At 73.9% G+C, this 55,698-nt stretch carries 54 protein-coding genes, 1 other RNA gene and 1 riboswitch (2 of these 56 running past the window's edge); of the genes, 32 read left to right on the top strand and 23 right to left on the bottom strand.

Annotated features, from left to right (window positions below; genetic code table 11):
- The 5 genes in view from EV562_RS08320 to EV562_RS08300 are tightly spaced (at most 4 nt apart) and all read right to left on the bottom strand, a layout consistent with a single transcriptional unit that may run on beyond the window.
- Positions 1-1,108 carry the 5' portion of a branched-chain amino acid ABC transporter permease gene (locus tag EV562_RS08320; protein ID WP_133885996.1) on the bottom strand. 17 nt of this gene lie to the left of the window's left edge, so the window shows 1,108 of its 1,125 coding nt (coding positions 1-1,108); the start codon lies at positions 1,106-1,108; the stop codon falls past the left edge of the window.
- Positions 1,105-1,992 carry a branched-chain amino acid ABC transporter permease gene (locus tag EV562_RS08315; RefSeq protein WP_133885995.1) on the bottom strand — a complete coding sequence of 296 codons (888 nt, stop codon included), beginning with the start codon at positions 1,990-1,992 and terminating at the stop codon, positions 1,105-1,107. Before EV562_RS08315 ends, EV562_RS08320 begins: the two co-directional genes overlap by 4 nt.
- Positions 1,992-2,771 (bottom strand): ABC transporter ATP-binding protein, encoded by a 780-nt coding sequence (locus tag EV562_RS08310; protein ID WP_133885994.1) that lies wholly within the window; start codon positions 2,769-2,771, stop codon positions 1,992-1,994. Before EV562_RS08310 ends, EV562_RS08315 begins: the two co-directional genes overlap by 1 nt.
- Positions 2,768-3,574, bottom strand: a complete 807-nt coding sequence (locus tag EV562_RS08305) for an ABC transporter ATP-binding protein (RefSeq protein WP_133885993.1) — start codon at positions 3,572-3,574, stop codon at positions 2,768-2,770. Before EV562_RS08305 ends, EV562_RS08310 begins: the two co-directional genes overlap by 4 nt.
- A gap of 4 nt (positions 3,575-3,578) precedes the next feature.
- Positions 3,579-4,808, bottom strand: a complete 1,230-nt coding sequence (locus tag EV562_RS08300; protein ID WP_133885992.1) for a substrate-binding domain-containing protein — start codon at positions 4,806-4,808, stop codon at positions 3,579-3,581.
- Positions 4,809-5,076: 268 nt separating this feature from the next.
- On the opposite strand from EV562_RS08300, the gene EV562_RS08295 reads away from it, so the two are divergent.
- Positions 5,077-5,886, top strand: a complete 810-nt coding sequence (locus EV562_RS08295; RefSeq protein ID WP_133885991.1) for a CoA transferase subunit A — start codon at positions 5,077-5,079, stop codon at positions 5,884-5,886.
- A gap of 2 nt (positions 5,887-5,888) precedes the next feature.
- Positions 5,889-6,539, top strand: coding sequence for a 3-oxoacid CoA-transferase subunit B (locus EV562_RS08290; RefSeq protein ID WP_133885990.1), 651 nt, complete (start codon positions 5,889-5,891; stop codon positions 6,537-6,539).
- 157 nt (positions 6,540-6,696) lie between these two features.
- Here EV562_RS08290 and EV562_RS08285 read toward each other — a convergent pair whose 3' ends face one another.
- The 3 genes from EV562_RS08285 to EV562_RS08270 form a co-directional block, all read right to left on the bottom strand.
- Positions 6,697-7,626: an RIO1 family regulatory kinase/ATPase gene (locus tag EV562_RS08285; protein WP_133885989.1), complete on the bottom strand. Its 930-nt coding sequence runs from the start codon at positions 7,624-7,626 to the stop codon at positions 6,697-6,699.
- A 316-nt stretch (positions 7,627-7,942) separates the two neighbouring features.
- An RNA gene (gene rnpB / locus EV562_RS08280) (RNase P RNA component class A) lies at positions 7,943-8,346 on the bottom strand.
- A gap of 917 nt (positions 8,347-9,263) precedes the next feature.
- Positions 9,264-10,097 carry an AraC family transcriptional regulator gene (locus EV562_RS08270; RefSeq protein ID WP_133885988.1) on the bottom strand — a complete coding sequence of 278 codons (834 nt, stop codon included), beginning with the start codon at positions 10,095-10,097 and terminating at the stop codon, positions 9,264-9,266.
- 108 nt (positions 10,098-10,205) lie between these two features.
- Here EV562_RS08270 and EV562_RS08265 point away from each other — a divergent pair, with 108 nt between their 5' ends.
- The 4 genes from EV562_RS08265 to eda all read left to right on the top strand — a co-directional run bounded on the left by EV562_RS08265 (position 10,206) and on the right by eda (position 13,162).
- Positions 10,206-10,967 carry a MerR family transcriptional regulator gene (locus tag EV562_RS08265; RefSeq protein ID WP_133885987.1) on the top strand — a complete coding sequence of 254 codons (762 nt, stop codon included), beginning with the start codon at positions 10,206-10,208 and terminating at the stop codon, positions 10,965-10,967.
- Positions 10,964-11,578 carry a hypothetical protein gene (locus EV562_RS08260; RefSeq protein ID WP_133885986.1) on the top strand — a complete coding sequence of 205 codons (615 nt, stop codon included), beginning with the start codon at positions 10,964-10,966 and terminating at the stop codon, positions 11,576-11,578. The genes EV562_RS08265 and EV562_RS08260 overlap by 4 nt, the downstream gene beginning before the upstream one ends.
- A gap of 35 nt (positions 11,579-11,613) precedes the next feature.
- On the top strand, positions 11,614-12,396 hold the full coding sequence (gene yaaA / locus EV562_RS08255; RefSeq protein WP_133885985.1) for a peroxide stress protein YaaA: 783 nt from the start codon (positions 11,614-11,616) through the stop codon (positions 12,394-12,396).
- Positions 12,397-12,502: 106 nt separating this feature from the next.
- Positions 12,503-13,162 carry a bifunctional 4-hydroxy-2-oxoglutarate aldolase/2-dehydro-3-deoxy-phosphogluconate aldolase gene (gene eda, locus EV562_RS08250; protein ID WP_133885984.1) on the top strand — a complete coding sequence of 220 codons (660 nt, stop codon included), beginning with the start codon at positions 12,503-12,505 and terminating at the stop codon, positions 13,160-13,162.
- Here eda and EV562_RS08245 read toward each other — a convergent pair.
- From EV562_RS08245 to EV562_RS08235, 3 genes are read right to left on the bottom strand one after another with little or no spacing between them, the layout of a single operon-like run.
- Positions 13,137-14,768, bottom strand: coding sequence for a bifunctional RNase H/acid phosphatase (locus EV562_RS08245; protein ID WP_133885983.1), 1,632 nt, complete (start codon positions 14,766-14,768; stop codon positions 13,137-13,139). The two genes, eda and EV562_RS08245, sit on opposite strands and share 26 nt — an antisense overlap.
- Positions 14,769-14,780: 12 nt before the next feature.
- Positions 14,781-15,524 (bottom strand): C4-type zinc ribbon domain-containing protein, encoded by a 744-nt coding sequence (locus EV562_RS08240; protein WP_166661667.1) that lies wholly within the window; start codon positions 15,522-15,524, stop codon positions 14,781-14,783.
- Complete coding sequence (locus EV562_RS08235) at positions 15,521-16,378, bottom strand: Nif3-like dinuclear metal center hexameric protein (RefSeq protein ID WP_133885981.1); 858 nt, start codon at positions 16,376-16,378, stop codon at positions 15,521-15,523. Before EV562_RS08235 ends, EV562_RS08240 begins: the two co-directional genes overlap by 4 nt.
- Before the next feature lie 221 nt (positions 16,379-16,599).
- Here EV562_RS08235 and EV562_RS08230 point away from each other — a divergent pair, with 221 nt between their 5' ends.
- Together EV562_RS08230 and EV562_RS08225 are read left to right on the top strand one after the other, a co-directional pair.
- Positions 16,600-17,856: a hypothetical protein gene (locus tag EV562_RS08230; RefSeq protein WP_133885980.1), complete on the top strand. Its 1,257-nt coding sequence runs from the start codon at positions 16,600-16,602 to the stop codon at positions 17,854-17,856.
- A gap of 97 nt (positions 17,857-17,953) precedes the next feature.
- Positions 17,954-18,121, top strand: a complete 168-nt coding sequence (locus tag EV562_RS08225) for a hypothetical protein (RefSeq protein WP_133885979.1) — start codon at positions 17,954-17,956, stop codon at positions 18,119-18,121.
- A gap of 230 nt (positions 18,122-18,351) precedes the next feature.
- Here the strand turns inward: EV562_RS08225 and EV562_RS08220 are convergent, their stop codons facing one another.
- A complete protein-coding gene (locus tag EV562_RS08220) occupies positions 18,352-19,236 on the bottom strand; it encodes a MaoC/PaaZ C-terminal domain-containing protein (protein ID WP_133885978.1) in 885 nt (294 codons plus the stop codon).
- Between the two features lie 136 nt (positions 19,237-19,372).
- Between EV562_RS08220 and EV562_RS08215 the strand changes: the two genes are divergently transcribed.
- The 4 genes from EV562_RS08215 to EV562_RS08200 all read left to right on the top strand — a co-directional run bounded on the left by EV562_RS08215 (position 19,373) and on the right by EV562_RS08200 (position 23,029).
- Entirely contained in the window at positions 19,373-20,356 is a 984-nt protein-coding gene (locus tag EV562_RS08215; RefSeq protein ID WP_133885977.1) for an ABC transporter ATP-binding protein, read from the top strand.
- Complete coding sequence (locus EV562_RS08210) at positions 20,353-21,069, top strand: ABC transporter permease (RefSeq protein ID WP_133885976.1); 717 nt, start codon at positions 20,353-20,355, stop codon at positions 21,067-21,069. Before EV562_RS08215 ends, EV562_RS08210 begins: the two co-directional genes overlap by 4 nt.
- A gap of 36 nt (positions 21,070-21,105) precedes the next feature.
- A complete protein-coding gene (locus EV562_RS08205; RefSeq protein ID WP_133885975.1) occupies positions 21,106-22,326 on the top strand; it encodes a sensor histidine kinase in 1,221 nt (406 codons plus the stop codon).
- Between the two features lie 70 nt (positions 22,327-22,396).
- Positions 22,397-23,029 (top strand): response regulator transcription factor, encoded by a 633-nt coding sequence (locus tag EV562_RS08200; protein ID WP_133885974.1) that lies wholly within the window; start codon positions 22,397-22,399, stop codon positions 23,027-23,029.
- Positions 23,030-23,188: 159 nt separating this feature from the next.
- Here EV562_RS08200 and EV562_RS08195 read toward each other — a convergent pair whose 3' ends face one another.
- Positions 23,189-24,634: an MFS transporter gene (locus tag EV562_RS08195; RefSeq protein WP_166661646.1), complete on the bottom strand. Its 1,446-nt coding sequence runs from the start codon at positions 24,632-24,634 to the stop codon at positions 23,189-23,191.
- A gap of 288 nt (positions 24,635-24,922) precedes the next feature.
- Here EV562_RS08195 and EV562_RS08190 point away from each other — a divergent pair, with 288 nt between their 5' ends.
- From EV562_RS08190 to EV562_RS08170, 5 genes are all read left to right on the top strand, one after another.
- Complete coding sequence (locus tag EV562_RS08190) at positions 24,923-26,683, top strand: MFS transporter (protein ID WP_133885972.1); 1,761 nt, start codon at positions 24,923-24,925, stop codon at positions 26,681-26,683.
- Between the two features lie 110 nt (positions 26,684-26,793).
- Positions 26,794-27,468 (top strand): class I SAM-dependent methyltransferase, encoded by a 675-nt coding sequence (locus EV562_RS08185; RefSeq protein WP_133885971.1) that lies wholly within the window; start codon positions 26,794-26,796, stop codon positions 27,466-27,468.
- A gap of 22 nt (positions 27,469-27,490) precedes the next feature.
- Entirely contained in the window at positions 27,491-28,483 is a 993-nt protein-coding gene (locus EV562_RS08180) for an N-acetylmuramoyl-L-alanine amidase (protein WP_133885970.1), read from the top strand.
- A gap of 158 nt (positions 28,484-28,641) precedes the next feature.
- On the top strand, positions 28,642-29,523 hold the full coding sequence (locus tag EV562_RS08175; RefSeq protein ID WP_133885969.1) for a DUF5336 domain-containing protein: 882 nt from the start codon (positions 28,642-28,644) through the stop codon (positions 29,521-29,523).
- 106 nt (positions 29,524-29,629) lie between these two features.
- Complete coding sequence (locus EV562_RS08170; protein ID WP_133885968.1) at positions 29,630-29,917, top strand: hypothetical protein; 288 nt, start codon at positions 29,630-29,632, stop codon at positions 29,915-29,917.
- A 49-nt stretch (positions 29,918-29,966) separates the two neighbouring features.
- On the opposite strand, the gene EV562_RS08165 is transcribed toward EV562_RS08170, so the two are convergent.
- The 3 genes from EV562_RS08165 to EV562_RS08155 are packed head-to-tail and all read right to left on the bottom strand — an operon-like array spanning position 29,967 to position 33,168.
- A complete protein-coding gene (locus EV562_RS08165; RefSeq protein WP_133885967.1) occupies positions 29,967-31,046 on the bottom strand; it encodes a prenyltransferase in 1,080 nt (359 codons plus the stop codon).
- A complete protein-coding gene (locus EV562_RS08160) occupies positions 31,043-31,777 on the bottom strand; it encodes a class I SAM-dependent methyltransferase (RefSeq protein ID WP_133885966.1) in 735 nt (244 codons plus the stop codon). The genes EV562_RS08165 and EV562_RS08160 overlap by 4 nt, the downstream gene beginning before the upstream one ends.
- Positions 31,771-33,168, bottom strand: a complete 1,398-nt coding sequence (locus EV562_RS08155) for a glycosyltransferase family 4 protein (protein WP_133885965.1) — start codon at positions 33,166-33,168, stop codon at positions 31,771-31,773. The genes EV562_RS08160 and EV562_RS08155 overlap by 7 nt, the downstream gene beginning before the upstream one ends.
- Positions 33,169-33,330: 162 nt before the next feature.
- Between EV562_RS08155 and EV562_RS08150 the strand changes: the two genes are divergently transcribed.
- From EV562_RS08150 to EV562_RS08125, 6 genes are all read left to right on the top strand, one after another.
- Positions 33,331-34,008 (top strand): TetR family transcriptional regulator, encoded by a 678-nt coding sequence (locus EV562_RS08150; RefSeq protein WP_133885964.1) that lies wholly within the window; start codon positions 33,331-33,333, stop codon positions 34,006-34,008.
- Positions 34,009-34,157: 149 nt separating this feature from the next.
- Positions 34,158-34,247, top strand: a riboswitch (cobalamin riboswitch).
- Between the two features lie 129 nt (positions 34,248-34,376).
- On the top strand, positions 34,377-35,624 hold the full coding sequence (locus EV562_RS08145; RefSeq protein ID WP_133885963.1) for a prenyltransferase/squalene oxidase repeat-containing protein: 1,248 nt from the start codon (positions 34,377-34,379) through the stop codon (positions 35,622-35,624).
- Positions 35,621-36,262, top strand: a complete 642-nt coding sequence (locus EV562_RS08140) for an SCO2322 family protein (RefSeq protein WP_133885962.1) — start codon at positions 35,621-35,623, stop codon at positions 36,260-36,262. The genes EV562_RS08145 and EV562_RS08140 overlap by 4 nt, the downstream gene beginning before the upstream one ends.
- A 76-nt stretch (positions 36,263-36,338) precedes the next feature.
- On the top strand, positions 36,339-37,595 hold the full coding sequence (locus tag EV562_RS08135) for an energy-coupling factor transporter transmembrane protein EcfT (RefSeq protein WP_243859990.1): 1,257 nt from the start codon (positions 36,339-36,341) through the stop codon (positions 37,593-37,595).
- Positions 37,592-39,277 (top strand): ABC transporter ATP-binding protein, encoded by a 1,686-nt coding sequence (locus EV562_RS08130; RefSeq protein ID WP_133885961.1) that lies wholly within the window; start codon positions 37,592-37,594, stop codon positions 39,275-39,277. The genes EV562_RS08135 and EV562_RS08130 overlap by 4 nt, the downstream gene beginning before the upstream one ends.
- Positions 39,274-40,158 carry an ECF transporter S component gene (locus tag EV562_RS08125; RefSeq protein WP_133885960.1) on the top strand — a complete coding sequence of 295 codons (885 nt, stop codon included), beginning with the start codon at positions 39,274-39,276 and terminating at the stop codon, positions 40,156-40,158. Before EV562_RS08130 ends, EV562_RS08125 begins: the two co-directional genes overlap by 4 nt.
- Here EV562_RS08125 and EV562_RS08120 read toward each other — a convergent pair.
- The 3 genes from EV562_RS08120 to EV562_RS08110 form a co-directional block, all read right to left on the bottom strand.
- The gene (locus tag EV562_RS08120; RefSeq protein ID WP_133885959.1) at positions 40,124-40,843 is read right to left on the bottom strand and encodes an SGNH/GDSL hydrolase family protein; all 720 of its coding nucleotides are present in this window, start codon (positions 40,841-40,843) and stop codon (positions 40,124-40,126) included. The genes EV562_RS08125 and EV562_RS08120 overlap by 35 nt on opposite strands.
- On the bottom strand, positions 40,840-41,310 hold the full coding sequence (locus EV562_RS08115) for a cupin domain-containing protein (protein WP_133885958.1): 471 nt from the start codon (positions 41,308-41,310) through the stop codon (positions 40,840-40,842). Before EV562_RS08115 ends, EV562_RS08120 begins: the two co-directional genes overlap by 4 nt.
- A gap of 74 nt (positions 41,311-41,384) precedes the next feature.
- A complete protein-coding gene (locus EV562_RS08110; RefSeq protein WP_133885957.1) occupies positions 41,385-42,221 on the bottom strand; it encodes a helix-turn-helix domain-containing protein in 837 nt (278 codons plus the stop codon).
- A gap of 126 nt (positions 42,222-42,347) precedes the next feature.
- Between EV562_RS08110 and EV562_RS08105 the strand changes: the two genes are divergently transcribed.
- Both EV562_RS08105 and EV562_RS08100 read left to right on the top strand, forming a co-directional pair.
- Positions 42,348-43,109, top strand: coding sequence for an SDR family oxidoreductase (locus EV562_RS08105; RefSeq protein WP_133885956.1), 762 nt, complete (start codon positions 42,348-42,350; stop codon positions 43,107-43,109).
- 26 nt (positions 43,110-43,135) lie between these two features.
- Entirely contained in the window at positions 43,136-43,507 is a 372-nt protein-coding gene (locus EV562_RS08100) for a MerR family transcriptional regulator (RefSeq protein ID WP_133886075.1), read from the top strand.
- 316 nt (positions 43,508-43,823) lie between these two features.
- On the opposite strand, the gene EV562_RS08090 is transcribed toward EV562_RS08100, so the two are convergent.
- Positions 43,824-44,822 carry a DJ-1/PfpI family protein gene (locus EV562_RS08090; RefSeq protein WP_133885955.1) on the bottom strand — a complete coding sequence of 333 codons (999 nt, stop codon included), beginning with the start codon at positions 44,820-44,822 and terminating at the stop codon, positions 43,824-43,826.
- A 161-nt stretch (positions 44,823-44,983) separates the two neighbouring features.
- Here EV562_RS08090 and EV562_RS08085 point away from each other — a divergent pair, with 161 nt between their 5' ends.
- From EV562_RS08085 to EV562_RS08070, 4 genes are all read left to right on the top strand, one after another.
- Entirely contained in the window at positions 44,984-45,574 is a 591-nt protein-coding gene (locus EV562_RS08085; protein WP_133885954.1) for an isochorismatase family protein, read from the top strand.
- On the top strand, positions 45,574-46,296 hold the full coding sequence (locus tag EV562_RS08080; RefSeq protein WP_133885953.1) for an isochorismatase family protein: 723 nt from the start codon (positions 45,574-45,576) through the stop codon (positions 46,294-46,296). Before EV562_RS08085 ends, EV562_RS08080 begins: the two co-directional genes overlap by 1 nt.
- A gap of 118 nt (positions 46,297-46,414) precedes the next feature.
- Complete coding sequence (locus EV562_RS08075; RefSeq protein ID WP_243859989.1) at positions 46,415-47,554, top strand: hypothetical protein; 1,140 nt, start codon at positions 46,415-46,417, stop codon at positions 47,552-47,554.
- 212 nt (positions 47,555-47,766) lie between these two features.
- A complete protein-coding gene (locus EV562_RS08070) occupies positions 47,767-49,404 on the top strand; it encodes a hypothetical protein (RefSeq protein ID WP_133885952.1) in 1,638 nt (545 codons plus the stop codon).
- On the opposite strand, the gene EV562_RS08065 is transcribed toward EV562_RS08070, so the two are convergent.
- Positions 49,358-51,454 (bottom strand): bifunctional glycosyltransferase 87/phosphatase PAP2 family protein, encoded by a 2,097-nt coding sequence (locus EV562_RS08065; protein WP_166661645.1) that lies wholly within the window; start codon positions 51,452-51,454, stop codon positions 49,358-49,360. The two genes, EV562_RS08070 and EV562_RS08065, sit on opposite strands and share 47 nt — an antisense overlap.
- A 439-nt stretch (positions 51,455-51,893) precedes the next feature.
- Between EV562_RS08065 and proP the strand changes: the two genes are divergently transcribed.
- A complete protein-coding gene (proP, locus tag EV562_RS08060) occupies positions 51,894-53,249 on the top strand; it encodes a glycine betaine/L-proline transporter ProP (protein WP_243859988.1) in 1,356 nt (451 codons plus the stop codon).
- Between the two features lie 161 nt (positions 53,250-53,410).
- Positions 53,411-54,046, top strand: coding sequence for a GNAT family N-acetyltransferase (locus EV562_RS35460; RefSeq protein ID WP_243859987.1), 636 nt, complete (start codon positions 53,411-53,413; stop codon positions 54,044-54,046).
- Here EV562_RS35460 and EV562_RS08040 read toward each other — a convergent pair.
- Positions 54,031-54,423, bottom strand: a complete 393-nt coding sequence (locus EV562_RS08040) for an FHA domain-containing protein (protein WP_166661644.1) — start codon at positions 54,421-54,423, stop codon at positions 54,031-54,033. The genes EV562_RS35460 and EV562_RS08040 overlap by 16 nt on opposite strands.
- Positions 54,424-54,540: 117 nt before the next feature.
- On the opposite strand from EV562_RS08040, the gene EV562_RS08035 reads away from it, so the two are divergent.
- Positions 54,541-54,948, top strand: a complete 408-nt coding sequence (locus tag EV562_RS08035; protein ID WP_133885948.1) for a DUF1992 domain-containing protein — start codon at positions 54,541-54,543, stop codon at positions 54,946-54,948.
- A gap of 10 nt (positions 54,949-54,958) precedes the next feature.
- Here EV562_RS08035 and EV562_RS08030 read toward each other — a convergent pair whose 3' ends face one another.
- Positions 54,959-55,698, bottom strand: partial view of a hypothetical protein gene (locus EV562_RS08030; protein ID WP_243859986.1) — the 3' portion only. 1 nt of this gene lie beyond the right edge of the window; 740 of the gene's 741 nt are visible here — the last part of the coding sequence; the start codon is cut by the window's right edge — 2 of its three bases fall inside, at positions 55,697-55,698; its stop codon occupies positions 54,959-54,961.

Below are 55,698 nucleotides of genomic sequence, written 5' to 3'. Positions count from 1 at the left end.
CCTCACGGTCGGTCGCGGCGCGCGGGGTACGGGCGGCGCGCAGTCGCGCGGGCAGCCGGGCCACACCGCCGGGCAGCAGGTATATCACCGCGACGAACAGGGCCCCGAGCAGGAACAGCGGCTGGGACAGCGGCACGCGCAGCACGGCGGGCAGGTCGGCGACGCCACCGGAACCGGCGAGGTCGCCGAGCCGGTGGTCGGCCCAGGTGTAGAGGACGCCGCCGGCCATCGGGCCCCAGCGGGTGCCGGAGCCGCCCAGCACCACCATCACCAGCAGGGAGAGGGTGAAGTCGGAGGTGGTGGTCTGCGGGGTGGCGCCTCCGGTGAGCAGCAGGTAGACGATGCCGCCGAGCGCGGCCAGGGTGCCCGCGAGCACGAAGGCGACCAGTTTGAAGCCGTAGGGGCGCAGCCCCAGCATCTCCACCCGGCGCTCGTTCTCCCTGATGCCCTCCCAGACCCGTCCGGTGGGCGAGCGGACCGCCCAGTGCACGACGGCCAGGACGACGACCAGGTAGGCAAGCGCGATCCAGTACAGGTTGGCGGTGTGGTCGATGCCGACGAGCGAGGCGGGCAGCCGGTCGGCGGGTGCGGCCCGGCCCTCCTCGCCGCCGGTGACGCCGCCGGGGTCACGCTGGACGAGGATCGAGCCCGCCTGGGCGAAGGCGAGGGTGACCATGGAGAACCCGATGCCGCCGACCCGCAGGCTGACCGCGCCCAGCAGGGCGGCCAGCGCCACCCCGGCGAGCAGGCCGAGTACGGCGGAGACGGCGAACGGCAGGCCCGCCTCCAGCATGACGGTGTTGGTGACGTAGGTGCCCGCGGCGAAGTAGAGCGCGTGCCCGAAGGAGAGCAGCCCGGTGCGGCCGAGGAGCAGGTCGTAGCCGGTGGCCAGGGCGCCGAAGAGCAGGCAGAGCGCCAGCAGTTGGAGGTTGCCGGGACTGCCCACGGGCCCGTCGAGGAGGCCGGGCAGGGGCAGCGCGCTGTACGGGACGACGAGCAGCACCGCCAGCAGCAGGGCCGGCCACCAGCGGGCGGTGCGGCGCAGCGGTCCTGCGAGACGGGGGTCCGCCGTGCGGACCGTGCCGCGCGGCTCGGTGGCGGTGGTCATGCGAGCCTCCCGGTCAGCCCGCGCGGCCGGACGAGCAGCAGGGCGGCGAGCAGGACGACGACGGCGAGGTCGCCGAGGCCGTCGGTGGTGTAGTAGTTGGCGAACTGCTGGACGAGCCCGACCGCGACGGAGGCCAGCGCGGCGCCGGTGAGCGAGCCCATGCCGCCCATCACGACGACCACGAACGCGAAGATCAGCAGCGAGGTGCCCTGTTCGGGGTCGACGGAGCCGAAGTAGAGGCCGCCGATCGCGCCGCCGAGGGCGGCCGCGGCCCCGCCGATGGCGAAGACCAGGGTGAACGCCCGGCGTACGTCGATGCCGAGCGCGGTGACCATGGCCCGGTCCTCGACGCCCGCGCGGACCACGAGGCCGTGCCGGGTGCGGCCGAGGAACACCTTGAGCGCGGCGAGCACCACGACCGCGGTGGCGATCAGCACCAGCCGGTTCACCGGCACCTGGGCGCCGAGCAGTCCGAAGGTGCCGGACAGTGCGTCGGGTGAGGGGAAGGGCCGGGTGTCGGCGCCCCAGATCGCGGAGAGCAGCGCGGGCACGGCCAGGCCGACACCCACGGTGGCCAGGATCTGTTCGCGGGGGCGGGTGTAGAGGGGGCGGATGACGGCGAGTTCGAGGACGACCGCGGCGGCCGTGCCCACCAGGGTGCCGAAGGCGACGGCGAGGACGAAGCCGGGGCCGCCGGGACCGGCGCCGGGGAGGTGCCCGGAGGCGGCCCACCAGGTGCCGTAGGCGCCGATGGACATCAGCGCGCCGTGCGCGAAGTTGAGTACGTCCATCAGTCCGAAGATGAGCGACAGGCCGGAGGCCACCAGGAAGTAGAGGGCGCCCAGGCCGAGGCCGGTGAGGACGAGCAGCACGACGGTGGACATCAGGCTTCCGCCTCCTGGTCGAGGACGGCCCCGGGCCGGTGCGCGTGCCCGACGCCGAGCAGCCGGCGGGCGGCGTCCGCGTCGTCGAGCAGGACGGCGGCGGGGCCGCGGTGGACGCTGCGGCCGTCGGCGACGACGACGCAGTGCCGGGCGAGGCGGCGTACCACGGCGAGGTTCTGTTCCACCAGCAGCACCGGCACCGCCTCGGCGGCGCGCTCCAGCACCCGGGCGACCTCGGTGACGACCTTGGGAGCGAGGCCCTTGGTGGGTTCGTCGGCGATGATCAGACGGTTGCCGTTCAGCAGCGTGCGGGCGATCGCGACCATCTGCTGCTGGCCGCCGGAGAGGGTGCCCGCGGGTTGCCCGGCCCGGGTGCGCAGTTCGGGGAAGAGCTCGTACACCAGGTCGTACGCGGGTTCGCCGGTTCCGGCCCGTTCGGCCAGCCGCAGGTTCTCCGCGACGGACAGGGCGGCGAAGACGCCACGGTCCTCGGGGGCGTAGCCGATGCCCCGGCGGACCAGGGCGTGGGTGGGCAGGTGCGTGGTCTCCTCGCCGTCCAGCCGTACGCTGCCGGTGCGCGGGACGAGACCGAGGACGCCGCGCACGGTGGTGGTCTTCCCTGCGCCGTTGCGGCCGAGCAGGGCGGTGGTGCCACAGGCGGCGACGTCGAGATCGACGCCGTGCAGGATGTGCCGGCCGCCGATGACGACCCGGAGGTCGCGCACGGTCAGCAGCGGCGGGGTGCCGGCGGCGGCATCGGCGGCGTGGGCGGCGCTCACAACCCCTCCCCGAGGTAGGCCCGTTGCACGGTGGCGTCGTCCATCACGGCCTGCGGTCTGTCGAGGGCGAGCAGGGTGCCGTGGTGCATGACGGCGAGCCGGTCCGCGAGGTCCAGCAGGACGTCCATGTGGTGCTCGACCATGAGCACGGTGCGGCCCTCGTCGCGGTGCAGGGAACGGATCAGCTCGGTCAGTGCCGGCACCTCCTCGGCGCTGACGCCCGCCATCGGCTCGTCCAGCAGCATCAGCCGGGGCTCGCCGACGAGCAGCACGGCCAGTTCCAGCTTGCGTTTCTCGCCGTGGGACAGGACGTCGGCGGGGGTGCCGGCGCGGTGCGCCAGCTCGGTGCGGGCCAGCACGTCGGCGACCTGCCGCGGGTAGCCGTCGGCGCGGCGCCAGACGCGGTACGAACCGCCTTCGGCGGCCTGGGCCGCCAGCTCGACGTGGTCGGCGACCGTCATGCCCGGCCAGAGACTGGAGGTCTGGAAGGTACGCCCGAGTCCGCGCCGGGCCCGGGCGTACGCGGCCTCGCGGGTGATGTCGGCGCCGTCGAGCGCGATCGACCCCCGGGAGACCGGGTTGATGCCGCTGACCAGGTTGAACAGGGACGTCTTCCCGGCCCCGTTGGGACCGATGAAGGCGAGGAACTCGCCGTCGTGGACGTCGAAGGACACGGAGTCGACGATGGTGGCTCCGCCGACGGTCCAGCCGACGTCGCGCAGCCGCAGCACGGGGCCGGACCCGGGGCGCGGGGCCGAGCGGTCGGCCGGGGCGCTCTCTGAGGTGGTGTCAGGGGTGGCCATCCGCTCAGCCCGCCGTCTTCCGCACCGGCGGGGCGACCGACGCCATCGGCACGGTGTCGATCACCTCGGGCCGGGCGTCGGCTCCGGTGCCCCTCAGCCGCGCCGTGAACATGGGCTGCAGCAGGGCGTGGTCCTCGGCGCGGATCTGCTGCCTGCCCTTGGGGCCGTCGAACGTCCAGCCCTCCAGGGCGTCGACCATGGCGGAGGTGTCGGTGGCGCTCCCGGACTCGACGGCGCGCACGATCATCTGGGCGGCGGTGAAGCCGTCGGGGCTGAACAGGTCGGGGGTGCCGCCGGCCTCGGTGATGCCGTCGAGCATCGCCTGCTCCACCGGGTTGGCACCGGCCCCCGGGAAGTAGTGGGCGAGGAAGGAGATCTTGGCCGCTCCGCTGCCGAACACCGGGTACGACGCGGTGCCGGCGAGCCCGGTGACGACCTTGGCGGCGTCCAGTACGCCCTGCTGGTTCAGCGCCGTCCACAGCGCGGGGGCGGTGGCGCCGGCCCAGGCCACGAACACCAGGTCCGGCCCGCCGGCCTTGACCTGGCGGGCGAAGGGGGTGAGGTCGGTGGCGCTGGGCGGCGCCAGGACCGAGCCGACGGTGGCCCCCTTCTTGCCCAGGACGTCCTTCACGGCGGCCACGTTGGCCTGCCCGAAGGCGGAGTTCTGGGCGAGGACGGTGACCTTCTTGCCCCGGGCGGCGCCGAGTTGCGCGCTGACCGTGAGGATGTCCTGGTAGGACTGCCTGCCGGAGCGGAAGGTGTAGTCGTTGACGCCGGTGAGCGCGTCGGTGGCGGCGTCGCCGTTGAGGTACAGCACCTTGTTCTGGGCGGCCAGCGGAGCCATCTGGAGCGCCACGCCGGAGTCGGTGGTCCCGGCGATGATCCTGTGGCCCTTGCCGATGAGGGTCTTCGCGGCGGCGACGGCCTTCGCCGGATCACCGGCGTCGTCCTGTTCGGTGACCTCGATCGGGTGGCCGCCGGCCTTGTTCGTCCCGTGCGTCGCGTAGGCCAGGCCGGCCTTGAAGCCCTCCTCGTACTGCTTGCCGTAAGCCGCGAGCGGTCCGCTGCGGGAGTACACGAGGCCCACCTTGACCGGGGTGTCGCCGCCCGAGCCGTCGGCCTCGGTGCCGGCCGTGCCGGCCGAGGAACAGCCCGCGAGCAGGGTCGTCGCGACGAGCAGGGTGAGCGCGCCGAGCGCTCTGCCTCTGGAAGTGCCTGTGACGCTGGAACGCATGATGACCGGCTCCTTGGAAGGTGAAGCGGCGCGTGGTTGCCGGAACGATAGGGGGGCCGCGCGGCGGGCGGCATGTGGCCGCTCACCGCTCCTGGAAGCGCGGTCATGGCATGGGCGCACATGGCCGGGGCCGGCCGCCGCCGCAAAGGTGGAGAGCACCCGTCGGACGCCCGTCGGACGCCCGTCCCGTGCCCGCACGGTGGGCCGGCTCCGGGCACGACGGCTCGTGTGCGAGGAGCACCCCGGTGCGGACGGAGAAGGAAACGGAATGGACAAGGTGGTGGAGTCGGCCGCAGGCGCGGTGTCGGACATCCCCGACGGCGCGGTACTCGCGGTCGGGGGTTTCGGTCTGTGCGGCATCCCCTCGACGCTGATCGGCGCGCTCGTGGCGGCCGAGGCGACCGGGCTGCGGGTGGTGTCCAACAACTGCGGGGTCGACGACTGGGGCCTGGGCCTGCTCCTGGCGGCGGGCCGGATCGCCCGGATGACGTCGTCGTACGTGGGCGAGAACAAGGAGTTCGCCCGCCGGTACCTCGCCGGTGAGCTGGAGGTGGAGCTGACCCCGCAGGGCACCCTCGCCGAGCGGCTGCGGGCGGGCGGCGCGGGCATTCCGGCGTTCTACACGCCGGCCGGTGTCGGCACGCAGGTGGAGGAGGGCGGCCTGCCCTGGCGCTACTCCCCCGACGGCCAGGTCGCGGTGGCCTCCCCGCCCAAGAGCGTCCGGGAGTTCGGCGGTCGCCGCTACCTGCTGGAAGAGGCCATCACCGCCGACTTCGCCCTGGTGCGGGCGGCGGTCGCGGACCGGCACGGCAACTGCGTCTTCCACGCGGCGGCACGCAACTTCAACCCGCTGTGCGCGACGGCGGGCCGCGTCACGGTCGTGGAGGCCGAGCGCATCGTGGCGCCGGGCGAGATCTCCCCGGACGCCGTCCACCTGCCGGGCGTGTACGTGGACCGGGTGGTCGCCGCCGACCCGTCCCTGGGCAAGCGCGTCGAACGCCGCACGCACAGCGGCCCGCGACCCGCCGCCACCGCGACCGCGACCGCGACCGCGACCGCCGGCACCGAGGGGATCTGACCATGCCGCTGGACCGTGACCGACTCGCCGCCCGCGCGGCCCGTGAACTGCGCGACGGCCAGTACGTCAACCTGGGCATCGGCCTGCCCACACTCATCCCCAGCCACCTCCCGGACGGGGTGCACGTGGTGCTGCACTCCGAGAACGGCATCCTGGGCGTCGGCCCGTACCCGTACGCCGGTGAGGAGCACCCCGACATGGTCAACGCCGGCAAGGAGACGGTGACCACCGTCCCCGGCGCCTCCTGCTTCGACTCGGCGTTCTCCTTCGGCATGGTCCGTGCCGGCCGCGTCGACGTGTCCGTGCTCGGCGCGATGCAGGTCTCGGCCGACGGCGACCTGGCGAACTGGATGATCCCCGGCAAGATGGTCAAGGGCATGGGCGGGGCGATGGACCTGGTCCACGGCGCCCGCCGCCTGATCGTCGTCATGGAGCACACGGCCAGGGACGGCTCCCCCAAGATCGTCACCGACCTGACCCTGCCCGCCACGGGCCGCCGGGTCGTCGACCGGATCATCACCGACCTGGCGGTCCTCGACGTCACCCCGGAGGGGCTCCGCCTGGTCGAGACGGCTCCCGGCGTCTCGGTGGACGAGGTCCGCGGGGCGTCGGACGCGGACATCCTGGTCGCCGGGGCCGTGACGCGGGACTGAGGGCATGCGCCGCCCGAGGGCGCCGAGCCGGCGGAGGCGGTCGGGCGGCCCCGGCCGTCAGGCCCCGCCGTCAGGCCCCGGCCACATGCAGGCCGGCACCGGACGGGGCGCCGGGGAGTGGCACCCGCCACGCGGCGTGGGGTGAGCGAGGAGGGCGTCAGAAGGCGTGCGCCATCAGCTCCGCGAACAGCGCGTGCTCGTCGACGTCGAGGCCTCGCGAGCGGAACCAGCCGCAGATGTTGGCGCAGTCCCGCTGGAGGAAGGTCATCCCGTTGAGGTTGCCGACCAGGTCGACGATCTGCGGCAGGTCGATGACGACCAGCCTGTCACCCGCCGCGAGGATGTTGTACGCCGAGAGGTCGCCGTGCACGAGGCCGCTCTGCACCATCGTCGCGAGCGCGTCGGTGAGTTGCTCGAAGTAACTCGCCAGCAGTTCCCGCGAGGGCCGGGTCTGGGCGAGCCGGGGCGCGGTCGCGACGGTGCCGTCCTCGTCGACGACGGTGATCCACTCCATGAGGATCTCGGTGCCGTCGATCTGGACCGGGTAGGGAACCGGCAGCCCGAGGTTCCGGAGCCGCACCAGCGCACTCCACTCGGACACCGCCCACTCGCCGGCCGCGACCTGCCGTCCGAACGTGCTCTTGCGCTTGACGGCCCGCTCGTCGCGTGAGCGCTTCATCGAGCGGCCCTCGGTGTAGGACGCGGAGCGGTGGAAGGACCGGTGCTCGGGGGAGCGATACCGCTTCGCCGCCATGACCACGCCGCCGGCGGGGTCCAGCGGGTCGGCGCGCTCGACGAGGTGGACGTCGGCCTCCTTGCCGGTCTTCAGGACGCCGAGCTCCGTGTCGATCGCGCCCTGCGAGGTCACCACCCAGTCCGGCCGGGGCTCGGGACCTCGGCAGAGGGGTTCGACGCTGAGCCAGGTCGACCAGCGCCGGCCGTCCTCCAGGTCGTCGTAGGAACGGAAGTCGAAGACGAACCGGTCGTCGATGTCGCCCGGATCGTCCGGCGGCGGGACGTGGCGGCGGGCGTCGGTGGTGAAGTCGTCAGGAAAGGAAGGGTGTTGCGAGTGATGGTCGCGAGACATCGCTGGAGGTGCTCCATGAGGCGTGAGGGAGTCGGTCTGCGGGCAGGCCGAGGACAGTCGTGGTCACGGTCGTGCCTCCTCTCGTGGAGCACCGGGCGGCTCCCGGTGTCCCGCCCATGGTGAGGGCGGACACGGGGAGCGGCAACCGAATAAAGCGGGGCCGTGCCGGGGGGCTGCGGGACCCGGCAGGAAGCCCGTGGGGCAAGCGCGGGATCGGGTCCGCCACGGCGGCCGTCAGGATCACCACGTCACGCGGGCGGGCCGAAAGCCGGACCATGCGGGCGGCCTCTCGGGCGAGTGCCCGGCCGGGTGGCGGCAGACGAGTCGGGCTGTACGCCGGGTTCTGTTCCGGAAGGTCCTCGCGGGCCTTCCGGCGACGGCCATCCATCTAGGGCCGGCGTTGCCACCGGCCTCCAGCGGTCTACCCGCGGACTCGGGCGGGCAGCCCTCGATCGTCCGCGCAGAGCGCGTGTTACGGCGCTCCTCTTGACCTTGCTCCGGGTGGGGTTTACCTAGCTGCCCAGGTCGCCCTGGGCACTGGTGGTCTCTTACACCACCGTTTCACCCTTACCGGGGGCCGAAGCCTCCGGCGGTCTGCTTTCTGTGGCACTGTCCCGCGGGTCACCCCGGGTGGCCGTTAGCCATCACCCTGCCCTGTGGAGCCCGGACGTTCCTCGGGAAGTCCCGTGAGGGACTCCACGCGGCCGCCCGCCCGGCTCGTCTGCCGTGCCGACCATGGTACCCGGCGCACCTCCCGCCTCGGACCGGCGGCGGCCGTCGCGAGGATCGAGCCGGCCAGGATCAGGGAGAACGCGACGCCGATGCCGAGGGTCAGTTCCTCGTCCAGGAGGAGGGCGCCCGCGGCGACGGCGACCGCCGGGTTGACGTAGGTGATGACACCGGCGCGCACCGGGCCGACCTCCTTGATCAACTCCAGGAAGGCCACGAAGGCGATCGCGGTGCAGACGACGCCGAGACCGCCCAGGGCCGCCAGCGCCTCGCCCGAGGGCAGGGTGGAGGGCCGGGTCAGGAAGGCGGCGGGGGCGTAGACGAGGGCGGCCAGGGTGAGGCAGGGGGTGATGAGCTGGAGGGTGGGGACGTCCTTGAGGTGGCGGGCGGCTATCAGGGGGGCCGTGGCGTAACCGACGACCGTCACCAGCACCTCGGCCAGCGAGCGGGCGTCGCCGCCGGTGAGGTGCGGCACGGTGAGGACGGCGACGCCCCCGAGACCGAGGCCGAGTCCGGCGACGCGGCGGGCGCCGACCCGTTCCCCGGCGCCGAAGAAGCGGGCCAGGAGCACGCCGACGATCGGCACGCCCGCGATCAGCAGCCCGGCGGTGGAGCTGGACAGGTGCCGTTCCGCGTCCGTCAGGGTCCACCAGGGGCCGACGATCTCGATCAGGGCGAAGGCCAGCATGGGCTTCCAGTGGGCCCTCACGGTGCCGAGGAGGTTCCCCTTGCGCAGGGCGAAGGGCAGCAGGAGGGCCGCGCCGAGGGCGCAGCGGGCGAACACCACGCCGGACGGGGACACCTCGTCCACCGCCACCTTGATCATCAGATAGGGGATGCCCCAGACCACTCCCATCAGGGAGAACAGGAACCAGCCGCGTGCAGTCATGGGCCGAGTCTCGGCCGGGTCACCGGGTGCGGTCTTGAACGCTGTTGCGGTACGCCGCCGGGGTCACCCCGAGGACCCGGCGGAACCAGCGGGTCAGGTGCGCCTGGTCGGCGAAGCCCACCAGCGCCGCCACCTCGGCCGGGCGCAGGCCGCCCTCCAGAAGCCCGCGGGCCCTGGCCACCCGGTGCTGGGCGAGCCAGGCGTACGGCGGCATTCCCGTCGCCGTACGGAAGGCGCGCAGGAGTTGGTAGCGGGACAGGCCGAGGTCGGTGGCGAGGTCGGCCAGGGACGGCGGGGCGAGGAGTTCAGCGGCGAGGCGGTCGCGTGCGACGCGGGCGATGCGGGCGGCGCCGGGGACCGTGTCGTCGGTCGCGCGGGCCGTGGAGTGGCGGCGGGCGAGCGCCGTGAGGAGCCAGGGCAGGCGGGACTCCGCCTCCAGGGGGTCGGGGCAGCGGGCCAGGTCGGTGTGCGCGGCGCGCAGGGCGGCGGCGAGTTCGGGATCGTCGAGGACGGGCTCGCGGAAGTGCGGCGGGGCGGCGGCCCGGGTGCCGTCGGTGAGGAGGTCCGGGGTCGCGTACAGGGCGCGGTAGGAGTAGCCGTCGGGGGCGGCCGGGCCGCCGGTGTGCACCTCGCCGGGCTCCAGGACGACGATGGAGCCCGGCCCGGAGTGGATGTGCCCGCCCCGGTAGGCGATGACTTCGAGGCCGCCGACCGTGACGCCCACCGTGAACTCGTCGTGGGCGTGCGGGGCGTAGACGTGCCGGTCGAAGCAGGCGGTCAGCAGGTCGACGGGCGGACCGGCCGCCCCCAGCCGCGCCCTGGTCCAGCGTGCCTGCTCACCCCGTGCGTCCACCGCCGCCCACCCCCCTGCCCCTACGGGATCAGAGGAAGCCGGCGGTGTCCAGGCCGCTCGGCCGTGACCGCTTGACCCTGCCGCAACGTCGACGTTTCTACTGGGGCCATGCGGATCGGAGAACTCGCCGCCGCCGTCGGCGTCACCACGCGGACCGTGCGGCACTACCACCATCAGGGCCTGCTGCCGGAACCGGAGCGGCTGGCCAACGGGTATCGCACGTACACGTTGCGGCATGTCGTGGTCCTGGCCAGGATCCGGCGGCTGACCGAGCTGGGGCTCGGTCTCGGCGAGGTGCGGGACGTGCTGGCGGACGACGCCGGGAAGGACCTCGCCGAGGTGCTGGAGGAGCTGGACGCGGATCTGGCGCGGCAGGAGGCGGCGATACGGGAGCGCCGGACGCGGCTGCGGGCGCTGCTGGAGGCGGAGGGCGGAGTGTCGCCGGAGGGACCGGTCTCGCCGGAGCTGGCCGAGCTGTTCGCCGGGGTCGGGAACGTGTCGGACTCGCCGACGGCCCTGCGGGACCGGGAGATGCTGGTGTTGCTGGAGAGCACCGTCGCCCCGGAGGAGCGGGAGAGGCTGCTGGCCGCGATGCGCGGTGCGCTGGGCTCGCCGGAGGCGGCGGCACGGGCCCGCCGTACCTATGCGCTGTTCGACGAACTGGCCGACGCCGGCGCCGACGATCCCCGGGTGGCGGAGGCGGCCCGCGTGCTGGCCGCCTCCATGCCGGCCGAGCTGCTGCCCGAGGAGGGCTTCGACCTCGCCTCCGGTCACGCTCTCCTGCGCGCGCTGTACGCCGACTTCGCGCCGGCCCAGGCGGAGGCGATCCGCCGGGCCGTGGAGATCACCTCCCGGGGACGGCGGTCATGAGGGGGACCGGCCTCTCCCGGGTTCCGTACCTGCTCGTCCGGCACGAGCTGCGGCTGTGGAAGAGCCTGTGGCTGTGGACGGCCCGGCGGACCCACGGGGCGGCGGCCACCGGGGCCGTCTTCGGGTACACGCGGGGGCAGGGCGCGATGATGTCCGGGCTCGTGTTCGTGTGTGTCGTCGAGTCCGTGATGATGTCCGTGCTGCTGCGGGACTCGCCCACCGCGCACCTCGTGGTGCTGGTGCTGGACGTGTACACCCTCGTGATCGTGGTCGGGCTGCACGCGGCGTCCGTGGTCAGGCCGCACGTCCTGGACGCCGGCGCCGGGACGCTGCGCCTCCGCCGGGCCCTCCACGCCGACCTGCGGATACCGCTGGACCGGATCGCCTCCGTGCGGCGCGAGCTGCGCACGACGCACGAGCCCGCGGACGGGGTGCTGGACCTCGCCGTGCAGTCCCAGACCTCCGTCACCGTCGATCTGGCCCGGCCCGTCGTCCACGTCTCGCCCTTCGGGCGGCGGCGCGAGGTGCGCACGGTGCGGTGTCACGCCGACGACCCCGGGGCGCTCGTACGGGCCGTCGAGCAGGCGCGGGAGGGGTACGCCGTACCCTGATCCGGGGGCCCGGAGCCTGTCGTGAAGGAGTACGTGTGCTTGTCCTGCTGCCGCCGTCCGAGGGGAAGGCCGCGTCCGGCCGGGGTGCCCCGCTGAAGATCGGGTCGCTGTCCCTGCCGGGGCTCACCGCGGCGCGGGAGGCCGTCCTCGGCGAGCTGGTCGAGCTGTGCGCCGGCGACGAGGAGAAGGCCCGCGAGGTGCTCGGGCTGAGCGAGGGGCTGCGCGGCGAGGTCGCCAAGAACGTGGAGCTGCCGGCCGCGGGCGCGCGTCCGGCCGGGGAGATCTACACCGGTGTGCTGTACGACGCCCTGGACCTGGCCTCGCTGGACGCCGCCGCCAAGAGGCGGGCCGCCAGGTCGCTGCTGGTGTTCTCGGGGCTGTGGGGTGCCGTGCGGGTGACGGACCGGATCCCCTCCTACCGGTGCTCGATGGGCGTGAAGCTGCCGGGGCTCGGGGCCCTCGCCGGGCACTGGCGGGCGCCGATGGCCGAGGTGCTGCCGGAGGCGGCCGGGGCCGGGCTGGTCCTGGACCTGCGTTCGGCGGCGTACGCGGCGGCCTGGAAGCCGCAGGGCGAGGTCGCTTCGCGGACGGCGACGGTGCGGGTGCTGCACGCACCGACCCGGAAGGTGGTCAGCCACTTCAACAAGGCGACCAAGGGCCGGATCGTACGGAGTCTGCTGGCGTCGGGGACCTCGCCCGCGGGGCCGGCGGAGCTGGTGGAGGCGCTGCGGGACCTGGGGTACGTGGTGGAGGCGGCCGCGCCCGCGAAGGCCGGGAGGCCGTGGTCGCTGGACGTGCTCGTGGACGAGGTCCACTGACCCGCCAGGGCACCCACCGCCCCGCGCCTCGGCGAGGCCACCACATCCTGTTGCATGGGTTGCAACGGTGATTGCAGAGGATGCGTTTCGGCGGCACGATGAGGGCATGAGTTCTCCGCTGCCCTCCTCCCCCGCCGCCTCGGTGCTGGATCTCGCGCCCGTCGTGCCCGTCGTGGTCGTCGACGACCTCGCCGACGCCGTGCCGCTCGCCAGGGCGCTCGTCGCCGGCGGGCTGCCCGCGATCGAGGTGACGCTGCGGACGCCGGCCGCCCTCGACGCGATCCGGGCGATCGCCGCCGAGGTGCCGGACGCGGTGGTCGGCGCGGGCACCGTCATCACGGCGGAGCAGGTCGGGGAGGTCGTGGCGGCCGGGGCGCGGTTCCTGGTCAGCCCGGGGTGGACGGACACGCTGCTGGAGGCCATGCGGGCGTCCGGGGTGCCGTTCCTGCCGGGGGTGTCGACCACCTCGGAGGTGGTGGCGCTGCTGGAGCGCGGGGTGCGGGAGATGAAGTTCTTCCCGGCCGAGGCGGCGGGCGGCACCGCCTACCTCAAGGCGCTCGCCGCGCCGCTGCCGCAGGCGCGCTTCTGCCCGACGGGCGGCATCGGGCCGGACTCCGCCCCGCAGTACCTGGCACTGCCCAACGTCGGGTGCGTCGGGGGCAGTTGGATGCTGCCCAAGGACGCGGTGGCCGGCCGCGACTGGGGGCGCGTCGAGGCGCTGGCCCGTGCCGCGGCCGCGCTCAGCGCAGGTGGGACGTCTCGTTGAAGAGGCGGACGCTGGCGCCGCCGTCCGCGTAGTACGCCACCGCCGACAGGGACGCCGCCGACAGCTCCATCCGGAACAGCGACTCGGGCGGGGCGCCCAGGGCGAGTTGCAGGAACGTCTTGATCGGCGTCACGTGCGAGACGAGCAGCACCGTGCGTCCCGCGTACGCGGAGACGAGCCGGTCGCGGGTGGCGGCGATCCGGACGCCGGTGGCCGTGAAGCTCTCGCCGCCGCCGGTCGGTTCCGCCTCCGGGGAGGCCAGCCAGGCGTCCAGGTCGGCGGGGTAGCGGTCGCGCACCTCGCCGAAGGTGAGGCCCTCCCAGGCGCCGAAATCGGTCTCCCGCAGGCCCTCTTCCACCGCCACGTCCAGGCCCAGGCGGGCGGCGACGATGCCGGCGGTCTCGCGGGTGCGGGCCAGGGGGGAGGCGACGATCGCCTCGATCGTGCCGCGCCGGGCGAGGCTCGCGGCGACCTTCTCGGCCTGCTCCCGGCCGACCGGCGACAGGGACGGGTCGCTGCCGCCGCTCCCCGAGAACCGCTTCTGCGGGGTGAGCGGCGTCTCCCCGTGCCGCAGCAGGACGAAGGTGGCCGGGGCGCCCAGGTCCGGGGGTCCCCAGCCGGGCGAGGCCACGGCCTTCGCGGCGCGCACGTCGGCGTCGGCGGGGGACTCCGCGGTCGCGGCGATCGCGGTCGCGGCGGTCGCTGTCCCCGTGCCGTCGCCTCGCGCGTCCCCCGCGCCGTCGCGTCGCGCGTCCCCCGCGCCGTCGCCTCGCGCCTCCGTACCGGCCGGTGCGGTCTCGCCGGCGGTCCGGGCCGCCTGCGCGAGGCGCTCTCCCGGCGCCTCGGTCTCCCTGCCGCCTTCCACGGCGGCACCGGCGGGTCCGGCGGACGCCGACGCGTCCACGTCACGGCGGGCCCCGGCATCACGACCGGCTGAGGCGCCTCGTTCCCCCGCCCCGGAGACGACACCACCGCCGGGGCGCGCACGCGCGACCGCGGTCTCACCGCCCCCGCCGACGGCGGCACCGGCGGCCGACCCGTCACGGTCACCACCGGGCCCGGCCTCACGACCGGCCGGAGCACCGTCCCCCGCGCCGCGGCCCCGGGCCGCGCGGCGGGCGGTGCCGCCCGCGTCCAGGTCCGCCGTCGACTCGGACGGCAGCCACCGCTCGCCGCGCGCGCCCGCGTCCATCGCCTCGTTGGCCAGGCGGTCGGCGTGCTTGTTCTCCGCGCGGGGGATCCACTCGTAGGTCACGCGGCCGGGCGGGAAGACGCGGGCCGCCTCGGTCGCGAGGGGCTTCATGTCGGGGTGCTTGATCTTCCAGCGGCCCGACATCTGCTCGACGACGAGCTTGGAGTCCATCCGGACGTGCACGGTGGCGTCCGGGTCCAGCTCCCTGGCCGCGCGCAGGCCGGCCAGCAGGCCCCGGTACTCGGCGACGTTGTTGGTGACGACCCCGAGGTACTCGGCGGCCTCCATCAGGGTCTCCCCCGTCACCGGGTCGAGGACCACCGCGCCGTAGCCCGCGGGCCCCGGGTTGCCCCGCGACCCGCCGTCGGCCTCGACGACGAACTCCCGCGCGGGACGCGCCGCCCCATCCGCCACCGAACCGGCTCCCTACAGACCCGAGTCGGCCGTACGCACCAGGATGCGGCGGCAGTTCTCGCAGCGGACGACCGTGTCGGGCGCCGACGAACGGATCTCGCTCAGCTCGGTGATGGCCAGCTCCTGGCGGCACCCCTGGCAGCTGCGCTGGTACAGCTTGGCCGCGCCGACGCCGCCCTGCTGCTCGCGCAGCTTGTCGTAGAGCTTCAGCAGGTCGTCGGGGACGGAGCCCGCGACGACCTCCCGCTCCTTGGTCACCGAGGCCGCCTCGCCGTCCAGCTCCTCGACGGCCGCGTCGCGGCGCGCGGTGGCGTCGTCGATCTTGCCCTGGACCGCGCCGACCCGCTCGGTCAGCTCGGCGACCCGCTCCTGCGCGGACTCGCGGCGCTCCATCACCTCCAGGACGACGTCCTCGAGGTCGCCCTGGCGCTTGGCGAGGGAGGCGATCTCGCGCTGCAGGTTCTCCAGGTCCTTCGGGGAGGTGACGGCACCGGAGTCCAGGCGCTGCTGGTCGCGGCCGGCGCGCTGGCGCACCTGGTCCACGTCCTGCTCGGCCTTGGTCTGCTCGCGGGCGCAGTCGCTCTCCTCGGTCTGCGCGGCCACGAGCAGGTCGCGCAGCTGGGTGTGGTCCTTGGTCAGCGACTCGATCTCGGCGTGCTCGGGCAGGGACCGGCGCTTGTGCGCGAGCTGCTGGAGCCGCGTGTCGAGGCCCTGGACGTCGAGGAGTCGGATCTGGTCGGCGGGCGCGGCTTTCAGTTGGGGGCTCCCATTGTGTCGGAGGTCGGTGCGGACGCCGCGTGGGCGGTCCAGGGGTCGGTGACCGTCTTCGAGACGTGGACCCTCAGGTCCCAGCCGTTGCGGTCGGAGATCTCGTCGAGCTGGGCGGCGCCCAGCTCGCACCAGGGCCACTCGGTGGCCCAGTGCGCCGCGTCGAGCAGCGCGAGGGGACTGTGGGCGCGGGCCTCCGACACGGGGTGGTGACGGAGGTCCGCGGTGAGGAAGGCGTCGACGCCCGCCGCCCGTACGTGGTCGAAGAGGCTGTCGCCGGAGCCGCCGCTGACGGCGACCGTGCGGACGACCGCCTCCGGGTCGCCGGCGACGCGGATGCCCTGCGCCGTGGCGGGCAGCCGCTCGGCGGCGCGGGCGGCCAGCTCGCGGACGGTCAGCGGGTGCTGCAGCTCGCACACCCGGCCGAGACCTCGGCGCCCCTCGGGGTCGCCCGGGTCCGGCACCAGGGGCCGTACGACGTTCAGGCCGAGGGCGCCGGCCAGCGCGTCGGAGACGCCCGGGTCGGCGGTGTCGGCGTTGGTGTGGGCGACGTGCAGGGCGATGTCGTGCTTGATCAGCGTGTGCACCACGCGGCCCTTGAAGGTGGACGCCGCGACCGTCGTCGTCCCGCGCAGGTACAGCGGGTGGTGGGTGACGAGCAGGTCGGCGCCCAGCTTCACCGCCTCGTCGACGATCTCCTGGACGGGGTCGACGGCGAACAGGACCCGGGTGACCTCCTGGTCGGGGTCGCCCACGACGGTGCCGACCGCGTCCCAGGACTCGGCCCGCTCGGCGGGCCACAGGTTGTCCAGCGCGGCGATGACTTCTGACAGACGGGGCACGCGTGCAAGGCTACCTGGAGGTTCTGTGCCGTTGTACCCGCAGCCGGGACGCCCGGCCGTGCCTGCCGCCGCGCCCTCCGCCGTGGGGCCCGGCACAGCACACGCCGTGCCCTTCCCTCAGGCGAATCGTTCCTGTGACACACGTACGTGTGATGGGGACCGCCGGCGGTCCCACGTCCGTGCGTGCGAAAACTAGCTTCGTCGCCGGAGGTGACCGAACGATGACGGCCTGTGCGATCGAGCCCTCGGCGGGCACCGGCGACAGCCGGGCGCCGCGGGTGAGCTGCAGCATCACCGCGGAGGGTGCCTACGCCGCGCGTCTGACCCGGCGCGGGGAGAGCGGCGAGGCCTGGTACCCGGAGCGCTGGACCCTGGACGGCCCCGAGCCGTACGCGGTGCCGCTCCCCGGCCACCAGCCGGAGGAGCCCGGCACCGAGGTGCAGCCGATGGGCGACGGGCGGGTCCTGGTCCACCGCGTAGCGGCCGGCCGGCACGTCTTCGCGCTGCTGTACCCGACCGGGCCCGGGACCGGTGAGCTGCCGCTCGGCGCGGTGGAGTGCCCGGCCGACACCACCGCACTGCGGCTGCTGCCGCCGGTTCCGGGCGGCGAGCGGGCGTACGCCCTGGCGGCCGGTCCGCGCTCGACGGTGCTGTGGCAGGTGGTGGGCGGCGCCTTCGGGCCCGAGCGCGTGGCCGAGATCCCCGGCCGCTGCTCGGGCGGGGTCTGGCTGGACCGCGCGGCCCGGATACTGGCCGTGGACCGGGAGACGGGCGGGCGGACCAAGGCGGTCGTGGTGGATCTTGAGCGGGGCGGCGAGGTGTCGCCGCTGCTGCAGATCGCCCCGGACAGCGACGACCGGATCCTGCTGGCCGACCCCGACAGCGGACTCGTGCTGATCCGTTCGGACGCCCCCTCACCGGGGCGGGAGCGGCTCGGCTGGGGCGTCCTGGGCAGCACGCTGCCGGTGCGCTTCCCGGAGTGCCTGCGGCTGCCGGACTGCGTCGTGACGCCGTTCGCCGTCCAGCCGGGGCAGGTGCTGACGCCGGAACGCTGCGCGGTGGCCCTGCGCGTGGACGGGGCGTTCGGCAGCTGGGTCGGGGTGTGGCGCCCCGCCGAGCGGCAGGTGCGGCATCTTCCGGCGCCCGAGGGGTGGTTGACGGGCGCCGGGCTGTGGACGCCGGACGGGGAGCTGCGGCTGCCGTGCTCCACACCTCGGTCGCCGTGCGGCGTGGCCCGGTTGCTCCCGCCCGGCTCGCCCCGCGCGGAAGGCACGGGGTCTGCGGACGGCAGGGACGCCACGGGCGGCACGGGCGCCGCGGAAGGCACGGGCGCCGCGGTCGACGAACGGCCGGGAAATCCGGAGGAATCGACTCCGGGCGAGTCCGGCGAAACCGGCACGGCGGACACCCCCGCACCCGCTCAGCCGCGTCCCGTACCGCTGCAACAGGCGCCGCTGGCACGGCTTGTAACGAAGTAGTGCCGGTTGGCGTGGCCGCCTGGATCCGGCCCGAGGCGTGCCGGTTACACTCGCCCGGCTGTAGGAAAGATCATGTTGACGGGGTGAATTCCTTCCGATGAACGACACCAGCACGACCCAGCCGATCCAGGCCGCCGGTGCCGACGTTTCCGAGATCGACACCGGCCACGGCAAGCACCGCGGACCGGTCTCCAGCCAGGTGGGCGAGGCGACTCCACAGGGGCGCCACCGCAAGCCGGCCGGGGAGTCCGGGACGGCCGCCTGACGGCGGACAGGTCCGGCCACCGGCACAGGCGCGGCAACAAGCGCCGGTGCAGGTACAGGCCCAGCACGGGCACCACGAGAGCAAGCGGCTCCGGCCCCGTTCGTCGCATCCGGCGGACGGGGCCGTTGTCGTCGCACCGCCCCGGACCCGGCCCCGGCCCCGGATTCGGCCTCGGCCTCGGCCCGGAACTCGGCCCGGAACTCGGCCCCGGGTCCCGGGCCCCGGGTCCCCTACGCGTACCGGACGACCGTGTCGGCGAGGACGGGCGCGTCGCCGCGCTCGACGACGCTCACGGCCACCCGTGCCTCCCGCACCTCCCGCACCTCCCCGCTCCGGACGGGCGACCACATCCGCACCCGCAGCGTCTCCCCCGGGTACACGACGCCGGCGAACTTCGTGCGGTACTCCCGGACCCGGGTCACCTCGCCGTCCAGCAGCGTGTCGACGACGGCCTTGAGCGTGGCGCCGTACGTGCACAGCCCGTGCAGGACGGGCCGTTCGAAGCCGGCGCGCGCCGCGAACTCCGGGTCGGCGTGCAGGGGGTTGGCGTCGCCGGAGAGCCGGTAGAGGAGCGCCTGGTCCTCGCGCAGGGACCGTTCCACGACGTGGTCCGGCGGCCCGGCGGGCGGTGGCGAGGGGCGCCCGGACGGGCCCCGTTCACCGCCCCAGCCGCCTTCCCCGCGTACGAAGACCTCGGCCTCGTCGGTCCACAGCGGACCGTCCGCGTCGGTGACCTCGGTGCGCAGCACGAGGACGGCCGCCATGCCCTTGTCGTACACGGCCACGACGCGCGAGGCCGCGCTCGCCCGGCCCTGTGCCGGAACGGGCCGGTGCAGGCGCAACCGCTGCCCGCCGTGCAGGACATGGGCGAGGTCGACGTCGACGCCGGGCGCGGACAGCGCGCCGATCACGCCCGGGGCGCCGGCGCCGGCCACCGTCGCGAAGCTCGGCAGGACGTGCAGCCGGGACTCCAGGGTGTAGCGCAGCTCGCGCGGGTCGGTGGCGGGCCGGCCGGCGCCGATGCCCAGGTGGTAGAGCTGGACGTCCTTGCGCTCCCAGGCGATCTCCCGGACCCGGGGTGCGGCGGCGAGTGCCTCGGCTGCGTCGACCGGCATGGCCCTCCCCACTCGTCCCCGCTGTTCCCGGTCACCGTACGGGACGGGACGCCGGCCCACCCATGACATTTGTCCTGCCGAACTCCGGACAACCGCCTCTGCCACCCGCCCCCGCGCCCTTCGTAGCGTCACCGGTATGACACCGACAGAGGGCACCTCCCCCGCCGGCACCTCCCCCGCCGTCTCCTTCCGCGGAGCGGTCAAGGCGTACGGCGACATCCGTGCCGTCGACGGCGTGGACCTCCGCATCGAGCGCGGTGAGACGGTCGCGCTGCTCGGCCGCAACGGTGCGGGCAAGTCCACGGCGATCGCGCTGCTGCTCGGCCTGTGCCCGCCGGACGCGGGCTCCGTGGAGCTGTACGGTGCCGCTCCGGAGCGCGCCGTGCGGGCCGGGCGGGCGGGGGCCATGCTCCAGGAGGCCCGGGCGGTGCCCCGGGTCACCGTGGGTGAGCTGGTGGCCTTCGTGGCCGGTCGCTATCCGGCGCCGATGCCGGTCGGGCAGGCCCTGGAACTGGCGGGCATCGCCCCGTTGGCGGGACGGCGCGTGGACCGGCTGTCGGGCGGGCAGGTCCAGCGGGTGCGGTTCGCGGTGGCGCTGGCCGGACGCCCCGACCTGCTGGTGCTGGACGAGCCGACGGCGGCCCTGGACGTGGAGGCCCGGCAGGCCTTCTGGGAGTCGATGCGGGCCTACGCCCGGCGCGGCAGCACGGTCCTCTTCTCCACGCACTACCTGGAGGAGGCCGACGCTCACGCCGACCGGATCCTCGTCGTCGACCGGGGGCGCGTCGTCGCGGACGGCACCGGTGACGAGCTGCGCCGGGCGGCGGGCGGCAGCCGTGTCGTCGTCGACGTGGCCGGCCTGCCCGCCGGGGACCCGGCACCGCTGCCCGGGGTGCGCTCGGTGGAGATACGGGGCGACCGGGCGCTGCTGCGCACCGAGGACTCCGACGCGACCGTGACCGCCCTCGCGGAACTCGGCGCGATACGCGGCCTGGAGGTCGTCCCCGCGTCCCTGGACGACGCGTTCCTGGCCCTGACGACTCCGGCACCGGTGCCGGAGGAGGAGAAGGCGATGGCGAAGGCGAAGGCGAAGGCGAAGGCGAAGGCGAGCGTGCGATGAAGGACTACCTGATCCTCGAGACGCGCCGTACGCTGCGCGACCCCGGCTTCGTCATCGGCGGCGTCGCCGTGCCGGTCCTGATGTACCTGCTGTTCACCAACCTCGGCGGCGACGCGGGCGAGTGGAAGACCGGGGCGATGGTCGGCATGGCCGCCTACGGCGCGGTCGGTTCGGCCCTGAACACCGGCGGCGGGGTCGCCGAGGACCGGGCGATCGGCTGGCTGCGGCAGCTGAGGGTGACGCCGATGCCGCCGCACCAGGTGGTGGTGGGCCGCGCCCTGACCGCCTCCGTCACCGTGCTGCCCGCGCTCGCCGCCGTGCTCGGCGCGGGCGGTCTGGTCAACGGCGTACGGATGGAGGCCTGGCAGTGGGCGGCGCTGGCGCTGCTGCTCTGGCTGGGGTCGGTGCCCTTCACCCTGCTGGGGCTCGGCAACGGCTACCGGCTGACCGGGCAGACCACGGCCGTGGCGAACATGGTGGCCAACCTGGGCCTCTCGGTGCTCGGCGGGCTGTGGTTCCCGATCGCGCTGTTCCCGGAGTGGCTGCGCGCGCTGTCTGCGTACACGCCGACCAACCGCTTCGCGCAGCTGGGCACCTCGGTCGCCACGGGTCACGCGCCGCCCGCGGGCGGGATCGTCGTCCTGACGGTGTGGCTGCTGGTGTTCGGGGCGTACGCCGTACTGTCCTACCGCCGCGGCGCGGAAAACGACTGAGCGCCCCGGGCGCCGGAGCGGAAGGAGCCGATACCCATGACCGGGATCCGAGGGCGGTTGCGCGCGGTGTCGTGCCGCATGGACGCATGGCAGCTCGCCCGGCAGTCCGAGGCCGAGGCCGAGCAGGACGGTGAGCGGACGGAGCGGGCCGGCCCGCCTCCCACCGGCTTCACGCTGCTACCGTGGCTGCTGATGGGCCTGGGCAGCCTGGCCAACATCTTCCAGGGGGACACGTCCAGCCCCTGGATCGGCGGCGCGGGACTGCTCGCCTTCAACTCCCTCTACGTCTTCGTCGCGTTCCGCTCCTTCGACAAGGCGTTGCGCGAGTCGCCGTCCACGCGGCTGGCGCTGGCCGTCATGGCGCTGCTGACCTGCGGACTGGCGCTGGCGTACGGCGGCAGCTGGCTGCTGTTCTTCCCGCTGCTCGGCCTGGCCACGGGGGCGGCGCTGCGCGGCCGGTGGCTGGGCCGGTGGGGTTGGTCGCTGGCGGTGCTGGCGGGGGTGGTGGCCGGCGTCAAGGACGGCTGGGGCGGTCTGAGCATCGCCTACGGGACCTTCCTCTCCACGATGGTGACGGCCGCGATCCTGAGCCTGTCCGACGCCGTACGGCAGTTGCGCGCCGCCCGGGAGGAGCTGGCCACGCGGGCGGTGGCGGAGGAGCGGCTGCGCTTCTCGCGGGACCTGCACGACCTGCTGGGGCACACGCTGTCGGTGATCGTGGTGAAGTCGGAGGCCGCCCGGCGGCTGGCGCACCGGGACCTGGACGCGGCGTTGACCCAGATCACGGACATCGAGTCGGTCGGCCGTCAGGCGCTGACCGAGGTCCGCGAGGCGGTCACCGGGTACCGGGAGGGCAGCCTCGGCACCGAGCTGGACCGGGCGCGTTCGGCCCTGAGCGCGGCGGACGTGGAGCCGGTGGTCCGCCGCTCGGGGCCGCCGCTGCCGCCGCAGACCGAGGCGCTGCTGGGGTGGGTGGTGCGGGAGGCGGTCACCAACGTCGTACGGCACAGCGGGGCGAGCCGGTGCGAGATCGCGGTCGCGGGCGGCGCGGACCGGGTCCGGCTGACGGTCACCGACAACGGCACGGGCGTGGCCGGATCCACGCAGGGTCCGGGCACCGGCCTGACCGGCCTCACGGAACGCCTCGCCACGGCGGGAGGGTCGCTGACGGCGGGGCTGGGGCCGCGGGGTGGCTTCTCGGTGACGGCGGAGCTGCCGGTACGGCGGGAGGAACGCCCGGTGGGCGCGCCTGCGTGACCCCCGCGGGGGCGACGGCCCCGCCTTCCGGCACGCGACGGCCGGCCGGGCCGCCCCCTAACCTTGCCCCGTGACCGACGAGACGCCCCGCACCCGCCCCGTCCGCGTCCTCCTCGCCGAGGACCAGGGCATGATGCGGGGCGCGCTCGCGCTGCTGCTCGGGATGGAGGAGGACCTCGAGGTGGTCGCGCAGGTGCCGGCCGGGGACGAGATCGTCGCCGCCGCGCTCGCGCACCGCCCGGACGTCGCCCTCCTCGACATCGAACTGCCGGGACTGAGCGGCCTGGACGCCGCCGCCGAGCTGCGGGAGCAGGTGCCCGGGTGCCGGGTGCTGATCCTGACCACGTTCGGCCGGCCCGGGTACCTCAGGCGGGCCATGGAGGCGGGTGCGGCCGGTTTCCTGGTGAAGGACGGGCCGGTGGAGGAGCTGGCCGGTGCGATCCGCCGGGTGCTGGCCGGTGAGACGGTCGTCGACCCGGCACTCGCCGCGGCCGCGCTCAGTGCGGGGCCGAGTCCGCTCACCGGGCGGGAGTGCGACGTGCTGCGGGCCTCGGCGGACGGGGCGACGGTCGCGGACATCGCCGGGGCCCTGCACCTGTCCGAGTCCACGGTCCGCAACTACCTCTCCGCCGCCATCGGCAAGACCGCCACGCGCAACCGGGCGGAGGCCCTGCGGGCGGCTCGGCAGCGGGGGTGGGTCTGAGGGAGGTGGGTGAGTGAGTGGGTGAGGTGCGACTTCGGCGCGGGCGGGTGGGTGACGTAGTGCGTCGGGCGCGGGCCGGTGGGGGGTGTTCGCGTAGTTCCCCGCGCCCCTGGGGTGGGTTCCCGTGAGCGTGCGTTGGGTGCGGGGGACTTCGGGGGTTCAGTCCTCGGTGGGTGTCTTCGGGAGCCACGTCCACATCAGCAGGGCCGCCGCGACCAGGACCGCCGATGCCGTGCGGAACACCAGGGCGTAGCCGTCCGTCAGTGCCGCCGGACCGGCGTGCTCGCTGCCCGACCGGGACGCCGCGAGCGTCGACATCACCGCGAGTCCCAGCGAACCGCCCATCGTCCGGGAGGTGTTGATCAGCCCGGAGACCAGTCCGGCGTCCCCGGGGGCCGCGCCGGAGATGGCCAGCGAGGCCAGTGGGGTCGCCGCCGTGCCCGCCCCCAGCATCATCAGCACGCCGGGGATCATGATGGCGGTCAGGTAGCCGCCGTCGGCGGTCATCGTCGACTGCCAGCCGAAGCCGACGGCCGCGATCAGCGTGCCGAGCACGGCCACGTTCCGGGCCCCGAGCACCGGCAGGAACCGCGGGGCCGCCTTCGAACCGATGATCACCGCGAGGGAGCTGGGCACCAGGGCGAGGCCCGCCTCCAGCGGGGAATAGCCCAGCACGTTCTGCGCGTACAGGGTCATGAAGAACCACATCGAGAACATGGACGAGCCGGACACCAGCATCGCCACGTTCGCCGACGCCACCGACCGCAGCCGCAGCAGCCCGAGCGGCATCAGCGGTGCCGCGGTCCGCGCCTCGACGAGGAGGAAGCACCCGAGCAGCGCGAGACCGGCGAGCAGCGGCACCAGCGTCGCGCCCGCCGCCCACCCCCGCGACTCGGTCTGCGAGATACCGTAGGCCAGCGTGGCGAGACCGGTGGTCACCAGCAGCGCGCCCGGCAGGTCGAGGCGGTGGCGCGCCCCGCCCCGGCTCTCGGTGAGCCACAGCACGGCACCGGCCAGCACGACCGCGCCCACCGGCACGTTGATCAGCAGGACCCAGCGCCAGGACAGCCCGTCCACCAGCGCCCCGCCCACCAGTCCGCCCGCCGCGCCGCCGCCCGCACCGACGGCGGTCCAGGTCGCGATGGCGCGGGCCCGGGCCGCGCCCTCCGGCACCGCGGCGGTCAGCAGTGTCAGCGTCGAGGGGGCGAGTACGGCCGCGCCGAGGCCCTGCACGGCCCGTGCGGCCAGCAGCTGCCAGCCCTCCTGGGCGAGGCCGCCGCCCAGCGAGGCCAGCGTGAAGAGCCCGAGCCCGACCAGGAACATCCGCTTGCGCCCGTACAGGTCGCCGGCCCGGCCGCCCAGCAGCATGAACCCGGCGAAGGCGATGGCGTAGGCGTTGACCACCCACTGGAGTCCCTGCGCGCTCAGCCCGAGGTCGGTCCGCATCGACGGCAGGGCGACGTTGACGACGGACACGTCGAGCACGACCAGGAACTGTCCGGCGCAGGCGAGCGCGACGACCAGCCAGGTCGGCGGCGTGCGGCGCGGGGACAGGCGTCGGGCGGCGGTGGAGGCGGCGGCGGTCGTGCCGGTGGTCTCGGGCATAGGTGTCATGGTCTCAACCCGAGTGCGCCCCTTGCATCGGATTTTGGCCCCGGTCCGCCCCGGGCCCGACCTAGGACCCGGGACGTAGGCGGCGGGGGGAGCGCGGTGGCCCCGTGCGGAGGCGGCCCGGCGGTGAACCGCGCGTAGGCGGGTTCCCAAGAGAAGGTCAAGAAATAGTTAGGGACTCGAAGCAACGGAATAGTTGCCCCGGCGCACGAGGTTCAGCCTGCACACACCACACGACCGCACACGCGTTTTCGCCGATTCCCGGCCTGGAGGCCCCACCCCATGTCCCACACGACGACCGACGAGCCCGCGCGGCGAGCGAGCGGGGCCACCGTCCCGGTGCTCGCGTTCGCGGGCATCGTCGTCGCGGTGATGCAGACCCTGCTGGTCCCCGTCATCAAGGACCTGCCCCGACTTCTGGACACCTCGCCCAGCAACGCCAGCTGGGTACTGACCTCCACGCTCCTGTCCGGAGCCGTGGCCACGCCGATCATGGGCCGGCTCGGCGACCTGTTCGGCAAGCGCCGCATGCTGATCGCGAGCCTTTCGGTGATGGTCGTCGGCGCGCTGCTCAGCGCGCTCACCGACGCCCTGGTCCCGATGATCGTCGGGCGTACGCTGCAGGGCTTCGCGATGGGCGCGATACCCCTCGGCATCGGCCTGATGCGCGACATGCTGCCCCGTGAGCGGCTCGGCTCGGCGATGGCGCTTATGAGCTCCTCGATCGGCGTCGGCGGCGGCCTCGCGCTGCCCGCCGCGGCCCTGGTCGCGCAGCACACCGACTGGCACGCCCTGTACTACGGCGCCGCCGGCCTCGGCGTCCTCTCCATCACCCTGACCCTGCTGGTCGTGCCGGAGTCCCCGCTGCGTGCCAAGGGCTCCTTCGACCTGCCGGGCGCGCTGGGCCTCACCGCCGGTCTGATCCTCTTCCTGCTGCCGATCAGCAAGGGCAGCGACTGGGGCTGGTCGTCGCCCATGACACTCGGCCTGTTCGCCGCGGCCCTCGTGGTCCTGCTCCTGTGGGGCCTGATGGAGCTGCGCGTCGCGGCCCCGCTGGTCGACCTGCGCACCACGGCCCGCCGCGAGGTGCTGCTCACCAACCTCGCCTCGATCATGGTCGGCGTCTCCTTCTTCGTCATCTCCCTCGTCCTGCCGCAGCTTCTCCAGCTGCCCTCCGAGACCGGCTACGGCCTCGGTCAGTCGATGGTCGTCGCGGGCCTGTGCGTGGCCCCGCTGGGCCTCACGATGATGTTCACCGCTCCGGTCTACGCCCGTCTGTCGGCCCGCTACGGCCCCCGCACCACGCTGATCATCGGCCTGGTGATCATCGGGATCGGTTACGCCGGCGGCCTCGGCCTGATGGACGCCGCCTGGCAGACCGTCGTGACCTCGGTGCTGATCGGCGCGGGCATCGGCCTCGCCTACTCGTCCCTGCCCGCGCTGATCATCGGCGCGGTCCCGGCCTCGGAGACGGGCGCGGCCAACGGACTCAACACGCTGATGCGGTCCATCGGCACGTCGGTGTCGAGCGCCGTCATCGGCATGGTGCTCGCCAACACGGCGAACGACGTGGGCGGCACCGCCGTCCCGACCATGCAGGGGTTCCGCGTCTCCTTCCTGATCGCGGCCGCCGCCGTCGCCGTCGGCCTGGTGCTGGCATTCTTCCTGCCGCGCCGCACCCCGGCGGCCGCGGTCACGCAGCTGCGCGCGAGCAGTGAGGAGGACGCCAACCTGGCCCGCGCCGAGCAGGCCCTCGCCGGGGCGGGACAGCCGCCGCACGGCTTCCGCGGCCGGGTGCTGGCCGCCGACGGCGCCCCCGTCGCCCGCGCCAAGGTGACGCTGATCGACCGGCACGGACGGCAGGCGGGCGCGACCCTCTCCGCGGGCGACGGCAGCTACACCCTCGCCGTGCCCGCCGGGGGGCCGTACGTCCTGGCCGCCCGCGCGGCGGGCCATGCCCCGCTCGCCCACGCCGCCACCCACGGCGGCGACCGCCCGGTCGACCTGGACCTGTCCCTGCCGGGCGAGACGGTCCCGGCCTGACGGCCCCGGCCGCCCTTCCTCCCGGTCCTCGCACCCCCTGTCGCGGCACGCGGCGGGGGGTGCGGCAGCATGGGGCGCCGGACACACCGCCCGACCGTCGAAAGGCCCCCATGACCGCGGCCCCCGCCTCCGTCTCCGCCTCCGCCCCCTCCCCCGACGTCCTGGCCGCCTTCGAGGCCGCGAAGGGGTTCATGCCTGCGCACGAGGGCCGTGCGCTGTACGCCGCCGCCGTGGAGGCCGGCGGGCTCGGGCTGCCGCTGCTGGAGGTCGGTACGTACTGCGGACGGTCCACCGTGCTGCTCGCCGACGCCGCCCGCCGGGCCGGGGTCACCGCGCTCACCGTCGACCACCACCGGGGAAGCGAGGAGCAGCAGCCCGGCTGGGACTACCACGACCCTGAGACGGTCGATCCGGAGCTGGGCGTGATGGACACCCTGCCCGCCTTCCGCCGCACCCTGCACCGCGCCGGTCTGGAGGAGCACGTGGTCGCCCTCGTCGGCCGCTCCCCCCAGGTCGCCGCGGTCTGGAACGCGCCGCTGGGCCTCGTCTTCGTCGACGGCGGCCACACCGACGAGCACGCGAACGCCGACTACGAGGGCTGGGCCCCGCACGTGGCCGACGGCGGGCTGCTGGTCATCCACGACGTCTTCCCGGACCCGGCCGACGAGTTCACCGGCCAGGCCCCGTACCGCGTCTACCTCAGGGCCCTGGCGTCCGGTGCGTTCACCGAGGTCTCCGCGACCGACTCGCTGCGCGTCCTGCGGCGAACGGGCACGGGGATCTGAGGGCGCCGTTAGAGTCGCTGACGTGTCGTACACAGGCCCGGACTTCGAACCTTCCCCGCCCCGCCGCTCCCCGCTGCGCCGCCCGCTCACCGTGGCGGTCGCCGCGCTCGTGCCCGGGGCACTGATCGGGTGGGGGGTGTACGCGGCGGTCGGCGGCTCGGGCGACGGGGGCGGCGGTGACACCGACCGCGCGGCGGGCGTGCGGAGTTCGGCGGCGCCGTCCACCCGTGCCCCCTCGTCCGCGGGCGACGACGACGGCAAGAGGCCGGCGGGCTCCTCGCCCGCCCCCGCGTCGGAGAAGCCGTCCGCGTCCCCTTCCCGGTCGCAGCCCGCGGGCTCCGGCGCCCTCAAGGGCAAGGTCGTCGTCATCGACCCCGGCCACAACCCGGCCAACTTCCGGCACCCGTCCGAGATCAACCGCAAGGTGAACGTCGGCACGCACTGGAAGGAGTGCGACACCACGGGCACGGCCACCAACGCGGGCTGGCCGGAGGCGGAGTTCACGCTCGACGTGGCCCACCGGCTGCGCACCCTGCTGGAGAAGCAGGGCGCGACCGTGAAGCTGACGCAGGACGGTGACCGTTCGTTCGGTCCCTGCGTGGACGAGCGGGCCCGGATCGGCAACGAGGCGCAGGCCGACGCCGCGATCTCGATCCACGCCGACGGGTCGGGGGCGGGCAACCGCGGCTTCCACGTGATCCTGCCGGGCCCGGTGCACGACGGGGACGCCGACACCCGCGCCATCACGGCTCCCTCCGCCGAACTGGGCGAGCGGATCGCGGGCACCTTCGTGCGCGTCACGGGCACCGCGCCCTCCAACTACCTCGGCGACGGCACCGGTCTGGTCACGCGGACGGACCTGGGTGGTCTCAATCTGTCAACGGTTCCGAAGGTGTTCATCGAGTGCGGCAACATGCGGGACAGCGAGGACGCGGCACTGCTGACCAGCGGCGGTTGGCGGCAGAAGGCGGCGCAAGGGATGTCTGAGGGAATCGTGAGTTTCCTGGGCGGGTAGCGACCGGCGTCCCCATCCCTGCGGACAGCCCCGAGGTCCGGACGATAGTGTCGTCCGTACGATGAGGGGCCACCCCCGCGCTTCACATGGGAACCTTTCGGCGCCATCGTGACAGCGACGCCTCTACCGACGACGAGACGACCTACGAAGGACCTGAAGTGAATATCCGCTCCCTCACTCGAGGCGACGGCGTGGTGATCGGAGCAGCGGTGTTGCTGTTGATCGCGTCGTTCCTCGACATCTACTCGTTCGAAGGTGCACCGGACAGCGCCGACATCCCCAGCCTGTGGGGCAGTGGACCGGTCGTGCTCGGCGTCGTCCTGGCGGGCGTCATCGGCGCCGCGCTCGTCGTCGTGGCCCGTGCCATGCCGCAGCCCCTGAAGGTGGCCGGTCTCGACCTCGGCCAGTTCGGCATCGCGTTCACGGTCTTCGCCGCGTGGTGCGCGCTCGGCAACATCTTCGACCCGGCGGGCGCCTTCGACAACGACGGGGGTGTGAGCGGTCTCAGCGCCGGCACCGGCCTGATCCTCGCCCTCGTCGCCACGCTGCTCATGGCCGCCGCGGCCGTGGCCACGCCGCTGCTCCCGGCCCTCAAGGGCTCCCTGATCCCGGCCTCCCGCCCCGCGGCCCCGCAGCCCTACGGCGGCCAGCCCCAGGGTGGTTACGGCTACCCCGGCGCCCAGCAGCAGCCGTACGGCGCCCAGCCGGGACAGCCCGGTCAGCCCGGCCCGTTCGGCGGCCAGCCGCAGCCGGGGCAGCCCCAGCCCGGTCAGCCGCAGGCCGCTCAGCCGCAGGCTCCGCAGCCGCACGCCCCGCAGCAGGCGCAGGCCCAGCCCGCCGGGGACTTCTCCCCGTTCTGGTTCGCCGTGCCGGTGCCGCGTCCGCTGTTCGCGGAGGACGGCTCGCCGACGCCGATCGCCGAGCTGGCTCCGGGCACCTGGTACCTGGCCGTCGAGCAGCGCGGCGCCAACCTGGTCGCGCAGACCCAGGACGGCCGTCGCGGCGTACTCCAGGACACCTCGGGCATCCAGCGCGGCTGATCGCGCCGCCCCGCCGAAGCCTCAACGGCCCCCTGTCCGGAACCCGTTCCGGGCGGGGGGCCGTCGGCGCAGGTTTCCTCCCGCCCTGCGCGGCCATACGCAAGGTATGTCTAGATACCACGGTTCGAACTCCGCGGGCAGGGCCGTCGCGATCGTCGCCGACATCATGGCCCTCATTCTCGGCCTGTGGATACTGATGTACCTGTTGGACGCCAACCGGGCCAACGACCTGGTGCAGTTCGTCCATGACGCGGCCAACTGGCTGGCCGGCTGGTCCCGCGACCTGTTCACCTTCGACGAGGACTGGGCGCGCGTCGTCGCAGGCTACGGCCTGGCGGCGGTCGTCTACCTCTTCATCGGCCACGCCGTCGCCAACCGCCTGGGCCGCCACTGACCGCGCCACCCCCGGCCGGGCCCCCACCGGCCACCGCCCGGCCGGCCGGTCAGACGCAGCAGTCCGGGTCCAGGCCCCGCGGCAGGCGGTCGCCGGCGAAGACCTGGCAGGTGGCCTCGTGGCCGCCGAGTGCGGCGACGGCGAGGAGCAGCGAGCCGGCCGTCCAGGTGGTCAGCTCGCGGGGCCAGATCGCCTCGTCCTCGAAGACGTAGCCCGTCCAGTACAGGCCGCTGTCCGCGTCCCGCAGGTGCTGGATGGACTGGAGGATCTCCAGCGCGTGGTCGGACTCGCCCACCGCCCACAGGGCGAGCGCGAGTTCGGCCGACTCGCCGCCGGTCACCCACGGGTTGGGGACGACGCAGCGCACGCCGAGGCCCGGGACGACGAACCGGTCCCAGCTCTCCGTGAGGCGGCTCCTGGCCTCCGTGCCGGTCAGCGCGCCGCCGAGGACGGGGTAGTACCAGTCCATCGAGTAGCGGCCCTTGTCCAGGAACCGCTCCGGGTGGCGGCGGATGGCGTGCCGCAGTGCCCCCGCGGCCAACTCCCAGTCGGGCTGCGGCTCTTCGCGCTGTTCGGCGATGGCAAGCGCACAGCGCAACGCGTGGTGGACGGACGAACTGCCGGTCAGCAGCGCGTCCGTGGTGTCCGTGCCGTCGTCGTCGCGGCGCCAGCCGATCTGCCCGCCGGGCTGCTGCAGGCGCAGCACGAACTCCACGGCCGCGTGGACGACGGGCCACATCCGGTCCAGGAAGGTGTCGTCGCCGGTGGCGAGGTAGTGGTGCCAGACGCCGACGGCGACGTACGCGACGAAGTTGGTCTCCCGACCGCGGTCGGTGACGTCGGCGAAGTCCCCGTCGGCGTAGGCGGCGTACCAGGAGCCGTCCTGGTTCTGGTGCCGCGCCAGCCACGCGTACGCCCGCTCGGCGGCCTCGTGCTCGTCGGCCGTGTCCAGGGCCATCGCGGCCTCGACGTGGTCCCACGGGTCGAGGTGGTGCCCGCGGAACCACGGGATCGCCCCGTCCTCGCGCTGCACGGCGAGGATGCCGCGGACGGTCGCGGCGGCCTCGGCGGCGGTGAGGACGCCGGGCAGGACGAGGTGTTCGGCGCGGGGAGAGCGCGAGGCCGTCACGCGGCGTCCACCGTCGGCAGGTGCGGCTTGGTCGCGTAGGCCACGAAGCTCTTGCCGATCAGCGGGTTCAGCGCCTGCTCGGCGACCCGCGTCGCCAGCGGCTTCTTCATGATGTCCCACACCAGCAGCTTGTGGTACGCCCGCACCGGCAGCGCCTTGTCGTTGTCGACGCCGAAGGCGCACTTCAGCCACCAGTACGGCGAGTGCAGCGCGTGCGCGTGGTGGGTGCCGTACGGCTTGAGGCCGGCCTCGCGGATGCGGGCGAGGAGCTGGTCGGCCCGGTAGATGCGGATGTGGCCGCCCTCGACCTCGTGGTAGGCGTCGGACAGGGTCCAGCAGACCTTCTCGGGGCCGTAGCGCGGCACGGTGATCGCGATGCGTCCGCCGGGCTTGAGGACGCGGACCATCTCGGCGAGGACGCCCTTGTCGTCGGGGATGTGCTCCATCACCTCGGAGATGATGACGACGTCGAAGGACTCGTCCGGGAAGGGCAGGGCCAGCGCGTCGCCCTCCATGGCGGTGGCGGTGGCACCGGCCGGGGCCTCACCGGCCTCCTCCATCGCCGCGAACCACTTGGCGACCTCGCGGATCTCCTCGGCGTTCTGGTCCAGCGCGACGACCCGGGCCCCGCGCCGGTAGCACTCGAACGCGTGCCGGCCGGCGCCGCAGCCGAGGTCCAGTACGCGGTCGCCCGGGGCGAGCGGGAACCGGGAGAAGTCGACGGTCAGCACGTGGCCCTGCTTTCGGGGTAGACGCCGGTGTCACTGGTGGTCGGGGCCGGGGGCACGGCCTCCTGGGCGGCCGTGGCGGAGGGGCGGTCTCCGATGGCCTCGCGGTACCGGGCGACCGTGCCCTCGGCGGCGCGCGCCCAGGTGAAGTGCTTCAGCACCCGTTGCCGTCCGGCGGCGCCGAGCCTGGCGCGGAGTTCGCGGTCGCCGAGCAGCCGGTTCAGCCCGGCGGCCAGCGCGTCCGCGTCGCCCGGCGGCACCGCGAGGCAGGTCTCCCCGTCGGGTCCGGCGACCTCCGGGACGGCCCCGCCGGTGGTGGCGAGCAGCGCCGTGCCGGTCGCCATGGCCTCGGCGGCGGGCAGCGAGAACCCCTCGTACAGCGACGGCACGCACGCGACTTCGGCGGAGCGCACGAGGTCGACCAGCTCGGCGTCGGAGATGCCCTTGACGAACTCGACGGCGCCTTCGAGGCCGTACCGCTCGATCGCCTGCGCGACGGGTCCCTCGGCGGGCCGTTTGCCGACGACGACGAGGTGCGCCCTGGGGTGCTCGGTACGCGCCTTGGCGAGCGCCTCGACGAGGAAGACCAGGCCCTTGAGCGGCACGTCCGCGCTGGACGTGGTCACGATCCGGCCCGGTACCCGCGGCACCGACGGGTCGGGGGAGAACAGGTCGGTGTCGGCGCCGATGTGGACGACGTGGATGCGGTCGTCGCGTACGCCGAGGTGGTCGACGATCTCCTGGCGGGAGGTGCCGGAGACGGTGAGCACGGAGGGCAGCCGGCGCGCGACGCGCTTCTGCATCCGGGTGAAGGCGTACCAACGGCGTACCGAGTAGCGGCGCTTGCGGCCGTCGGCCGCGTCCAGCTCCAGCTGCCGGTCGACGGTGATGGGGTGGTGGATGGTGGTGACGAGCGGGGCGCCCACGTCCCCCAGCAGCCCGTACCCGAGGGTCTGGTTGTCGTGCACGACGTCGAAGTCACCGCGGCGGGCGCGCAGATGGCGCCGGGCGCGCAGCGAGAAGGTCAGGGGCTCCGGGAAGCCGCCGGTCCACATGGTGCCGACCTCGAGCGCGTCGATCCAGTCGCGGTACTCGCCCCGCTTCGGGGTGCGGAAGGGGTCGGGCTGGCGGTAGAGGTCGAGGCTGGGCAGCTCGGTGAGGGAGAGCCGGTCCTCGCGGCCGTCGAGGACGTCCAGCACCGGGTAGGGCTGGGCGCCGATGACCTCGACGCGGTGGCCGAGGCGGGCCAGTTCGCGCGAGAGGTGACGGACGTAGACGCCCTGGCCGCCGCAGAACGGATTCCCCTTGTAGGTGAGGAGTGCGATGCGGAGCGGTCGCAACCCGTCGGCGGCGGGCTCCGGACGGGGACCCGTCCGACTGGCCTCGGCGGTCACTCTGGGCCCCCTTCTCGCTGCGCTGTCCCGCGACACTACGTCGGGAGGCTAATCTAGAACAAGTTTCAGACTTGATCGTCAGAGCCTCCGAATCTACCGGCAGGTAGCCGGGCTGTGACGAGTGGATCAGGTGATTCGCGCCACGGCGGTGAGGGGGACGAGGTGACCGAGGCGGAGAAGCCGGCAGCGGAGGCGCCGGGCCCCGCGCACCGCGCCACGGCCCTGCCCCTCACCGAGCGTCAGCGGGAGCGCCGCGGCCGCATCCTGCGCGCCACCGCCCGACTGGCCTGCCGGGGCGGTTTCGAGGCGGTCCAGATGCGCGAGGTCGCGGAATCGTCGCAGGTCGCCCTCGGCACCCTGTACCGCTACTTCCCCTCGAAGGTCCACCTGCTCGTCGCCACGATGCACGACCAGCTGGAGCGGCTGCACGGCACCCTGCGCAAGAGCCCGCCCACCGGCGAGACGGCGGCGGACCGGGTGGCGCAGACGCTGATGCGGGCGTTCGGCGCGCTGCGGCGCGAACCCCGGCTGGCCGAGGCGATGGCCCGCGCCCTGACCTTCGCCGACCGCAGTGTCTCCCCGGAGGTCGACCGGGTCTCCCGGCAGACCACGGCGATCATCCTGGACGCCATGGGCGGCCCGCGGAACCCGACCCCCGAGCAGCTCTCCGCGGTCCGCGTCATCGAGCACACCTGGCTCTCGACGCTGATCACCTGGCTCGCCGGCCGCACCTCCCTCGCCCAGGTGCGCGTGGACATCGGGACGGTCTGCCGCCTGATCGACCTGACGGACGCCGGCACGGCGCAGACCCCGCCGGGAGACGAAGCGGCGCCTGCCTGAGGGCCGCCGCCCGGCCCGGCCGGCCGGCCCCGCCTCCCGGGCCGCTCCCGCCTCGCGGCTCCCCGCCGCTCCCGAGCCTCCCGTCCGGCCGCCCCTCGGCCCGCGTCCCGCCGCCGGGTAAAGTGGCGGCGTCGTCATCACCCGTACGGGGGGAAGCCGGTGCAATTCCGGCGCTGACCCGCAACCGTGAGCCGCCCGCGAGTCCCTGAGAGGCTCCCGGACGGTGAGCCGGACTGCCCCGCACGGATGTGACCGGCTCACGTGCCCGGCGTCCGCCGGCGCACGGGCACCGTCGAGGCATACGGGGCCGAGCCGCCGGGGGTGCCCCGTGCTGCCGGGCCCCGCACAGGGAAAGGCACCCGCCGATCATGAACGTCCGCCGTCGCAGCAGCGCCGCGGCTCTGGCCGCCATAGCCGTGCTCGGCGCCGCCACCGCGCCCGCGGTCGCCGCCGGTCCGTCGCCGTCCGCCTCCGCGTCCACGCCGTCCGGGCTGTACGGGACCACCGACCCCCAGTACGACGGGGTCTGGCGCCAGTCCCTCGCGCTGCTCGCGCAGGACACGGCGGGCGTCGTGCCGTCGTCGAAGGCCGTGAAGTGGCTCACGGACCAGCAGTGCGCGAACGGCGCCTTCGCCCCCTTCCGCGCCGACCCGGCCAAGGCCTGCGACGCCAAGACCATGGTCGACAGCAACAACACGGCCGCCGCCGTCCAGGCGCTGTGGGCCATCGGCGGGCACGGCGACGTCGTCGAGGACGCCCTCGGCTGGCTGAAGTCCGTGCAGAACAAGGACGGCGGCTGGGGCTACAGCCCCGGCACCCCCAGCGACGCCAACTCCACCTCCGTCGTCATCGGCGCACTGACCGCCACGGAGACGGACCCGGCGAAGGTCGTGAAGGACGGCAAGTCGCCCTACGACGCCCTGCTGACGTTCGCCCTGCCCTGCGCGAAGGACGAGGGCGCGGGCGCCTTCGCCTTCCAGCCCGACAAGAACGGCAAGCTCCTGCCCAACGCGGACGCCACCGCCGCCGGCGTGCTCGGCGCGCTCGGCAAGGGCCTGGCCGCCAAGTCCGGTGCCGCGTCCGGCGCCGCCGCCTGCGCCGACGGGGACGAGCCGACCCGCGAGCAGGCCGCCGCCAACGGCAGCGCGTACCTCACGGCCACGCTCGCCGGGAAGGGCCACCTCGTCTCCGCCCTCGGCGGCTCCGCCGACCAGCCCGACTACGGCAACACCGCCGACGCCGTCGTGGCCCTCGCCGCCCAGGGCGGTGCCGACCGGGCGGCCGAGCCGCTGGCCTGGCTGAAGAAGAACGCCGCGACGTGGGCCGCGGAGAGCGGCCCGGCCGCCTACGCCCAGCTGATCTTCGCCGCCCACGCCACGGGCACCGACCCGCGCGACTTCGGCGGCACGGACCTGGTGGAACGGCTGAACGCGACGGGTCCGGCCCCGCAGGGGGCGACGGCGAAGGACACGGCGACCGCGAGCGACGAGGGCAAGGACGAGAAGAAGGACGACGACTCGCCCTTCGGCGTCTGGTGGTTCGTCGGCGTCTGCCTGGTCTTCGGCATCGGCATCGGCTTCCTGCTGAGCAACCGCAACAAGAAGCAGCAGCCGTGACCCGCCGCTTCGTCCTCCTCTTCCTGGCCGCGTTCCTGCTGATCGGGACCGCGGGCCAGGCGCAGGCCGCCGGGTACCGCTACTGGTCCTTCTGGGACCGCGACGGCGGCAAGTGGGTCTACGCCACCCAGGGTCCGTCGCTGGCCCGCCCCTCCGACGGTGACGTGCAGGGCTTCCGCTTCTCGGTGAGCGAGAACTCGGACGACGCGGCCCAGCCGCGCGGCACGGCCGACTTCCAGTCGGTCTGCGCGAAGACACCGGCCGAAGAGGGCAGCAAGCGGGTGGCGCTGGTGCTCGACTTCGGCACGGCCCCCGACGCCCCGTCCGGCGAGACCCCGCCCGCCCCGCGCACGGCCTGCGCCCGGGTCTCCCCCGACGCGACGACGGCCGACGCCCTGGCCGCCGTGGCCGGCCCCCTGCGCTACGACACCAACGCGCTGCTGTGCGCGATCGCGGGTTATCCGAAGTCGGGGTGCGGGGAGCAGGTGTCGCAGAAGAACACCGCCGCCCCGCGGCAGCAGGACGCCTCGGACGACGGCGGTCCCTCGGTCGGCCTCGTCGCGGGCATCGTGGTGATCGCCGCCCTGGCGGGCACAGCCACCTGGCAGGCAAGGCGGCGCAGGAATGCCACCCGCTGAAGCAGCGCGCAACGGTCCCCCGCAAGCTGCGGGCAGCAATGCCCCGCAACCTGCGGGCAGTCGTGCCGCTGGGGCGATGGGGGTCCCCCCGCGCGAGCGAAGCCGGGCGTGGGGGAGGGTGGGCGCCGGGGGTAGCCCCTCTGGGGGAGGCACCCCGTCAGCGTGGGCAAGCGCCCCCACCTCCCGCCGACAGCTCACCGCACCCGTACACCCCGGCGCCTGGTGGCTCTGGGCCCTGTCCCTCGGCACCGCCGCCACCCGCACCACCAACCCGCTCCTCCTCGCCCTCCTCGTCACGGTCTCCGCCTACGTCGTCATCACCCGCCGCCCGCACGCCCCTTGGTCCCGCTCCTACGGCGCCTTCGTCAAACTCGCCCTCGCCGTCATCGTCATCCGCCTCCTCTTCACCACCTTCCTCGGCTCCCCTGTCCCCGGCACCCACACCCTCGTCACCCTCCCCGAGGTCCCCCTCCCCGACTGGGCGCAGGGCATCCGCCTCGGCGGCCGGGTCACCGCGGAGGGCCTCGCCTTCTCGCTGTACGACGCGATGACGCTGGCCACCCTCCTCATCTGCGTCGGCGCCGCGAACGCCCTGGCCAACCCCTCCCGCCTCCTCAAGTCCCTCCCCGGCGCCCTCTACGAGATGGGCGTCGCCGTCGTCGTCGCCCTCACCTTCGCGCCGAACCTCATCGCCGACGTCCAGCGCCTGCGCGCCGCCCGCCGTCTGCGCGGCCGCCCGGACCGGGGCGTACGGGGTCTGCTCCAGGTGGGCCTCCCCGTCCTGGAGGGCGCCCTGGAACGCTCCGTCGCCCTCGCCGCCGCGATGGACGCCCGCGGCTACGGCCGTACCGCACGCGTCCCGGCCCCCGTCCGCCGTACCACCGCCGCCCTCACCCTGGGCGGCCTGCTCGGCGTCTGCGCGGGCACGTACGGGCTGCTGACCGCCGCGGGAGGCACGTACGGCATCCCCGTGCTCGTGGCGGGTGTCGCCGCCGCGGTCGCGGGTCTGTGGCTCGGCGGACGGCGCACGGTCCGCACCCGCTACCGCCCGGACCGCTGGGACGCCCGGGCGTGGCTGGTCACCGCCTCCGGCGCGGCGGTGGCCGCGCTGCTGTTCCTCGCCGCCGCCCGCGACCCGGCGGCGCTGCACCCGGGCGTGGTCCCGCTGACCGCGCCCACCCTGCCCCTCTGGCCGGCGGCGGCCGTCCTCGTCGGCCTGCTCCCGGCGTTCGTCACCCCGGCGCCCGAGCCCCCCTCACCCGAGACCGCCGCACCCGAGACCCCCGCATCCCGGACCCCCGCACCCCAGACCGCCGTGAAGGAGCCGTCGTGATCCGCTTCGAGGACGTGTCGGTCACCTACGACGGCGCGGCCGAACCCACCGTACGGGGCGTGGACTTCGAGGTCCCGGAGGGTGAACTCGTGCTGCTCGCCGGTCCCTCCGGGGTAGGCAAGTCCACCGTTCTCGGCGCGGTCGGCGGCCTCGTCCCGCACTTCACCGGCGGCACGCTCAGCGGCCGGGTCACCGTGGCCGGCCGCGACACCCGCACCCACAAGCCGCGCGAACTCGCCGACGTGGTGGGCACGGTCGGCCAGGACCCGCTCTCCCACTTCGTGACCGACACCGTCGAGGACGAGCTGGCGTACGGCATGGAGTCCCTGGGGCTCGCCCCGGACGTGATGCGCCGCCGCGTCGAGGAGACCCTGGACCTGCTGGGCCTGTCCGGCCTGCGCTCCCGCCCGATCGCCACGCTCTCCGGCGGCCAGCAGCAGCGGGTCGCCATCGGCTCCGTCCTCACCCCGCACCCTCAGGTCCTGGTCCTGGACGAGCCGACCTCCGCCCTGGACCCCGCCGCCGCCGAAGAGGTCCTGGCGGTCCTCCAGCGCCTGGTCCACGACCTCGGTACGACGGTCCTGATGGCCGAGCACCGCCTGGAGCGGGTCATCCAGTACGCCGACCAGGTCGTCCTGCTCCCGGCCCCGGGCGAGGCACCGCTCCTCGGCGCCCCGGCGGAGGTGATGGCCGTGTCCCCGGTGTACCCGCCGGTGGTGGACCTGGGCAGGCTGGCGGGCTGGTCCCCGCTGCCGCTGACGATCCGGGACGCCCGCCGCCGTGCGTCCGGACTGCGTGAGCGCCTGGCCGGCCGGGAGATCCCCGACCGCACCCCGCCGGCGTCCGCCGTGCTCCCGGCGCCGCCCGCCCCGCGCCCCGCCGCCTCCCGGTGGCGCCGCCGCGCGAAGCACCCGGAGCCGGCCCCCGCCCCGTACGCCGCCGAGGTCCGTTCCCTCTCCGTGCGCCGCGACCGCGTCCAGGCGTTGCACCACGTCGACCTGACCGTCTCCCCCGGCGAGACGGTCGCCCTGATGGGCCGCAACGGCGCCGGGAAGTCCACCCTGCTGTCCGCGCTGGTCGGCCTGGTCGAGCCGTCCGCCGGTTCGGTGCGGGCCGGGGACGCCGTACCGCACCGCACGGCCCCCCGCGACCTCGTCCGCCGGGTCGGCCTGGTCCCGCAGGAGCCGCGCGACCTGCTCTACGCCGACACGGTCGCCGCCGAGTGCGCGGCCGCCGACCGGGACGCGGACGCGACGCCCGGCACCTGCCGCGCCCTCCTCACCGAACTGCTCCCGGGCGTCACGGACGACATGCACCCCCGGGACCTCTCGGAGGGCCAGCGCCTGACGCTCGCCCTGTCCGTCGTCCTGACGGCCCGCCCTCCGCTCCTCCTCCTGGACGAGCCGACGCGCGGCCTGGACTACGCGGCGAAGGCCCGGCTGGCCGGCATCCTGCGCGGCCTGGCCGCCGAGGGTCACGCGATCGTGCTGGCCACGCACGACGTGGAACTCGCCGCCGAGCTGGCCCACCGGGTCGTGCTGCTCGCCGAGGGCGAGGTGATCGCCGACGGTCCGGCGGCGGACGTGGTGGTGGCCTCCCCGTCCTACGCCCCGCAGGTGGCCAAGGTGCTGGCGCCGCGCAAGTGGCTCACGGTGGCGCAGGTACGGGAGGCGCTGGCATGACCGGCGGCCCCCCTCCCCAGCGCCAGGCCCGCGCCGTCCGCCTCGGCCCCCGCTCGGTCGCCGCCCTCGTCCTGGTCAGCGCGGTGGGTGTGGCGGGCTTCGGCTGGCCCTTCCTGCTGCCGCCGGATGCCTCGAGGAACGCCCACAGCGCGGACGCACCCTGGCTCTTCGCCGGACTGTTGGTGCTCATGGTGGCTGTCCTGGCCGCGACCATCTCGGAGTCGGGGCTGGGCCCGAAGGCCGTGGCCATGCTCGGCGTCCTCGCCGCGACGGGTGCGGCACTGCGCCCGCTCGGCGCGGGCACCGGCGGCCTGGAACCGATGTTCTTCCTGCTGCTTCTCAGCGGCCGAGTCCTAGGCCCCGGCTTCGGCTTCGTCCTCGGCTCGATCACGATGTTCGCGTCCGCGCTGCTCACGGGCGGGGTGGGGCCGTGGATGCCGTTCCAGATGCTGTCGATGGGCTGGTTCACGATGGGGGCCGGCCTGCTGCCCTTCCCGGACCGACTGCGCGGGCGCGGGGAGCTGCTCCTGCTCGCCGGATACGGCTTCCTGGGCGCGTTCGCCTACGGCACGGCCACGAATCTCGCGGGCTGGACCTTCATGAACGAGCTCTCGTCGAACATCGCCTTCGACGCGGGAGCATCGGTCGGCACCAACCTGGCCCACTTCCTGGCCTACTGTCTGGTCACCTCACTCGGCTGGGACGGAGGACGCGCTGCCCTGACCGTCGTCCTGACCCTGAGCCTGGGCACCCCCCTCCTCAAGGCCCTGCGCCGCGCGACCCGCAGGGCGGCCTTCGAGGCACCGGTCACGTTCGGGGAGGCCTCCGACCGGACGGGTGCCGGACCTACACCCTCCGGGTCAGCAGACCGGCGTCGATGACCTCGGCGATGAGGGCGGCGCCGCGGCTGTTCTGGTGGATGTGGTCGGTCGTGAGCACGAGGCCCCGCCGCCGCGAGATCGTGTCGAGGCCGCGGCGCAGCACCGCGCGCTGGGCGAGCACGCCGATGGCCGCCGCGGGCGTCACCTCCCGGTACGGGATCGGCGGCGGGTCCGCTCGGCGCAGTTCCTCCGTCTGGCGTTCGTGGAGCGGAAGGTAGGCCACCTCGTCGGCGGCGGCGACCTCGGCGATCAACCGGCTGTACGCCAGCGATGCCTGTGCCGCCGCCCCGTCGAGCTGTTGGCCGAGTACCGGTATCGACAGCAGCCCGATCGTCGCGTCGGTCTCCGCGCGCAGCCGTGCGACGACGGCTCCCAGACACTGCTGGAACCAGCCGGCCGACGGGCGCTCGGGGAGCCGTTTGCGCTTCACGGCCTGCTCGACGGGGTAGCCGGCGAGGCTCGCTCGGGCGTCGTTGGTACCGATCAGCACGGTGATCACGTCGGGTGGGTCCGCGACGACGGCGTCGAGGCCCTGCAAGAGGTTGTGGGCGAAGTCGCCGTTGGCACCGAAACGGGCGAGCCGCACGTCACCGGGTGGGCGGAGTCGTCCCAGGGGGTTCAGGTAGTCGGCGCTGAACTGCGCGCGGGTGAGGCTGTCGCCGAGGCACGCGATGCGGGTCGTCACGGCGTCTCCCGCGGGCCGGGCGTGCCGACGCGGTCCGCCGGGCGGGTGCCGGTCCGAGGTCGGTGTTCGGTGCCGAGACCCGCGGTGATGGCCAGGATGGTCGCCGGCCCGTCCATGTCCACCACGTGCCACACCCCGGCCGGGTTGACGGTGGCCTCCCCCGGTCCGAGCCGCACGTGCTCCGGCACCCCGTCCGTGTCACGGGTGACCGTCACGGAGCCGCCGAGGCACACGACCAGTTCGTCGCCCGCGGGGTGGCACTCCTCGTGGTCGCCGGGTCCCTCGCCGTCGAAGACCATGACCGTCCGGCCCTCGGCGCCGTCCGCCGCGACCGCGGCGCTGTAGGCCCGGAGCACCTCCGGGTCCCAGGTGAAACCCTCGACGGGTTTCGCCGTCGACCCCAGTCCGAGGTGCACGGGAGTGGTCCGCAGATCCATGGCTTCGCGTTCGTGGTTGCCGAGTCTCATGCCGACGATCGTCCACGCCGGGGATCGGGCGGTCTTGAAGAAAAGGGAACGGAAGCCGGCTCAGGGGCCGACGGCTACCCGGCTCCGAGGAGGACTTCGCCGCGCCGCCAGGCCGTCGGCGACCGGCCGGTGAACTCGCGCCAGTCCCGTACGAGATGGGCCTGGTCGGCGTAGCCGGAGACGGACGCCACCTCGCCCCACGGGAGCGGGTCCCGCGCCGCCGCGAGTTCGTGGGCGTGCTCGAAGCGCAGGACGCGGGCGAGGGTCTTCGGCGACAGGCCCACCTCGCCGCGGAACCGCTCGGTGAGGTACCGACGGCTCCAGCCGAGTTCCGCGGCGACCGCGCCGACCTGGACGCGCCCCCGCGCGGCGACGAGGCGGCGCCATGCCTCGGCCACCTCGGGGCGCACCCGGCGCACGTGGTCGCCGCGGGCGTCACGGCCGACGGCCCGCAGGAGCAACTCGTCCAGCGCGGCGAACCGAGCCGCCCATGTCGTCGCCGCCCGGAGCCGGTCGGCCAACTCGACGGCGAGCGCTCCGAGAAGCTCGTCGAGGGGGACCAGCCGGTGGGCGAGTTCGGCTGAGGGAATGCCGTAGACGGCCCGGGCCCCGAGGGGTGTCAGCGACACCTGGACACCGTGCTGGCGTCCGTCGTGGTGGATCGCGACGGACCGGCACATCAGGCCGCCGGCCACACTGCCGAACGGGGTGACCGGTGACCCGTCGTCGACGCCCGCCGCCACCTCCAGGGGATCCGACAGGCTGATCACCGCGGTGAGCGCACGGCTCGGCGGGCCGCAGTGCACCCCCGTCGGGAGCCCGCGGAGGTCGAAGCCGACGTACGAGGAGACGTACTCCCGCAGGACGGTCGCCGGACGTGCCCTGATCCCGGTGGCCGCGTGGTCCTCCATCTGCGCCAGTGTACGAGCCGCCCCACCCGGGGGGTCCGCGGTCCGGCTCCCCCTCTGCGCGAGCCGCCGGTTCCCTGCCCCGTCAGGCGCGCTGCTTGACCTTGCCACTGGGGGCAGGGTTGCACGATGACCGGCATGGACAGCACCGCACCGCAGAACAGCAGGGTCGTCGCCGTCACCGGAGCCGGGATCGGCCGTGCCACCGCCCGCGCGTTCGCCGACGAGGGGTCCCACGTGGTCGCGATCGGGCGGCGGGCCGAACCCCTCGAGGAGACCGGGGCCGGACACGACCGGATCACGCCGCTGGTCGCGGACATCACGGCCGAGGGCGAGCCGGATCGGATCGTCCGGACCGTGCTGGAGACACACGGCCGGCTGGACGTGCTGGTCAACAACGCGGGCATCGTGCGCAGCGGCGCCCTCGGCACCCTGACGTCGGAGATGATCACAGCTCAGCTCGCCACCAACCTCGTCGCTCCCATCCTGCTGGCCCAGGGCGCGCTGCCGCTCCTGGAGAAGTCGGGCGGAGTGATCGTCAACATCAGTACGTCGGTGGGGCAGCGAGCCTGGCCGGGCAGCTCGGTCTATGCGGCCACCAAGACCGCTCTGGAGCTGCTGACCCGCAGCTGGGCGGTCGAGCTGGCACCCCGCGGGATCCGGGTGGTGGCGGTCGCCCCCGGCGCGATCGACACCCCCATCGGCGAGCACCAGGGCCTGACGCCGGAGCGGAAGGCGGCGGTGCGGGAGTGGCAGCTGGCGCACACCCCGCTGGCCCGGATCGGCCGCCCCGAGGAGGTGGCCTGGGCCGTCACCCGACTTGCCGCGCCGGCCGCCTCGTTCGTGACCGGAGTGGTGCTCCCGGTCGACGGCGGAGCGGTCGTGGCGTGATAGGAGATACCCGGGAGGTGGGACGGGTGCGGATCGGTGAGCTGGCCAGGGCGACCGGGACATCCGCCCGTGCGCTGCGGCACTACGAGCAGGCCGGACTGATCTCCTCGCAGCGGGCCCCCAACGGCTACCGCGTCTACGACGAGCGGGCGGCGGTGCGGGTCCGCAACATCCGCCACCTGCTGGCCGCCGGGCTCACCCTGGACGACGTGCGGGTGTTCCTGCCGTGCCTGGACGGAGACGTGGCCGCCGCACCACCCTCGGAGCAGGGCCTGCGGGTTGCGGCGGAACGGCTTGCGGTCCTCAACGACCGGATCGCCGCCCAGACCGAGGCCCGTGACCGGCTGGCAGCGGCGTTGCGACAGGCAACCGGTGGCCGGATCCGCCCGGTGGCCTGAACACCCGTCGGTCATCCGGTCGGCCACACGGACCACTTGCGCGCGACCGGCGCCCAGTGGGTCGGCGCGGCCGGTACGACGCTGAGCGCCTCCCCCGCCTTCCTCCGACGGCGCCTCGCGCGCAGTCGGCCCAGGGGGTGGCGTTCGGAGCAGGCCGGCTCCGGGCGACGGTGCCCTGTTGCCGGCCCGAGTGGGGTCCGGTGCGTGCGGCTGCGAGGCGGAGGAGGGCGACAGGGCGGAGCCCTGGCAACCGACGACAACGCCGCAGATGTGCGTGCCGGACCCCGCGACCCACGGCAAGATCCGAACGACACCCTTAGGGGGCGCCCGCGCCGGTCCGGAAGCGGCGGCGGTACTCGGTCGGTGTCGTGTCGAGTCTGCGCCGGAAGGCCCTGACCAGGGTGTCGACGGTGCCGAAGCCGCAGGCGGAGGCGACGCGTTCGAGGGTCGCGTCGGTGGATTCGAGCTGCTGGCGGGCCACTTCCACGCGGGCCGACTCGACGTAGGCGTGCGGGGTCGTGCCGAGTTCGGTCTTGAAGATGCGGGTGAGCTGCCGGTCGCCGACGTGGGCGTGGGCCGCGAGGTCGGCGACGGTGAGCGGGGCGGCGATGTTGCGCAGGATGTGGTGGCGGAGGTCCTCGATGCGCCGGGTCGCGGAGACCTGCTCCAGCGGGACGCTGAACTGGCTCTGCCCGCTGGGCCGTTTCAGGTACATCACGAGCTGCCGGGCCACGCGCAGCGCGACGGTCTCCCCGAGGTCGTCGGCGATCAGCGCGAGGGACAGGTCGAGGCAGGCGCTGATCCCCGCGCCCGTCCACACGTCGCCCTCGCGGATGAAGATCGGGTCGGCGTCGACCTCGATGGCCGGGTGCTCGTCGGCGAGTTGCCGCGCGGTCGACCAGTGGGTGGTGGCGCGCTTGCCGTCGAGGAGGCCGGCGGCCGCCAGGATGTGCGCCCCGACGCAGACGGAGGTGACCCGCCGGGTCCGGCCGGCGAGCTGCCGTACCCGCTCCACCACGGCGGGGTCGGTGAGCGGGTGCACGCGGCGCTGGTCGTCCACCTGGACGGCGCCGGGGACGATCAGGGTGTCGACGCGCCGGGTGGCCAGTTCGTCGAAGGTGGTGTCGGGCAGGACCCGGACCCCGGCGCCGGTGGTGACCGGGTCCATGGTCTCCGCGGCGAGGACGACGTCGTAGCCCGCCGCCTCGTCGGTCTCGCGGCGCGCGAGGGAGAACACCTCCGGCGGACCGGTGACGTCGAGCAGGTCGACGTCGTCGAAGAGGACGATGACGATCAGTCGTCCGACGGCACTCAAGGAACCCCCCACGCTCGGCAACCGTCATGCCGGTATCTGCCATGTCGGTATCTGCATGTTAGACGACATTGCCGACACGGGCCGGTGGCCATAGCGTCGTAGGCGCAGGTCACCGCACCGGTGAACTGCCTTCCCCTCCAAGTGAATCCAGGTGGTTCCCCATGCCCAGAACGACGCTGCGCCAGCTCAACGGTTTCGACGAGACCCCGGCGAAGCTCGCCGCGTCCACGCTGATCCTCGTCGACTACCAGAACACCTACACGACCGGCGTCATGGAGCTGGACGGCTGGCGGGAGGCGCTCGACGCCGCCGCCGAACTGCTGGCCCGGGCCCGTCAGGAGGGCACGAAGGTCATCCACGTCGTCAACGACGGCGGCGAGGGCACGCCGTACGACATCCGGGCCGAGATCGGGCAGATCCACCCGAGCGTCGCGCCGGTCGACGGGGAGACCGTCGTCGTCAAGAAGGTGCCGAACGCCTTCGTGGACACCGACCTCGCCGAGCACGTGGACGCCGCGGGCCACAGCGACGTGGTCATCGCCGGCTTCATGACGCACATGTGCGTGGCCTTCACCGCCCAGGGCGCCTTCCTGCGCGGCAACCGTCCCACCGTGGTGGCCGACGCCAGCGCCACCCGTGCCCTGCCCGTCGCGGGCACCGAGGTGGACGCCCGCCAGGTGCACTACGGCGCGCTCGCCACCATCGCCGACCTGTACGGCGTCGTCGTTCCGTCGCAGAAGGAGATCGCCTGATGAAGCTGCTCCGCCCGGCCGCCGCACTCGCCGCCGCCGCCGTCCTCGCTGTCACCGCCACCGCGTGCGGCGAGTCGGAGGCCGCCTCCTCCGAGGGCGAGCCGTCGGCCTCCGGCACCACCGCGGCGACGAACGTCGCGAAGGACACCACGACGCTGCGCAAGCTCAACGGCCTGGACGAGACCCCGGCCACGCTCTCCGACGCGACGCTCATCCTCGTCGACTACCAGAACACCTACACCGGGGGTGTGATGGAACTCGACGGCTGGAAACCGGCCGTGGACAACGCCGCGGCGCTCCTGAAGCGGGCCCGCGCGGCGGGCACGCCGGTCATCCACATCGTCGACAAGGGCTACGACCTGAAGTCGAAGGCGGGGCAGATCATCCCGGCGCTCGAGCCGGCCGAGGGTGAGCCCGTCGTCGAGAAGAGCGTCCCGAACGGCTTCCACGGCACCGACCTCGCCGCGCAGGTGAAGAAGGCCGACCGTGAGAACGTCATCATCGCGGGCTTCATGACCAACATGTGCACGCTGTTCACCACCCAGGGGGCCTTCCTCAACGGCAACAAGCCGACCGTGGTGGCCGACGCCTCCGCGACCCGGCCGCTGCCCCTGAAGGGCGACCCGAACGGCATTCCCGCGCAGCAGGTCCACGAGGCCGCTCTCGCCACGGTCCAGGACCTCTACGGAGTCGTGGTCCCGTCGCAGAAGTCCCTGACCTGAGACTTCCCCCCACCCTGAATCACCCCCACCCCCCCCCCACCCTGATTTCCCCCCACGCTGTTCCCCCCCCCACGCCACAAGGCACTTTCACTCACCCAAGAGAGCAGGAAAACGGGGCATGGCAACACGTAGAGGATTTCTGGGCACCGCGTCGGCCGTCGGGGCGGCGACGCTACTCACGGGCCAGACCGCCTCCACCGCCTCGGCGGCCACCACCGGCACCACCGCGACCGACCAGAAGGCCGCACGCGACGCGATACGCGCCGTCAACGCGAGGATGCGCGCCAACTACGCGACCCTCAAGAGCGAACTGACCACACAGCTCAGCCCGGTCGTCGTCGTCTCGAACAACGCGGTCGGCGGACGCTTCACCCTCATCAACGGCGGCAAGCAGGTCGAGACCGTCGACCCGGTTCCGGAGTACTTCGAACTGGCCAAGTCGATCGCCCACGTCCCCCTGGGCCTCTTCTCGATCCTCGCCTCCTACCTCAGCGACCAGGTCCCCAACATCCCCAACGCGGACCGCATCGACCCGCACGACCTCGGCATGGTCGTCACCAGGGCACCCGGCGACAAGGGCTGGATCACCCCGCTGAACGCCTTCAGAACCACGCTCCAGACGGCGTACACCAAGCTCGGCACGGCGAATCTCCCGCTCGACCTCGAGAACTCCTGCGACAGGATCCTGAGCGAGGCCGTCAGGTTCATCGACGCGTCCGTCCAGGCGCAGGCGTTCGACATGGTGTCGTTCAACAGGTTCGCCGCCACGGTCTATCCGTCCATCCGCGTCAACATGACCTTCGCCGCCACCGCGCAGATCACCGGCATCGAGGGCCTGATGAAGCGGTGGCGCACGCTGATCGGCGAGACGGCGTGGAGCAACCTCTACGTCACGGTCCTGTCGATCTGGACCACGGCCGAGCTGAACCAGGCGTCCATCATCATCCGACGCACCATGAACCAGGCGAAGGTGGACACCCACCTGATCGACCTGCCGACCGTGGAGACGCCCTCGGACCCGATCGCCGTGGCCCTGGACAACCTGGCGCGCATCGTCCAGGACAACGTCGCCGCCGAGATGGTCTTCAACACCGACCTCGAGGTCGCCGACGCCCTCAAGGGCAAGGAGGACCTCCTCTCCGACGAGATCCTCCAGCAGATCGGCGGAACGGCGCCCGTCGCGAGGACGGCCGGCTTCGCCGCGACGGCGGCGGTGGCGGGCACCTGCCCGATCACCGGGCACACCGCCACCGTGTGATCACCCGGCGTCCCCCGCCCCTCCCGGGGACGGGGGACGCCGGCCCCGGGTGCGGCTCCCGCCCCGGCGCCTTCCCCACCCTTCTCGACTGGGCTCCCGCAACGGCCGGTTGACCGGGGCCGGGTCAGGTCAACGTTTCCGTTCGATTTATCGTCTTCGCACGTGTGTCCGCACCGGGCACCCTCTGACGAAGCCGAACGGAATCGCCGACCGTGGTCCCTGCCGATCTCACCGTCTCCCGGCCCGACCAGCGGTCGGACAGACGCCCGGACGCGGCGCCGCGCGCCCTGTGGCACCGGCTCCGCGTCCCCCTGCTCGCCACGCTGCCCACCCTGCCCCTGTACGGGCTGTGGTGGGCTTTCCTCGCCACCGGCGGCGGTGACCTCGCCGCTCAGGAGACGTGGGCGGACTTCGCGGCGCGGCACGGCGGATCGGCGTACGGGCTGTTCTGGTACGGCGGGATGCACACCGCCAACTACAGCCTCATATCCCCGTACTTGATGGCAGCGCTCGGCGTGCGCACGGTCACCGTGGCGTCCGGTCTCGCGGCCGGCTGGCTGGCGGCGGTGGTGATCCGGCGGGCGGGGGTGCGCCGGCCGCTGTGGCCCGCGCTGCTGGCGTCGCTCGCGCTGTGGTGCAACGTCGCCTCGGGGCGGACCACCTTCGCCCTGGGCGTCGCCTTCGGGCTGGCCGCCTGCGTGCCCCTGGTCCGTGAGCGGCGGCTCGCCCGCGCCGCCCTCTACGCCGCGCTCGCCACCATGGCGTCCCCGGTGGCCGGGCTGTACCTGGCCGTGGTCGGGGCCGGCTTCCTGCTGGTGCGGGACTGGGGGCGGGCCCTGGTCCTGCTGATACCGCCCGCCGCCGTCGTCGGGCTCACCACGCTGTTCTTCCCCTTCACCGGGGAGCAGCCGATGCCGGTGGACCGGATCTGGCCGCCCGTCGCGCTCGGGCTGGCCGTCACCGTGCTGGCGCCGCGTACGTGGCGGGTGGCGCGGTGGAGCGGGGCCGTGTACGCGGTCGGGACGGTGCTGACGTACCTCGTCGCCTCGCCGGTGGGGACGAACGTCGAGCGCTTCGTCGAACTGTTCGCGCCCGCCGCGCTGCTCGCCGCCCTGCTCACCGCGGACCGGCTGCGGCGCGTCACGAGCGCTCTCCTGGTCGTCGCGCTCGTCTACTCCGTCGGGTGGGTGGGCAAGAAGACCGTGGACGATCTGCGGGTGTCGACGGCGGTGCCCGCCTGGGCCGCCAGGACGGACGGGCTCGTCCGGGCGCTGGACGGGCTCGGCGCCGACCGCACCCGGGTGGAGGTCGTGCCCGCCCGCAACCACCGCGAGGCCGCGGGGCTCGCCCCGCACGTCAATCTCGCCCGCGGCTGGAACCGGCAGCTCGATGTGGAGCGCGGCCGGCTCTTCTACGACGGCAGCTTCTCCCCGGCGACCTACCGGGCCTGGCTGGACCGCTGGGCCGTCGGCCTCGTCGTGCTGCCGCTCGGCAGGCCGGACGGCCCCGCCGAGGCCGAGGCGGCACTCGTACGGGACCCCGCGCTGCGGCCCGAGTGGCTGGAGCCGGCCTGGCAGGACGAGCACTGGCAGGTGTACCGGGTGCGGGACGCCGTGCCGCTGGTCTCCGCGCCCGGCAGCGTCGTGACGACCAGCGGCGTCGACCTGGTGCTGCGCGCCGAGCGGCCTGGCCCGGTCACCGTGAAGGTCGCGTGGTCGCCGTGGCTGCGGGCCGACGGCGGATGCCTGACCCGGGACGGCGAGTTCACCCGGCTGACCGTCCCGGCGGCGGGCGAGTACCGGATCAGCTCGGCGTACCTTCCTTCGCCGACGATGCCGGACCGCTGCTGACCTCGTCGGCCGCGGGACGTGGAGGAGCGGCCGGCGTCTGTGCAGCGGCCGTCACCGTCCGGGCCCGGGGCCCCTGGAACAGGTACGTCAGCCCGAAGCCCCCGCCGACGACGAGTGCGCCGCCCACCGCGTCCAGGACCCAGTGGTTGCCGGTCGCGACGATCGCCGAGACGGTGAAGAGCGGGTGCAGCAGGCCGAGGGCCTTCATCCACATCTTCGGCGCGATGAGCGCGATCACCACCCCGCACCACAGCGACCAGCCGAAGTGCAGCGACGGCATCGCCGCGTACTGGTTGGTGAGGTGGGTCAGGGTGCCGTAGTCCGGCTTCGTGAAGTCCTGCGCGCCGTGCACCGTGTCGATGATGCCGAGCCCCGGCATCAGCCTTGGCGGGGCCAGCGGGTAGAGCCAGAAGCCGACCAGGGCGAGCAGCGTGGCGAAGCCCAGGGAGGCGCGGGCCCAGCGGTAGTCCACCGGGCGGCGCCAGTACAGGACGCCGAGGACGGTCAGCGGGACGACGAAGTGGAACGACGTGTAGTAGAAGTCGAAGAAGTCCCGCAGCCAGCCGACCCCGACCACCGCGTGGTTGATCGCGTGCTCGATGTCGATGTGCAGGAAGCGCTCGACATCGAGGATCTGCGTGCCGTGCTCCTCGGCCCGCGCCCGGCCCGCCGAGTTGCTGCCGCCGGTCGCCGCCAGGCGGACCTGGGAGTAGGCGGCGTAGGTGACCCGGATGAGGAGCAGTTCGAGCAGGAGGTTGGGCCGGGTGAGGACCCGGCGCAGGAACGGCAGCAGCGGGACGTGCTTGAAGCGGGTGGGGACCGGCTGCGCGTAGGCCGTCGGGACCGGCGTCGCGAAGTACGGCGAGGTGCGCGGCAGGAAGGGCACGGCGACGGCGGCGGCCAGCGCGGCGAGCAGGACGACGTTGTCCCGCAGCGGGTACAGGGCCGACATGTTCGGCAGCATCATCTTCGCGGGCAGCGTCATCACCAGGACGACGGCGACCGGCCACACGTACCGGTCGGAGGCCCGCTTGCCGACCCGGCCGACGACCGCGGGCAGCACCCACAGCAGCTGGTGCTGCCAGGTGGCCGGGGAGACCGCCACGGCCGCGCAGCCGGTGACGGCGACCGCGAGCAGGAGCTGGCCGTCACGGGCGTAGCGCACGGCGCGGCGCAGGGCGAGCACGGCGACGGCGGCGCCCAGCAGCAGGAAGAGGGCGATCTCCAGGGGGCCGTTCAGGCCGAGGCGCAGCAGGACGCCGTGCAGCGACTGGTTGGCGAGGTCGTCGGCCTCGCCGCCCAGGCCGACCCCGGCCATGTGGTGCACCCAGTACGTGTAGGAGTCCTGCGCCATGGCCGCCCAGGCGACGGCGGTGCAGGCGAGGAAGGTGAGCCCGGTCGACACCGCGGCGCGTCTGCGGTCGGTGAACCACAGCAGGGGGACGAAGAGCAGCACGGTCGGCTGGAAGGCGGCGGCGACGCCGATGAGTACGCCGCCCACCCGGTCGCCCCGGGCTCCGCGTACGGCGAAGCAGCCCAGCAGGACGAGGAGGACCGGGATGATGCTGGTCTGGCCGAGCCAGAAGGCGTTGCGCACCGGGAGCGACAGCATCAGCAGGCTGATGGCGACCGGCGCGGCCAGCAGCGCCGTACGGCGACCGACCGGCTGGGGCAGGGCGCGGGCGGCGACCAGGCCGAGGGCGACGACCAGCAGCAGCGAACCGAAGGTCCAGCCCCAGCCGAGGGCCTGCTCGGCGGCGCGGGTGAAGGGTTTGAGGACGAGACCGACGAACGGGGTGCCGGTGAACTGCGTGGAGTCGTAGAGCGACCCCTCCACGTGCAGGACGCCGTGCTCCCCGACCCAGGTCTCCAGATCCGTCAGGCGTTCCCCGCGCGGGGTGCCGAGGACCGCGGCCACCTGTCGTACGGCCAGGACGGCGGCGATCAGCCACAGGCCGAGGCGTGCGACGCGCAGCCGTGCTCTGGTCGCGTCGGCGGCCGAGGGTCCGAAGGTCTCCACCGGTCGCCCACCGTGCTCCGCATTCGCCACGCCTCGTCGGCCTCCCGCCCCGTTCGTACCGTACGTACCGCGTTCGTGTACGCGATGTGTCGCTCTTGCGAACCCTATGAGGCTCGCACTGCCTCCGGAGGAAGACGCGAGCGCCCCCCACTCAACCTGACAGCCGCCCGCTTTTCGTGCCGAAGAGCGAGAAGGATCACAGCTCGCGGCTGCGGGAACGGCGCGCGGACCGGGTATGTCCCCTGCGTGTACGCCTTTTCGGTGCAGAGTGCAACGAAAAGCATACCGGGCGTAAGCGGCGCATCAGCGCCTATGGTCGCTTTTCAGCCCGTGGCCGATTGCCGCGGGCTCTTTCCGGCCCGGCGACAGCGCCGCCGTGCGGGCCGTGGCGTCCCCCGCCCTTGTCCCTTGTCCCCGTCGAAAGCAGGCGAGCGTAGTTTTGTCGGCCGTCCCCGTCGCCACCGCCCCTTTGACCCGTACGAGCCCCGCCACCGTCCCGCGTGCCGCCGGCGCGCCCACCGCCACCGATCCCGCGCTCGTACGGCGTGCCGTCAAGGCGGCGGCGCTGGGCAACGCGATGGAGTGGTTCGACTTCGGCGTCTACAGCTACATCGCCGTGACGCTGGGCAAGGTCTTCTTCCCGTCGGGCAACCCGACCGCGCAGCTGCTCTCCACCTTCGGCGCGTTCGCCGCCGCGTTCCTGGTCCGCCCCTTGGGAGGCGTGGTCTTCGGGCCGCTCGGGGACCGGGTCGGGCGGCAGAAGGTGCTCGCCGTGACGATGATCATGATGGCGGCCGGCACGTTCGCCATCGGGCTGATCCCGTCGTACGCGACGATCGGGGTCTGGGCGCCGGTGCTGCTGCTGGCCGCGCGGCTGGTACAGGGCTTCTCCACCGGCGGCGAGTACGCGGGCGCGTCCACCTTCATCGCCGAGTACGCGCCGGACAGGCGGCGCGGGTTCCTCGGCAGCTGGCTGGAGTTCGGCACGCTCGCCGGGTACATCGGCGGCGCCGGTCTGGTGACGCTGATGACGGCGCTGCTGTCGGACGGCGACCTGACGTCCTGGGGCTGGCGCATCCCGTTCCTGATCGCCGGCCCGATGGGCATCGTCGGCCTGTACCTGCGGATGCGCCTGGAGGAGACCCCGGCGTTCGCGGCCGAGGTGGAGAAGGCCGAGGCGACGCGGCGCAAGGTGCCGCTGCGGGAGATGGTCACGGGCCAGTGGCGGGCACTGCTGCTCTGTGTCGGCCTGGTGCTGGTCTTCAACGTCACCGACTACATGCTGCTGTCGTACATGCCGAGCTACCTGACCAGCGAGCTGAAGTACGACGAGACGCACGGGCTGCTGGTGGTGCTGGCGGTGATGGCGCTGATGATGATCGTCCAGCCGTTCGCGGGCGCGCTGACCGACCGGGTCGGGCGCCGGCCGGTGATCGCGGCGGGCTGCGCGGGCTTCCTGCTGCTGTCGGTCCCGGCGCTGCTGCTGATCCGCGAGGGCAGCCTGCTCGCGGTGGCCCTGGGCATGGGCGCGCTGGGCATGCTGCTGGTCTGCTTCACGGCGTCGATGCCGTCCGCGCTGCCGGCGCTGTTCCCGACGCGGGTGCGCTACGGATCGCTGTCGATCGGCTTCAACGTCTCGGTGTCCCTGTTCGGCGGGACGACGCCGCTCGTGGTGACGGCGCTGATCGGAGCGACGGGCAACATGATGATGCCCGCCTACTACATGATGGCCGCGGCCGTGGTCGGCGGCGTGGCGGTGTGGTTCATGACGGAGTCGGCCGGGCGGCCGCTGCCGGGTTCGGCACCCGCGGTGGAGAAGCGCTGAGGCCCTGCCGGACTCCCGGGACCGCCGAGGACGGCTGAGGCCCTGCCGGACTCCCCGGACGGCTGAGGACGGCTGAAGCCCGGCCGGACTCCCGGGACCGCCGGGGACGGCTGAGGCCCTGCCTGGCCCCGGGACCGCTGAGACCCTGTCAGACTGCCGGGATGATGATCAGGCTCGCGGAAGAACGCGACTTCGCCGGCTTCCTCGGCCTGGCGGCCCAGGTCGAGCACTGGTTCGGCCCGATGGTCGAGGACGCCGGATTCCATGACGCGGTGCGCGAGCACATCCGCCGGGGCGCGGCCCTGGTGGCCGTCCCCCCGGACCGGGGCGCGCATACCGGCTCGGACGCGAACACGGGCACGGGCACGGGCACGGGCACGGGCACGGGCACGGGCACGGACACGGACACGGACACGGACACGGACACGGACACGGGCACGGACACGGACACACATACGAGCACGGGCACGGGAACGGATCTGCTCGGCGGACTCCTGTTCGGGTCGGACGACGGGCCGGTCCACCACGTCCACTGGCTGGTCGTGTCGCAGCGGGCGCGGGCGGGCGGCGTGGGCCGCGAGCTGATGCGGGAGGCGCTGCGCAGGTGGGTGCGGGGCCCCGCCGACATCGAGGTGGTCACGTTCGGAGCCGACCACCCCGGCGCCTCGGCGAGCGGCGCCCGCGCCTTCTACGAGCGCCTCGGCTTCACCCCCGCCGAGACGGTCGCCCCCGGCCCGGAGGGAGGCTCCCGCCAGCTCTACCGCCGTACCGTGCCGTCCGGCTACGCCTCGTGGTAGAAGCCGACGTTGACGCTGCGCGGCTCCGCGCGGTCCTGGACCACGACCTCGCCGCTGCCGCCCCTGGGCAGCGGCACGGTGCCGCCGTACCGCAGGGACTGCGGGTGTCCCCCGACGGTCAGCCGGACCTCGCTGGAGGGCTCCTGCTGTGAGCCGCGCAGCCAGGTCAGCCGCCAGGTGCCGTCGGTCCCGCAGCGGAACTCCAGGTGGACCCGGGAGACGAAGAGCCAGTCGTCCGGCGTCACCAGCCGGCACACGGACCTGTCCCGGCCCACCCGCAGCACCGCGTCCGGTTCGCTGGGCGCCTCGGCCATCTGCATACCGGCCGTGGCACCCGCGTCGGCCGCGGTGACGGCGGCCATGGTGAGTTCGAGCACGTGCGCTCCTTCGGGTCCCCGAGACGTCCGTCGTCGGCCGGTCGCGTCGTCCCTCGTCGGACTGTCGCCGCCGCATGATAGATCGACCGGTGGTGCGGTGTCCGGCACAATGGGGTCATGACCGAGCGAAAGCCACCCGGCGTCGAGTTCGAGTCCTGGGTCGACAAGCAGATTCGGGACGCGGACGCGCGCGGTGAGTTCGCCGACCTGCCCGGCGCGGGCAAGCCCCTGCCCGGCGAGGTGGACAGCACCTACGACGAACTGTGGTGGGTCAAGCGGAAGATGGCCCGCGAGGGCTTCTCCGTACTGCCGCCCACGCTGGCCCTGCGCAAGGAGGCGGAGGACGCCCTGGAGGCGGCGGCGGGAGCCCCGTCGGAGCGGGTGGTCCGGCGCATCGTCGAGGAGATCAACGTCAAGATCCGCGACGTCATGTTCAAGCCGCCGCCCGGCCCCCCGCTGGGTCTGAAGCCCTACGACGTCGAAGAGGTCGTACGGCAGTGGCGGGAGAGCCGGGCGGAGCGGTGACGCCGGTCGTTCAGATGTGCATCAGACGGTCCGCCAGCTCGCGGTAGTCCCGCAGGGCGAGGCGGAGTTGCTCGGTGTCCGCGGTCGGCGCGCCGCCGCCCTCACCGTCCTCCTGCCAGGAGGTGCGCAGGGTCCGGCGGCGCTGTGTCACCGCGTCCGTGAAGCGGGCGGTGAGCTCCTCCAGGACGCGGTCGGCCTCCTCGACGGAGACGCGGGGCGCGTCGATGAACCCGGCCACCGCGTGGTGCAGCCGCTCACCGAGCCGGTCGGACTCGCCGGACGGCAGCAGCGGCCGGTCCGCCCCGGAAGCGCTCGCCGGGGTCGCCGTCGCCGCGGCGCTCGCCGGGGTGGCGGCGGCACGGGGGTCGGCAGCTTCACCGGAACCGGCCCCTGTGCCGGGCCCGGCGTCGGTACGCGGCTCGGCCGGGGTGCGGGGTCCGGCGTCGGGCCGGACGCCGCCCGCGGTGCCGTGTCCGGCGTCGGTGCCGATTGCGTCGGTGCCGATGCCGGTAGCGCTGCCGTGCCCGGTACCGCTCCCGGGGACCGCACCGCTGCCGGGTACGGCGTCGGGGTTCGTGCGGGTGCCGGGTCCGGTGGTGGCGCCCAGGTCGGCACCGTCTCCGGGTACGGCTTCGGCACTCGTGCGGGTGCCGCGCTCTGCGGGGGTGCCGGGGTCCGCGGCGGTGCCGCGCTCTGCGGGGGTGCCGGGGTCCGCGGCGGTGCCGCGTCGCTTGCCTGTCAGATCTGACA

Origin of the sequence: Streptomyces sp. BK208 (genome assembly GCF_004364245.1) — a bacterium.
Taxonomy (GTDB): domain Bacteria; phylum Actinomycetota; class Actinomycetes; order Streptomycetales; family Streptomycetaceae; genus Streptomyces.
The sequence above is the reverse complement of the archived record's forward strand: the minus strand, read 5'-3'. Positions and strand labels throughout refer to the sequence as shown.

Bases quoted from the DNA above. Each gene is read 5' to 3' on its own strand.
- EV562_RS08115 (WP_133885958.1), bottom strand. From the start codon at position 41,310: ATGAGACTCGGCAACCACGAACGCGAAGCCATGGATCTGCGGACCACT.
- EV562_RS08080 (WP_133885953.1), top strand. From the start codon at position 45,574: ATGAAGCTGCTCCGCCCGGCCGCCGCACTCGCCGCCGCCGCCGTCCTC.
- EV562_RS08230 (WP_133885980.1), top strand. From the start codon at position 16,600: ATGACGGCCTGTGCGATCGAGCCCTCGGCGGGCACCGGCGACAGCCGG.
- EV562_RS08260 (WP_133885986.1), top strand. From the start codon at position 10,964: ATGAGGGGGACCGGCCTCTCCCGGGTTCCGTACCTGCTCGTCCGGCAC.
- EV562_RS08265 (WP_133885987.1), top strand. From the start codon at position 10,206: ATGCGGATCGGAGAACTCGCCGCCGCCGTCGGCGTCACCACGCGGACC.
- EV562_RS08110 (WP_133885957.1), bottom strand. From the start codon at position 42,221: ATGGAGGACCACGCGGCCACCGGGATCAGGGCACGTCCGGCGACCGTC.
- EV562_RS08190 (WP_133885972.1), top strand. From the start codon at position 24,923: ATGTCCCACACGACGACCGACGAGCCCGCGCGGCGAGCGAGCGGGGCC.
- EV562_RS08285 (WP_133885989.1), bottom strand. From the start codon at position 7,626: ATGTCTCGCGACCATCACTCGCAACACCCTTCCTTTCCTGACGACTTC.
- EV562_RS08125 (WP_133885960.1), top strand. From the start codon at position 39,274: ATGACCGGCGGCCCCCCTCCCCAGCGCCAGGCCCGCGCCGTCCGCCTC.
- EV562_RS08305 (WP_133885993.1), bottom strand. From the start codon at position 3,574: ATGGCCACCCCTGACACCACCTCAGAGAGCGCCCCGGCCGACCGCTCG.
- EV562_RS08295 (WP_133885991.1), top strand. From the start codon at position 5,077: ATGGACAAGGTGGTGGAGTCGGCCGCAGGCGCGGTGTCGGACATCCCC.
- EV562_RS08170 (WP_133885968.1), top strand. From the start codon at position 29,630: ATGTCTAGATACCACGGTTCGAACTCCGCGGGCAGGGCCGTCGCGATC.
- EV562_RS08135 (WP_243859990.1), top strand. From the start codon at position 36,339: ATGGGGGTCCCCCCGCGCGAGCGAAGCCGGGCGTGGGGGAGGGTGGGC.
- EV562_RS35460 (WP_243859987.1), top strand. From the start codon at position 53,411: ATGATGATCAGGCTCGCGGAAGAACGCGACTTCGCCGGCTTCCTCGGC.
- EV562_RS08085 (WP_133885954.1), top strand. From the start codon at position 44,984: ATGCCCAGAACGACGCTGCGCCAGCTCAACGGTTTCGACGAGACCCCG.
- EV562_RS08300 (WP_133885992.1), bottom strand. From the start codon at position 4,808: ATGCGTTCCAGCGTCACAGGCACTTCCAGAGGCAGAGCGCTCGGCGCG.
- eda (WP_133885984.1), top strand. From the start codon at position 12,503: ATGAGTTCTCCGCTGCCCTCCTCCCCCGCCGCCTCGGTGCTGGATCTC.
- EV562_RS08145 (WP_133885963.1), top strand. From the start codon at position 34,377: ATGAACGTCCGCCGTCGCAGCAGCGCCGCGGCTCTGGCCGCCATAGCC.
- EV562_RS08210 (WP_133885976.1), top strand. From the start codon at position 20,353: ATGAAGGACTACCTGATCCTCGAGACGCGCCGTACGCTGCGCGACCCC.
- EV562_RS08220 (WP_133885978.1), bottom strand. From the start codon at position 19,236: ATGCCGGTCGACGCAGCCGAGGCACTCGCCGCCGCACCCCGGGTCCGG.
- EV562_RS08035 (WP_133885948.1), top strand. From the start codon at position 54,541: ATGACCGAGCGAAAGCCACCCGGCGTCGAGTTCGAGTCCTGGGTCGAC.
- EV562_RS08225 (WP_133885979.1), top strand. From the start codon at position 17,954: ATGAACGACACCAGCACGACCCAGCCGATCCAGGCCGCCGGTGCCGAC.
- EV562_RS08290 (WP_133885990.1), top strand. From the start codon at position 5,889: ATGCCGCTGGACCGTGACCGACTCGCCGCCCGCGCGGCCCGTGAACTG.
- EV562_RS08195 (WP_166661646.1), bottom strand. From the start codon at position 24,634: ATGCCCGAGACCACCGGCACGACCGCCGCCGCCTCCACCGCCGCCCGA.
- EV562_RS08315 (WP_133885995.1), bottom strand. From the start codon at position 1,992: ATGTCCACCGTCGTGCTGCTCGTCCTCACCGGCCTCGGCCTGGGCGCC.
- EV562_RS08185 (WP_133885971.1), top strand. From the start codon at position 26,794: ATGACCGCGGCCCCCGCCTCCGTCTCCGCCTCCGCCCCCTCCCCCGAC.
- EV562_RS08105 (WP_133885956.1), top strand. From the start codon at position 42,348: ATGACCGGCATGGACAGCACCGCACCGCAGAACAGCAGGGTCGTCGCC.
- EV562_RS08215 (WP_133885977.1), top strand. From the start codon at position 19,373: ATGACACCGACAGAGGGCACCTCCCCCGCCGGCACCTCCCCCGCCGTC.
- EV562_RS08075 (WP_243859989.1), top strand. From the start codon at position 46,415: ATGGCAACACGTAGAGGATTTCTGGGCACCGCGTCGGCCGTCGGGGCG.
- EV562_RS08205 (WP_133885975.1), top strand. From the start codon at position 21,106: ATGACCGGGATCCGAGGGCGGTTGCGCGCGGTGTCGTGCCGCATGGAC.